The 57671-nt window shown below is 50.7% G+C and carries 51 protein-coding genes and 1 tRNA gene (1 of these 52 running past the window's edge); 6 read left to right on the forward strand and 46 right to left on the reverse strand.

The features are described 5' to 3' along the window. The 41 genes from KOO62_06070 to rfaE1 all read right to left on the reverse strand — a co-directional run. Positions 1-1558: aryl-sulfate sulfotransferase (locus KOO62_06070; protein ID MBU8933555.1), on the reverse strand; the 1558-nt coding region annotated here is incomplete at its 3' end. 96 nt (positions 1559-1654) lie between these two features. Continuing rightward, positions 1655-3331: a VCBS repeat-containing protein gene (locus tag KOO62_06075; GenBank protein ID MBU8933556.1), complete on the reverse strand. Its 1677-nt coding sequence runs from the start codon at positions 3329-3331 to the stop codon at positions 1655-1657. Positions 3332-3425: 94 nt separating this feature from the next. Beyond that, complete coding sequence (locus KOO62_06080; protein MBU8933557.1) at positions 3426-3758, reverse strand: integrase core domain-containing protein; 333 nt, start codon at positions 3756-3758, stop codon at positions 3426-3428. 69 nt (positions 3759-3827) lie between these two features. Further along, a tRNA-Gln gene (locus KOO62_06085) sits at positions 3828-3898 on the reverse strand. An 85-nt stretch (positions 3899-3983) separates the two neighbouring features. Further along, the gene (locus KOO62_06090; GenBank protein MBU8933558.1) at positions 3984-4652 is read right to left on the reverse strand and encodes a thiamine diphosphokinase; all 669 of its coding nucleotides are present in this window, start codon (positions 4650-4652) and stop codon (positions 3984-3986) included. Beyond that, on the reverse strand, positions 4649-5617 hold the full coding sequence (locus tag KOO62_06095; protein MBU8933559.1) for a glucokinase: 969 nt from the start codon (positions 5615-5617) through the stop codon (positions 4649-4651). Before KOO62_06095 ends, KOO62_06090 begins: the two co-directional genes overlap by 4 nt. A 179-nt stretch (positions 5618-5796) precedes the next feature. Next, the gene (locus KOO62_06100) at positions 5797-7551 is read right to left on the reverse strand and encodes a hypothetical protein (GenBank protein ID MBU8933560.1); all 1755 of its coding nucleotides are present in this window, start codon (positions 7549-7551) and stop codon (positions 5797-5799) included. A gap of 74 nt (positions 7552-7625) precedes the next feature. Further along, positions 7626-9575, reverse strand: coding sequence for a transketolase (locus KOO62_06105; protein MBU8933561.1), 1950 nt, complete (start codon positions 9573-9575; stop codon positions 7626-7628). A gap of 15 nt (positions 9576-9590) precedes the next feature. Further along, entirely contained in the window at positions 9591-11312 is a 1722-nt protein-coding gene (locus KOO62_06110) for a hypothetical protein (protein ID MBU8933562.1), read from the reverse strand. A 16-nt stretch (positions 11313-11328) separates the two neighbouring features. Further along, a complete protein-coding gene (gene rpe, locus KOO62_06115; protein ID MBU8933563.1) occupies positions 11329-11976 on the reverse strand; it encodes a ribulose-phosphate 3-epimerase in 648 nt (215 codons plus the stop codon). A 74-nt stretch (positions 11977-12050) separates the two neighbouring features. After that, a complete protein-coding gene (gene rodA, locus KOO62_06120) occupies positions 12051-13268 on the reverse strand; it encodes a rod shape-determining protein RodA (GenBank protein MBU8933564.1) in 1218 nt (405 codons plus the stop codon). Next, a complete protein-coding gene (gene mrdA, locus KOO62_06125) occupies positions 13268-15082 on the reverse strand; it encodes a penicillin-binding protein 2 (GenBank protein MBU8933565.1) in 1815 nt (604 codons plus the stop codon). The genes rodA and mrdA overlap by 1 nt, the downstream gene beginning before the upstream one ends. 7 nt (positions 15083-15089) lie before the next feature. Continuing rightward, positions 15090-15575: a hypothetical protein gene (locus tag KOO62_06130; GenBank protein ID MBU8933566.1), complete on the reverse strand. Its 486-nt coding sequence runs from the start codon at positions 15573-15575 to the stop codon at positions 15090-15092. After that, complete coding sequence (mreC, locus tag KOO62_06135) at positions 15572-16366, reverse strand: rod shape-determining protein MreC (protein MBU8933567.1); 795 nt, start codon at positions 16364-16366, stop codon at positions 15572-15574. The genes KOO62_06130 and mreC overlap by 4 nt, the downstream gene beginning before the upstream one ends. 28 nt (positions 16367-16394) lie before the next feature. After that, entirely contained in the window at positions 16395-16847 is a 453-nt protein-coding gene (locus KOO62_06140; protein MBU8933568.1) for a PTS sugar transporter subunit IIA, read from the reverse strand. Between the two features lie 15 nt (positions 16848-16862). Continuing rightward, complete coding sequence (locus tag KOO62_06145; protein MBU8933569.1) at positions 16863-17030, reverse strand: Trm112 family protein; 168 nt, start codon at positions 17028-17030, stop codon at positions 16863-16865. Between the two features lie 13 nt (positions 17031-17043). Then, the gene (locus KOO62_06150) at positions 17044-18003 is read right to left on the reverse strand and encodes an acetyl-CoA carboxylase carboxyltransferase subunit alpha (GenBank protein MBU8933570.1); all 960 of its coding nucleotides are present in this window, start codon (positions 18001-18003) and stop codon (positions 17044-17046) included. Positions 18004-18174: 171 nt separating this feature from the next. Then, positions 18175-19086, reverse strand: coding sequence for a glycosyltransferase family 2 protein (locus tag KOO62_06155; protein MBU8933571.1), 912 nt, complete (start codon positions 19084-19086; stop codon positions 18175-18177). Next, positions 19047-19775 carry a polyprenol monophosphomannose synthase gene (locus KOO62_06160; protein ID MBU8933572.1) on the reverse strand — a complete coding sequence of 243 codons (729 nt, stop codon included), beginning with the start codon at positions 19773-19775 and terminating at the stop codon, positions 19047-19049. Before KOO62_06160 ends, KOO62_06155 begins: the two co-directional genes overlap by 40 nt. Beyond that, positions 19775-22222, reverse strand: a complete 2448-nt coding sequence (locus KOO62_06165) for a YfhO family protein (GenBank protein ID MBU8933573.1) — start codon at positions 22220-22222, stop codon at positions 19775-19777. The genes KOO62_06160 and KOO62_06165 overlap by 1 nt, the downstream gene beginning before the upstream one ends. 14 nt (positions 22223-22236) lie before the next feature. Continuing rightward, a complete protein-coding gene (locus tag KOO62_06170) occupies positions 22237-23220 on the reverse strand; it encodes a flippase-like domain-containing protein (protein MBU8933574.1) in 984 nt (327 codons plus the stop codon). Continuing rightward, positions 23213-24184, reverse strand: a complete 972-nt coding sequence (locus KOO62_06175) for a glycosyltransferase family 2 protein (protein ID MBU8933575.1) — start codon at positions 24182-24184, stop codon at positions 23213-23215. Before KOO62_06175 ends, KOO62_06170 begins: the two co-directional genes overlap by 8 nt. After that, positions 24142-26361, reverse strand: a complete 2220-nt coding sequence (locus KOO62_06180; protein ID MBU8933576.1) for a hypothetical protein — start codon at positions 26359-26361, stop codon at positions 24142-24144. The genes KOO62_06175 and KOO62_06180 overlap by 43 nt, the downstream gene beginning before the upstream one ends. Before the next feature lie 7 nt (positions 26362-26368). Further along, on the reverse strand, positions 26369-27475 hold the full coding sequence (locus KOO62_06185) for a DegT/DnrJ/EryC1/StrS family aminotransferase (protein MBU8933577.1): 1107 nt from the start codon (positions 27473-27475) through the stop codon (positions 26369-26371). A gap of 28 nt (positions 27476-27503) precedes the next feature. Beyond that, positions 27504-28817: a dihydroorotase gene (locus KOO62_06190; protein MBU8933578.1), complete on the reverse strand. Its 1314-nt coding sequence runs from the start codon at positions 28815-28817 to the stop codon at positions 27504-27506. Beyond that, positions 28814-29755 (reverse strand): aspartate carbamoyltransferase catalytic subunit, encoded by a 942-nt coding sequence (locus KOO62_06195; protein ID MBU8933579.1) that lies wholly within the window; start codon positions 29753-29755, stop codon positions 28814-28816. Before KOO62_06195 ends, KOO62_06190 begins: the two co-directional genes overlap by 4 nt. After that, a complete protein-coding gene (pyrR, locus tag KOO62_06200; protein MBU8933580.1) occupies positions 29752-30291 on the reverse strand; it encodes a bifunctional pyr operon transcriptional regulator/uracil phosphoribosyltransferase PyrR in 540 nt (179 codons plus the stop codon). The genes KOO62_06195 and pyrR overlap by 4 nt, the downstream gene beginning before the upstream one ends. Before the next feature lie 339 nt (positions 30292-30630). Continuing rightward, a complete protein-coding gene (locus KOO62_06205) occupies positions 30631-32130 on the reverse strand; it encodes an ATP-binding cassette domain-containing protein (GenBank protein ID MBU8933581.1) in 1500 nt (499 codons plus the stop codon). Positions 32131-32187: 57 nt separating this feature from the next. Continuing rightward, positions 32188-33639 carry an aminomethyl-transferring glycine dehydrogenase subunit GcvPB gene (gcvPB, locus tag KOO62_06210; protein MBU8933582.1) on the reverse strand — a complete coding sequence of 484 codons (1452 nt, stop codon included), beginning with the start codon at positions 33637-33639 and terminating at the stop codon, positions 32188-32190. 38 nt (positions 33640-33677) lie between these two features. Continuing rightward, positions 33678-34556 carry a tetratricopeptide repeat protein gene (locus KOO62_06215; protein ID MBU8933583.1) on the reverse strand — a complete coding sequence of 293 codons (879 nt, stop codon included), beginning with the start codon at positions 34554-34556 and terminating at the stop codon, positions 33678-33680. A gap of 36 nt (positions 34557-34592) precedes the next feature. Continuing rightward, positions 34593-34973 carry a hypothetical protein gene (locus KOO62_06220; GenBank protein MBU8933584.1) on the reverse strand — a complete coding sequence of 127 codons (381 nt, stop codon included), beginning with the start codon at positions 34971-34973 and terminating at the stop codon, positions 34593-34595. A gap of 3 nt (positions 34974-34976) precedes the next feature. After that, positions 34977-35324, reverse strand: coding sequence for a hypothetical protein (locus KOO62_06225; GenBank protein ID MBU8933585.1), 348 nt, complete (start codon positions 35322-35324; stop codon positions 34977-34979). Beyond that, complete coding sequence (gene gcvPA / locus KOO62_06230) at positions 35308-36657, reverse strand: aminomethyl-transferring glycine dehydrogenase subunit GcvPA (protein MBU8933586.1); 1350 nt, start codon at positions 36655-36657, stop codon at positions 35308-35310. Before gcvPA ends, KOO62_06225 begins: the two co-directional genes overlap by 17 nt. 39 nt (positions 36658-36696) lie before the next feature. Then, on the reverse strand, positions 36697-37077 hold the full coding sequence (gene gcvH, locus KOO62_06235) for a glycine cleavage system protein GcvH (GenBank protein ID MBU8933587.1): 381 nt from the start codon (positions 37075-37077) through the stop codon (positions 36697-36699). Positions 37078-37091: 14 nt separating this feature from the next. After that, the gene (accC, locus tag KOO62_06240) at positions 37092-38594 is read right to left on the reverse strand and encodes an acetyl-CoA carboxylase biotin carboxylase subunit (GenBank protein ID MBU8933588.1); all 1503 of its coding nucleotides are present in this window, start codon (positions 38592-38594) and stop codon (positions 37092-37094) included. Between the two features lie 278 nt (positions 38595-38872). Further along, on the reverse strand, positions 38873-40024 hold the full coding sequence (locus KOO62_06245; GenBank protein ID MBU8933589.1) for a PilT/PilU family type 4a pilus ATPase: 1152 nt from the start codon (positions 40022-40024) through the stop codon (positions 38873-38875). 27 nt (positions 40025-40051) lie between these two features. Then, on the reverse strand, positions 40052-40531 hold the full coding sequence (gene accB / locus KOO62_06250) for an acetyl-CoA carboxylase biotin carboxyl carrier protein (GenBank protein ID MBU8933590.1): 480 nt from the start codon (positions 40529-40531) through the stop codon (positions 40052-40054). 207 nt (positions 40532-40738) lie between these two features. Further along, on the reverse strand, positions 40739-41833 hold the full coding sequence (locus KOO62_06255) for an aminopeptidase P family protein (protein ID MBU8933591.1): 1095 nt from the start codon (positions 41831-41833) through the stop codon (positions 40739-40741). 1 nt (position 41834) lies between these two features. Then, positions 41835-42467 (reverse strand): tetratricopeptide repeat protein, encoded by a 633-nt coding sequence (locus tag KOO62_06260; GenBank protein MBU8933592.1) that lies wholly within the window; start codon positions 42465-42467, stop codon positions 41835-41837. 75 nt (positions 42468-42542) lie between these two features. Beyond that, positions 42543-43019 carry a D-glycero-beta-D-manno-heptose 1-phosphate adenylyltransferase gene (gene rfaE2, locus KOO62_06265; protein MBU8933593.1) on the reverse strand — a complete coding sequence of 159 codons (477 nt, stop codon included), beginning with the start codon at positions 43017-43019 and terminating at the stop codon, positions 42543-42545. A gap of 50 nt (positions 43020-43069) precedes the next feature. Further along, a complete protein-coding gene (rfaE1, locus tag KOO62_06270) occupies positions 43070-44095 on the reverse strand; it encodes a D-glycero-beta-D-manno-heptose-7-phosphate kinase (protein ID MBU8933594.1) in 1026 nt (341 codons plus the stop codon). 122 nt (positions 44096-44217) lie between these two features. On the opposite strand from rfaE1, the gene KOO62_06275 reads away from it, so the two are divergent. Together KOO62_06275 and KOO62_06280 are read left to right on the forward strand one after the other, a co-directional pair. Then, positions 44218-44550, forward strand: coding sequence for a DUF3467 domain-containing protein (locus tag KOO62_06275; protein ID MBU8933595.1), 333 nt, complete (start codon positions 44218-44220; stop codon positions 44548-44550). Beyond that, positions 44547-46283, forward strand: a complete 1737-nt coding sequence (locus tag KOO62_06280) for a DUF1957 domain-containing protein (GenBank protein MBU8933596.1) — start codon at positions 44547-44549, stop codon at positions 46281-46283. The genes KOO62_06275 and KOO62_06280 overlap by 4 nt, the downstream gene beginning before the upstream one ends. A gap of 321 nt (positions 46284-46604) precedes the next feature. On the opposite strand, the gene KOO62_06285 is transcribed toward KOO62_06280, so the two are convergent. The 5 genes from KOO62_06285 to aspS are packed head-to-tail and all read right to left on the reverse strand — an operon-like array spanning position 46605 to position 53389. Next, positions 46605-47888, reverse strand: coding sequence for a hemolysin family protein (locus KOO62_06285; protein MBU8933597.1), 1284 nt, complete (start codon positions 47886-47888; stop codon positions 46605-46607). After that, complete coding sequence (gene ybeY, locus KOO62_06290; GenBank protein MBU8933598.1) at positions 47881-48321, reverse strand: rRNA maturation RNase YbeY; 441 nt, start codon at positions 48319-48321, stop codon at positions 47881-47883. Before ybeY ends, KOO62_06285 begins: the two co-directional genes overlap by 8 nt. Beyond that, positions 48318-50561, reverse strand: a complete 2244-nt coding sequence (locus tag KOO62_06295) for an HDIG domain-containing protein (GenBank protein MBU8933599.1) — start codon at positions 50559-50561, stop codon at positions 48318-48320. The genes ybeY and KOO62_06295 overlap by 4 nt, the downstream gene beginning before the upstream one ends. Before the next feature lie 20 nt (positions 50562-50581). After that, positions 50582-51568 carry a PhoH family protein gene (locus KOO62_06300; protein MBU8933600.1) on the reverse strand — a complete coding sequence of 329 codons (987 nt, stop codon included), beginning with the start codon at positions 51566-51568 and terminating at the stop codon, positions 50582-50584. A gap of 9 nt (positions 51569-51577) precedes the next feature. Next, on the reverse strand, positions 51578-53389 hold the full coding sequence (gene aspS / locus KOO62_06305; GenBank protein ID MBU8933601.1) for an aspartate--tRNA ligase: 1812 nt from the start codon (positions 53387-53389) through the stop codon (positions 51578-51580). A 234-nt stretch (positions 53390-53623) separates the two neighbouring features. On the opposite strand from aspS, the gene KOO62_06310 reads away from it, so the two are divergent. The 4 genes from KOO62_06310 to KOO62_06325 form a co-directional block, all read left to right on the forward strand. After that, a complete protein-coding gene (locus KOO62_06310; GenBank protein MBU8933602.1) occupies positions 53624-53791 on the forward strand; it encodes a hypothetical protein in 168 nt (55 codons plus the stop codon). 383 nt (positions 53792-54174) lie between these two features. Next, a complete protein-coding gene (locus KOO62_06315; protein ID MBU8933603.1) occupies positions 54175-54465 on the forward strand; it encodes a GIY-YIG nuclease family protein in 291 nt (96 codons plus the stop codon). Between the two features lie 260 nt (positions 54466-54725). Continuing rightward, positions 54726-57482 (forward strand): hypothetical protein, encoded by a 2757-nt coding sequence (locus KOO62_06320; GenBank protein ID MBU8933604.1) that lies wholly within the window; start codon positions 54726-54728, stop codon positions 57480-57482. Between the two features lie 18 nt (positions 57483-57500). Further along, on the forward strand, positions 57501-57671 hold the 5' portion of the coding sequence (locus KOO62_06325; protein MBU8933605.1) for a dockerin type I repeat-containing protein. It continues 360 nt past the right edge of the window; 171 of the gene's 531 nt are visible here — the first part of the coding sequence; its start codon is at positions 57501-57503; the stop codon falls past the right edge of the window.

Genomic DNA, 57671 nt, shown 5'->3' on the forward strand with positions numbered 1-57671 from the left:
GAGAGTCATTTGCGCTTCCATCCATGTGCAGGCCATCATCGAACATTGGAAACGCCTGGTAACCGGTTCCGAAATCTACCATAGCCGTAGTTCCTGCCAGACCGGAATCAGATGTAATCGTAGAGCGGATAACGACTTGTGTATCAGACTCATGGGGTTCAGGAGGAAAGACAGTGGTTCCACTCAACGTTATCGGATATATTTCAATGGTTGCTCCTGGCAGAAGAGTTCTACCATCAAAAGCCGGATAGTCAAGCGGGTATCTATGAACAAGAAACATCAAGGTCGCAATGGGATCTTCTCCCTGGACTGTCGGGCCGGTTCTGCCATCAGGATTCTGATACAACCAGACGACCTCTCCGGCAGGATTAACCTCACGAATCAAGCCGTCGGGACCATTGACCATAATGGTATTGCCGTTGATCAGACGCTGGCATCCTGATCGAACCGGAGCAAAGAATGACTCCGGTGGGTCGGCTGTGAATGACCATATTGGTGAAGAGGGTTCATGAGCTATACCGGGTGGAGGAAGGGGATAGTCTCCAAACTCATCAACCGGCAGTTCAATTTCGACTACCGAGGAGTAATCCCACAGATTCCCATTGTTAAAAACTAGTATATTCCCTGCACCCGGATATCCCTCGGCTGCCCAATGGGCATTGTGTTGATAGGAGAGTTGTTGATCGGTTGAGTCGCCGGCCCGATAAGATTGAGGGTTACCCCAGCGATATAGAATATCCCCACCCATACCCCGGGTACCGCCGGTATGTCCGGAAGCCTGGATTGTGTTTGTGCTGTGATCTATAACCCAAAACTCATTTGCTAATCGCAGACTGATGGCAATCTGATCAAATCTGGTGTTGTAGTTGACACCATTTGCATGAAGCCAGGAGTCATATTTCATGCCAAAGTTAAGATCCAGCAGTTCGGGATGATCCTCAACAACACCGTAATTGGGTTTGGTGGGATCGAAGTCCTGAATAAGATGGTCCATTATCGACCACTCCCATACGATAATTCCCGTGGTCGGACCGGTTGGCATGACTTCAATAATCCCCTCAGCTAGAAGAAGCTCGCCACCAAACGTGGAGATATCTCCTCCTAAGGCTATGAAGTCGTCCTGGGAGAAATTCTGCCGCACATTCATAAGTACATTTCCATTGGGTAACGGCTGAATATCGTGATGCTGGCTAAAGGAAGTATCAGTACACATCCAATCCCATATCTTGTTCCCGTCCCAATCATACTTCACTAGGTGAGCTGAAATCTCTCCACCTGCGGTAACCTTACGAACCAGATCGCCAGTAGGCGAAAGATATGGAAAAGCCAAAAACGAATATGTGGTATCGTCCCACGAATGTACCACCCGTCCGAATTCATCAATCAGATAAACGCAAGATGAATTTTGGGATGCAATCAAAGTATAACCATCTGACGATGACGTGTCATACTCAAACAAGCCAACCGTTTGCTCGGCCCGCAGAAGCGTGGTGCCCAGGCTGAATATAAAAATGGAAACGATAAGTGACACAATGTCGCGACTCTCAGGAAGTCTCATCTGATACAATCTCCGGTTGTCTGGACCATCAATAAACTCACGCAACAACGAGAACTATCTTGTTGCAGTCTCGATCATAATTCGGGTCAGGTTTCCCTACCCCTGGGGTTGGCAATTTGGCGGCGGGCCACCTCTAAACAGAAAGTCCACCATGTAAGTCAGGTCTGCGACCGTCAATCCGTTGGCGCCATCAACGTTGGCCGCCTCGATTACCGGCGGTGGCGGACCGCCTATAAAGAGGTATTTTGTGAGGTACGTCAAATCGGCGATATTGGGACCTTCGTCATCAGCGTTTACGTCTCCGGATATGTGCCCTACAAAAACGAACCTGCCAATTGCCGTAAACGGGGAGCTGTCCAAGTACTCACCGGTTACGGTGTAAGGCAGAGCACTGATGTCAAAAAGAATTCCGTAACCTTCAATGAATTTCTTGGCATGGAAAACAACTTCGAGAACCTCAGCATCGAAATCGGGATGAGATGGGTTCACTGCGACTGATACCGGGGTAACAGCGCCATTGATCGAGAGCGATGCGGTATTGACGTCAGAGACAATGTAGCCGGAATCAAAATTGCCCAAGTGTAGTATTAGCTCAAGAGGATCTATGGTCTTTGAAAAGAAGCGATACATCGTATCAGGTTCAGGCGCGGTGGCCGGTATGGTCCCCCACCTGGTTTGATTGAACAGGATCGATACGTCTCCGGATTGCGAATTGGCTACGGCCAGGTCGTTGTCCAAGTCTCCATCAAGGTCGGCTGCGAAAATTGCTTTAGGACCATCACCTGCCCCAAAATCGAGTGCTGCTGCAAAAGTCCCGTCACCGTTGTTCAGTAGTACCGATACGTTACTGGAATTTCCATTCGCAATCGCCAAGTCGTTGTCGTTATCACCATCAAAATCAGCCGATGATACGGAGCTGGGCTCATCTCCGGCTCCATACTCGATTGATGCTGCAAAGGACCCGTCACCATTGTTCAACAGGATAGAGACGTCATCAGATCTCAGATTCGCCACAGCCAGATCATTATCATTGTCACCGTCAAAATCGGCTGAGAAAACGGACCAGGGTTCAGTCCCAACACTGTAGATGCTCGAAAGGGCAAAGGTCCCATCACCAGCGTTCAAAAGGATAGCGACATCGTGTTCAACCTTATTTGCCACTGCCAGATCGTTGTCGTTGTCACCGTCGAGGTCAGCAGCGAATACTGACCAGGCACCATCGCCGGCAGCATAGTTAACTCTGGGAGCAAAGGTCCCATCGCCATTGTTAAGCAGAATAGAAACGTTATCGGATTGTCGATTAGTGACGGCAATATCGAAGTCGGTATCCCCATCAAGGTCGGCGGAGAACAGGGCTCGAGGTTTTCCTCCGGCTTGATAATTGGCCGCCGGCGCAAATGTCCCGTCACTATTATTCAACAGAACAGAGACGTTGTTCGAATTGGCATTGGTGACCGCCAGATCATTGTCACTGTCTCCGTCAAAGTCGACAGAAATAACACCAGAGGGAAAAGCACCGGTCTCATAATGGACGGCTGGAGAGAAGATCCCAATGCTGTTATTGAGCAGGACAGAGACGTCGCCGGAAGCGCGATTGGCCACTGCGAGGTCCTTATAACCATCTCCGTTGAAGTCAGCTGAAAACACCGCTCTCGGGCCGGTTCCGACATCGTAATTGACTGCAGGGTCAAAGAGAGGATCAGCAGACAAAACGGAGCCGGTCAAAGCCAGAATGAGTAGAAGGGTTAGCAAGGTACAGGCTCTTGTAGTCATGTTGCTCTTTCCAGTAATAGGTATGTACAAAGTAGTAACGGGTGCACAAGCATAGTGGCCTGCCGACACCTAGCAACAATATACGGGATATTTCTCACATGTCAAGTGTGTGATACGTCACCTCGGACGATACTGGTTGTCCAGCTGATAGTTTTTCTTTGAGCACCTCATGCGGTGTTTTCCCTTTCAACGAACCGTGTGATCGGCTGAAGTTGTAGAAGTCTTCCCAGACCTTGAGTTTTTGCTTCAAATCAACGTCGTCAGTGTAGGTGAGTAGCTGATAGAATTCTTGCTTATCAGTCAGATGGGATCGTACGATTATGCCGTTGAGACGTGGTGTTCGTGGCCTGATGTAATCATGACGTATCCCCAAGTCGGCTAAGTGCCAATGGAACCGGGCCTGGAATTCGTGGCCATTATCTGTCACAAAACGTCACAAACAACCAATTCATGTTCTGGCAACTCTTGTAATTGAAAGGAGTTAGATAATGAAAAGCTGGGAGACAGGGATTCGAACCCCGATTCCACGGTCCAGAGCCGCGTGCCCTACCATTGGACTATCTCCCAGTATGATTCACCAAAACAGTCAATAACTGTCCGGCTATGTCGGTGCCAATATAGATAGTTAGATCGGCTTGTCAAGGCTAACGTTTTAGTTCATCAAATCCCAACGGCGACTAAAAAGGCGCACAATCAACGCCCTGCCCTGCACTTGAAACCTCGCTCGCCGAGAAGTGATTCGATTGCGTAAACCGCGCGTCTCCCCCAACTTCAGACTGATACCCCGCCCCCGATACTCGGTTCCGGTAATACTCAGAACGACCTTTTCCGACAACGCTAATACTGACACTGTATCCCCCACTTTATCCGTGAATGTTACAGCGCCATCAACAACCGGTCTGATCTCGTGCATGGGACTGATGATTCGAATGAGTGGTGCCTTCCGGCTCCCAGAGTCGAAAACTCCATAAGACACGCAGTGCGTGTTGGCGAGGAGGTGGTCGATCTCTCCGACGCTTGGTTGCACAATGTCGATGGTGCGAGCGCCTATCTCAACACAATAGTCGATGGCAAGATGCAGGTCGGTTTTGTCCTTCCGTGACGGATGACGTATAACCGTCGTTGTTTCAGGAAGATCACGTGGAAATCGTTTCAGGGAATCAAAATCACCGATTAGAATATCAGGAAACAAACTGGCCTTGCGAAAAAAGCTGTAGCCGCCATCGACAGCCACAGTGCATTTGGAATTGCAGAATTGCCGGTAGAAAGACATATCTTGTTGACGGTAGACACCATTCAGGAAAAGCGTGAAACCCTTCATTGCGGTTGTAGTCCCAGCGCGATACAGGCGGCACCGATGAGAGGTGTTCTTTGCTCAAGAACAACATGCACTGGTATGTCGAGCAAACGTTCTTCCATTTCGCCGCGCCGCGTGAAGCGCTCCATGAAAAAACCCTTGTCCAGAACTGTGACAATCTCGGATACGATGCTGCCACTGAGATAGATCCCGCCCAGTGTCATTCCGCGCAGAGCAAGATCGGCTGCTTCAGAAGCCAGGCAGTCTATGAAAATGTCGAGTGTTTCCTCGGCCGTTTCATTTTCTCCAGCCAGAGCCAATTCAACGATCTTGCCCGTACGGACTGAGCCTTCCTGAAACCAGTTCGGTAATTCCAGATGACCGGAATCAGATACGAAGCGAAAAATGCGGTTCAAGCCTCGTCGGCTCACAATGTCCCCTACCTCGACCCGTGAATGCTCAGCATACAGATACTGCCATAGTTCGGTTTCAAGCTGGTTGCCAGGAGCAAACCCGGCGTGGGGAGATTCGGTTACAAAAGTGCTGTACCGCTCACCATCATAAACGATCATGGTCTCGTCGAGCGAATTATTTATCGTCACCAATCCCTTGTTGGCATTCGGAATCGGATTCCCCTCATTGAGGGTATAAAAACGATCTGGTTTCAGTTCGAACAAACCCTGGGCGGCAGCGATATGCTCATTGACCAACCGCACTTGCGAAAACGGCAAACGATCAGCAATCTCCTGCCCATCGATGGGCCAGGGAAGATATCGCCCGGGGGATGAGTTATCGTAGATCGGACCGGATACGGCAAAACAGGCAGGCCCCGACTGTCGATCCTGATTACGTAAATAGCGTCGCACCAGCGACTCAAAATCGTTGGCGGTATTATTCAGATCAACTTGATTGTTGAGGTGTATCTCCCCCTTGGGACGAGTTACAGTAGCAAGACGCGTAGACTTACTTGTGACGTATCCCGCTAACATACTGTCGTACTGTACATTGTGTTACGTACCTAAAGTGTTAGTTGTCCTTGTCCGATAAATCAGGACGCCAACAAAGGTCGGTTGGCTCTATCGGTGTGTTTCTACACTTCTTATACGTTAAGTATCGACAATTGGTCGGAGAAATCCGAGCAAACATTACCGGCGTTTCCTACGAACGGCTATTCCAACTGTGAATCGGCTGTATCTCGACCATGTACAATTCGATTCACCCAGTATTCTTCATTGGCAATTATCATCTCAGCCGTCAGCTCTGTCTCCCGGGGGAACAATTTCACTCTTCGGTTCTTCATCGTAAATACATTAGGACGGAACGACTCCCGATAACCTTCAGGGGGATATCGATCATGGGCCATAAGCCGTTCTCCGAACGGCTTGGTTTGATGCCGCGCAATCACATAGTCATTCAAACCATAGGCATCAATAATCGCCACATGAGGAAACACCCACCCTGGAATACCGACAGTCGATGCCACCATGACCGGATAATTGCCGACCGAATGTTCGCCGGTGCGGACGTGCTCGCCTTCGGCACGTGTGACATTGGACTGTCGTTTATATTCGTAGAATATCTTGTGTTCCTGATGCCTCATACCCACGTGATGCTGGATGAGCCACCTCTGGAGATTATCGAAAGCCACACCATACCAGCGCACGAAGCCGGGAAACCGTTCGCTGATAGGTATCTGCATTATGTATGTTTCATCGCGCGTCGTGAGATTCTTCGTCATGATCCAATGGGTCCACGGCACCGGCAAGGACAAAAGGACAAACAGTCCAAGAAGGGTAACTGCCGCTCGGGGTTTGAGGTCCAGCGATGTAAGTAGCCATACGAAAGAGATGAATATTAGCGGGACCCAGAAACTATACACGCGATACTCGAAGTGATCGCCACCGATTATTAGCGTGTAGTAAAGCAAATGGATCAGTAGGGTAGCTGTGATCACGGTAGTACAGAGCGGCCGGTTGAGTTGTGATAGTCTGCCAGCGATTCCAGCCGCAAGACCGTTATTCCCATCTTCAGGCTGCCACGATCGCTGACAGGTCCGCCTTCTTATCCATACTACTGCAAGCCAAAGGAAGACCACCAGCCAGACCCAAAGGGCGTATTCAAGTACAAACGAGGCGAAATACCTGATCCCGGCTTCCGGCCACGCTGCAACATGTTTCGCGTAGTACGTATTGGGAAGCCACTCGCCATACGTAAGTCGCCGCCACACCAGATGGACTGGAACAGCCATCAGGGGGATAAGGCTAAACAACGAACGCGCTCTGTAAAGGCGGTGCTGTATGCTGGCCCGCAACCACACGGCTGCCAACACAATTGTCGCGGCTACCATAATCATGCCATCCGGCCGGGTCAGGTATGCGAAGACGGCCGCGCTGGTGAATCCAAAGAGCCAGAGGGGACGGTATTTAGTAGTAAAAACACCGATCACAACCCAGAGCATCAGGCTAAAGTTGAACATTGCCGTCTCCAAACCGGAGCTGGTCCAGGCCAGAAACGTCCTATTGCTGAGAGTTCCCGCTAGGATCACCGCGAGGAAAACCAAGCGAAGACCGCTCAACTGCTTGCTTAGGCGCATACGCCGTACGGCTCGAATTGTGAGTAGTAACGTACCCCCGGAAAATAACAGTGATAAGCTGTTGGCCACTTGGGGAGGCATCAAACCGAAAACCCGCCAAACCAGATCCAGCACCACAACCCACAGAAAGCTAGTATAGCCTTCCACCGGACGAAATGGTGGCGGATTCCATGTATAACCGTACCCCAAGATGCTGTTGCTGACATACCTGAAAGCGATAAAGGCATCATCAGTCAGGAACCAGAACAGTTGCCACCCGAGATATAGACCAACGGCCGACCCCATCACAATGATCGTTAAGAAAACGTTTGTCCGATGTGACTCCGACACAATCACCTTAGAGCGCTACTTGCTGTATGCCTGGTCTGCCTCTTCGCGGTTCTCTTACACTTGGAAAGAATCCCCTACACACGTACCGGTTTGCCTATGATTTGTCTGATGCGGTCGGCCACGCTGTCGGCATCAAGACCCAACATTTTGAACAAATCGGCTGGTTTGCCTGACGAAGCGTATTCTGTAACTCCGAGTCGAGTAAGTGTGCATCGTGCACCGGATTCCATCAACGCTACACCCAACGCCGTTCCCAAGCCGGTCTTGACGTTGTGATCTTCAAGCGTTACCAGATGATCATACCGGGCCAGCATCTGAATGTCATCAGCATGCAAATCTGACCAATCGGATACATTCACCAAAGCCACCCGGATATCTTTCTCGTTGAGTTTATTCCAGGCTTCAATGGCAACCGTAGCCATATTACCAGCCGCTATCAATGCGACCTTCTCGCCCGAGCGCAGAGTATCCATACGACCATAGTTGTAAGTATAGTCCTCGCCAAAGAACGGTCGGCCATCCTCGTCGGTGATAATCGGCACCTTAGACCTACCCATAATAATTGCGAAACTGCCGGGAGTGCTCAACACATACCGCGTAACTTTGTCAGTTTGGTTAGGATCGGCGGGCGTGATGACTTTCCATCCAAAGGTCGAGTTGAACAAACCAAAGTAGTCGATACTCTGGTGTGTCTTTCCGTCCTCGCCAACCTGAACACCGGCATGGGTACACCCAAGTTTGACATGGGCACGATTGATATCGTTAAGACGGGCTTGATTATAAGTTTCGGCAACGGTGAACATGGCGAAATCGGCCCACACTGCCAGTGCCTTCTCTGCCCCCAATGATCCAACTGTAGTGGCCACATTATGTTCCGAGATGCCACACTGGATGAAATTACTTGGGTACTTTTCTGCAAACGCCGCTGTCTTAACCGACCCGGCTAGATCGCAATCGAAGACACTCATCACAAAATCGCTCTTATCCATATTGGCACCAGCCACCGACAACAACGCCTTGCCCCATGCAGATCGGTTATCTGACGAATCGTCGGTTCCATATTGGAGTGGTGTACCCGGATCAACAACTGGAAACGGTGTTTCCTCACGCTTGAACATGGGTGGAGGACCATCAGCACGACGCGTGATAAGCGCTTTGAAATCACTGTCATCCGAGCCGAGCTGAGCAAGGGCATCACCAAGCATCTCGCGTTTTACTGGCGCACCGTGGTAGCCTTCTTTATTCTCCATGAATGACACACCCTTGCCCATCATCGTTCGGGCAAGAATCATGAACGGCGTTTCCGAATCCTGCGACGCCCGATATAGAGCACCATAAATCTGATCGAAGTCATGGCCGTCAATTTCAATTACATGCCAACCGTCCGACTTCCAATCACGGACTATATCCTGGGGCATGACATCACGAAGGCGGCCGGATATTTGAAGACGGTTGTAATCAACGATGGCGGTAAGGTTGGTCAGGCTATACTTTGCGGCCAGACGTCGCGCTTCCGATATCTGCCCCTTCTGCTGCTCACCATCCCCCATGGCAACATAGGTGTGAAAACTCTGTCCGGACAATCGCGCATAGAGCGCCTTGCCAATACCAACTGAAAGGCCTTGACCAAGATTACCGGTATCCCATTCGACTCCAGGGACTGTCTGCTCGACGTGTCCCTCGAAGGGAGAACCAGCCTGGCGGAAACCGTGCAAGCAGGGTACGATGTCAAAAAAACCAGCCGCCGCCAGCGAAGAATACACGGCTGGTGAAGTGTGACCGTGGGAAATAATGATGCGGTCGCGATCATCTCGACGCGGATTCCTGGGATCCACCCGGGCCATATTGTACAGCATCAGGAACACGTCAACCGACGACATAGAACCACCGGGATGTCCGGAGGCGGCAACAGATGTCATTTTCAGGATGTGGCCACGGGATACTCGGGCCATCTCAGTCAGCTTGTCACGCCATTCACCGGTAAGAGCGCTGTTGGAAAAACCTCGCCAGGGATCGAAAGTCATCGCTGCGTATCCTTTCTACTTGAGTGCAGAGCGCACTAGGTTACCAAACTCCTTGAGAGCACGAGCCGGATTACCATTGATAGCAATTGCCAGCATCGGTAGTTTTCGTCCTGCCAGAGCACGGGCATCGCCAATAGCCTGGGCGGAAATCAACTGACCAAAATCGAAAAACTGACCGGGAATATCAAGTCGGTCATATTTCTCGCGTACAAAAACAACGAACCGGCCAGTCGGTGGACCACCTTTGTACAACTGTCCTACTGAATGCAGGAAACGGGGTCCATAACCACGTAAGGTGGCTACCTTTTTCTTCCCCTGTATCTGCGAACGTACTTGGGCAAACTCCTTCTCGACAGCATTATCGGCCTTGAAATAGCCAAGTAACGCCACATACTCCGGCTTTTTCAAACCAGTCAGGAAACGTTTTACTACTTTGCGGAGATCGCAGATTTCCGCTCGAGTGTAGCGCCTACCGCTATGGCCCACGAGCGATAGGTGCTTGTAACGCGCCGTCGGAGCAGTATTGTCGAATTGTCCCGATTCCTGGTACGCCTTGAGAATAGCGGTGGTGTTATACTTGCTCTCGGTGACGTTGGGTTCGTCAAATGGATTGATCCCCATGTGATACCCAGCGACGGCTGTGGCTGCTTCCCACAATAGGAACTGAGCGCCAAGTTCGTGCATTGAATCCATCTCAATACTGACGACAGGGTAGCCTTTCTTAAGGAGCTTATTCCTAAGCGACTTGTTCGGGTCAGAACGTTCCGACCTCAGTCGAAGAAAGACAAACAAACGATCCCGGCCATACTTATCCAGAGAGCCAACCGGCTCGGCCTCGACCGGGATGACGCCCATGCCATTTTTACCAGTAGATTCGGCCACCAGTTGTTCCACCCACGGCACCAGAGGAGCGGTCTTCTTTGAGGCCATGAAGGTCAGTTTGTCAATACTCTCAAGTGCTGTCGTCGCCATTAGTGTTCCGAGGACCAGTGCAGGATTAGTCTCCCCTGAACGTTCGCGGATAGCCTTCTCCATGATGCCCGCACTTTCGAGTAGCATCTTCAAGTCCACACCGGCGAAGAATCCGGGAACCAGTCCAAAATATGACAGCGCCGAATACCGACCGCCGATGTCAGACGGATTCACAAAGGTCTTCCGGAAATGATGTCGGCGAGACAGTTTCTCCAAATCACTGCCCTTGTCCGTAATGGACACCAGATGCTTGCCAACCTTCTTCACACCGGCGCGACGGAGCATGTTCATAAAATAGGCCAAATGCGACCGGGTTTCGATTGTTGCTCCCGATTTGGACGCAACGATAAACAGCGTCTTCCTGGGATCAATCTTGCGGGCTACCGCCTTGATGGCGACCGGATCGGTTGAGTCGATTACATCAAATGACTTCACACGCGGATGAGACTTGAAGACGATATTGAACAACTCGGGGCAGAGCGATGATCCTCCCATGCCCATAAGCACGATGTGACACAGCCTGTCCGCAAACACGTCTTTACCAAATTGCTCAATGCGGCCAACCTGTCGCTTCATGCGCGGAACGATATCAACCCAGCCGAGGCGATTGGCTATCAACTTCTTTAGGGATGCGCTCTTGGCCAATACGCCAGCCTGACGGATCATAATCTTCGCAGCCACATCGTTCCGGGTGGCACGTCGCATGGCACGAACATATGCTTGATCCTGCCTACCAGCGGTTATCAAGAGATTGTTTCGCGACATTTAAAAATCCTTTGTATTATAGTGCGCTTATGTTCCGTGTTAGTGTCGTCTTATCCGCACAACCAAAAAAAGCAGTGCCCATCACAAGAATATCGGCTCCGGCTCTCACCACCGACTCAGCATTGCCTGCGTCCACACCGCCATCGACCTGAATAGCTGTTTTGAGATGATGACTCTCTATGAACTCGCGCGCGATATGTACGGCGTTGAGCGCGGAAGGAATGAATTTCTGCCCCCCAAAACCGGGATAGACTGACATAATCAGCAAGAGGTCAACTTCTTCCAGAAACGGTAACACTTTTTCTACATCTGTGTCAGGATTGATTGACAAACCCACCTGACAGCCGAAGTTCCTAATCTGATTCACGAGCGGTAACGGTTCGGGCCGAGCCTCATAGTGAAAGGTAATGCCGTCGGCCCCCGCACGGATGAACGCCTCGAAGTACTTCTCCGGCTCCGAGAGCATCAAGTGTACATCCAGAAAAGTATCTGAGAGCTTGTCAATAGTTTTTACGACGCCCGGACCAAACGAAATATTAGGAACGAAATGACCATCCATAATATCAAGATGAAACATGTCGATTCCGGCCTTGTCCGACTTACGGATTTCCTCACCCAATCGTGAGAAATCAGCGCCCAGTACAGAAGGAGCAAGTCTTGCCATACGACAATTTATGCAGTTCATCTGCGTTCCGCAACGGAAAATGGTGTGATCAGACTTTGAGGTAAGCGCTACGATCAGTATTCCTGCCAGTGATAATCAGCTGAAACAATCAATGCTACAATCGTCCAGGAGAGTACCAGAGATGTTCCACCATAGCTAATAAACGGCAAGGCAAGCCCGGTAACGGGCATAACACCCAGGGTCATGCCTACGTTAACCAGTAGTTGAAGTAGAAATATCGACGACGCTCCAAAAACCACATAAGAGGCAAAACGTGAGCGACACCGAGCGGCAATCCTAATCGCCCGGTACAGAAGATAAGTAAACAGTGTAATGACAATCATAGCCCCCCACAGTCCAAGCTCTTCGCCAATCACAGAGAAGACGAAATCGGTGTGACGCTCGGGTAAAAAATCAAGACGCGTTTGAGACCCCTCAAGCAAACCTTTCCCCAATACCCCACCAGACCCAATGGCAATCTTGGATTGAATGATCTGATACCCGGCCCCGCGCGGATCAAGTCCCGGGTCAAGAAAAGACAGGATGCGAAGTTTCTGATATTCAGCCAATCGATTCCACAAAAATGGTGTCACAATTCCAGAAGCAAGGTTCGTTACAACCGCGGAGACGCCAAACAACATACCGGGACGGAGCAGAAACAAGATACTCAATAACACCACGAAATACACAGCCCAGGCCAGCCAATGACTGGCCGCCAGCAACGAAACCAACGGCGAGATAATCAGGAACAGGTGCAATAGTGACAACCCAGACCAAAACCATAAAGCCAGGAGAATCACTGGAAAGACCAGCGAAGTGCCTAGATCGGGTTGTTTCAGAATCAGAGCCATGGGAACAACCGTGAGCATAAACGATAATGCCAGTCTTCGTTTGGAAGCAGCCCCCAGTTTTGTATAAGCAAAAAAACGTGCAAGTGCGAAAACAAGAGTGAGCTTGGCTAGGTCCGATGGCGCCAGATTAATCGGGCCGAACGAAAACCAACGTGAAGCACCCATACGCGTCGAACCAACAAACAGGACCGCCACCAGAGCCGCTAACATTACTCCGTACAACAGGTAGGCGGTCACATCAAATAGACGCAGAGGGAGATGTACTACGACAGCAAATACGACTATGGCTATCGCCAACCAAATCAACTGACGCTGGTAATAGTGCTGAGCAAATTCCGAATCGGCATGGTATTGAGCAGACATAATCATGAGCACACCAATAAGCGACAGAGCCAACGCTGAGCTGATAAGCTTCCAATCAAGATCACTGTATTTCAACATCAGTCTTTGTCCCCTATCGATGCCGCCGCCAGATCGGTAGTGTCGAGCCGCTTCTGCATGTATGACTTGATGATCTCTCCCACTACAGGCACCGCCACTTCGGAGCCGTGACCGGCGTTCTCCACCAGGGCACAAACAACAATCTCCGGATTCTCCAGTGGTGCCACACCGACAAACCACGAGTGGTTCTCGCCATGCGGGTTTTGCGCCGTCCCCGTTTTGCCACCTACCGTGTATTGATCTGTTTGCAGGCTACGTGCAGTGCCGTGTTCCCCTTCGACAACCAACCGAAGCCCCTCGCACAGAACGTCAAGGGTCGAGGGAGTAAATGGCAGACGGAAAGACACCTCGGGGGCTATGGTAGTTTCTTCTCCGTTGGCGTCCACGATATTCTTCACAATGTGAGGACGATAGACGACACCATCGTTTATTATCCCGTTGACAAACTGGACCAGCTGCAGCACCGTAACGAGTACTTCCCCCTGGCCAATACTGTTGTTCATTACAAGGGCTCTGGTCCATTTGTTGGGACCAAATCGCTGATCATAATAGGTACTGTTGGGATTAAGCCCGACTTCTTCGCCAGGCAGATCGATTCCAGTTGCCCGACCAAAGCCACAATGACCATAATACCGGGAGAGAAGATCAACTCCCAATTTGAGACCAAGCTGATACATGTATATATTACATGACTGTTCAATTGAATGTACCGCGTTGAGCCATCCGTGACCGTCAGGCCTCCAACAATGAAAAACACGATTCCCGAACTTGTACCCACCCAAACAAGGTTGCAATGTGGACGAAGCCGTGACCAGTCCTTCCTCAAGAGCCGCCCCGACCGTGACAAACTTGACCGTCGATCCCGGGGGATAGAGACCTTTGAGCGGACGGTTCAGAAGAGGATGTGATGAGTCCGATGAGATATCCTGCCAAACTGAATCAGGGATTACGGATGAAAAGATATTGGCATCATAGCTGGGATAGGAAGTCATTGCCAATATCTCACCGGTTCGAGGATCGGCGGCGACAATCGTCCCACAACAAAATGTATCCAGAACATCACTGCACGCCTGCTGCAAATCGAGATCAATTGTCAAAATCAGATCAGCACCCGGCACCGCTGAGACCTCGAGGCGATCCTCATACTGACCCAAAATCTGTCCAGTAGCCGTAACCTCGATACACGCGGTTCCCTCCTGTCCTCGTAAATGGGAGTCGTAGTATCTCTCCAACCCCTTTTTCCCGATCATACTGCCCAGCCTTAGCTCCGGGTATGAATGGCGACCGAGATCCTCGCTTGACACCTCCCCCACATAGCCCGTGAAAGTTTCCGAACTCATGTTCTCAGGATAGCGACGGACCTGTTCGATCTGGTAGGTTACTCCCGGAAAACGAAAGCTCTGCTCCTCAAGAACCGCAATGATCTCGAAGGCTGCATCGCGCTTAACCGGGGTGGGTTGGTAGCGATTAACAAGGTTTTTCCTGATTCTCCTTCTAATTTCAAGAGTATCCAAACCAAGCAACTCAGCTACGTTTGCAAGCGTCTCATCGGGCACCATTTCAGCCAATACAACCGAGACTGTATACGAAGGTCGATTGTCGATAAGGCGTCTATTCTCGCGGTCGTAAACAACTCCGCGGCGCGGTGTAATCGGCACCACTCGAATGCGGTTATTCTCTGATTGGGCGGCTAATTGCGGATGATCAACAATCTGAAGCTTAACGAGACCCGCTACAAGAAAAATGATGACGGCCGCTATCAAAGCCAAAGCGACCTTTTCCTTCTGCGTAGTTGTAAGTATCAGCTTGTTCATTAGGTATTTAGAAAACGGACCTAAGCTTGCGGAAAGTCAGACGACCTTCCAGTACTAGAAAATAGATCCAAGCTAGAACGGTTGTGTAAATTGCACTGGGTAGGGCGCTGACAATGAGCAGGTGGAAGAACTCCGACCAGTTCATCAGCAGTAAAATAAGAGCGTTGTGCAGAACCACCCCCGCCAGAACCAGAAGAAGCTTCGAATATAGAGATTCAAGATTGAGGCGTTCACACGCATGGAATGCCGCCAATCCGAGCATAGCAGTTATTACAGCACTACCACCCATTAAATCGGGATAGCCAGCCAGCATGACAAGCCCGGCAACAAAACCGAACCACATAGATATCAACTCTGATTTGCTGATGGCCACCGCCATGACCAGAAAAGCGGTAAGACTTAGCCCAACACCAAAGATATCGGTCAAATCTTTTAGTATCACCTGGTGACAGGCGATCAACAATAGATAAACCAGATAAGGTATCAGCCTCATGGTCCGTCCTCAATTCCCAGTATAAAAAGTTCGTCTATCGCCCAGAAGTTAGCCGCCGGGTCCAGGGTTACACGACAAAATGCTTCGTCCTCGTGCCGCTCCACAGATGTAACCGTGCCAACAATCATACCAGGAGGATAAACTCCGCCCAGGCCGGATGACAAGATAGTGTCCCCAACCGCAATGGTACCCTGTAGGGGAAAGTTGTCGAGTATCATTCCGTCGGAGGTCGAGAACTTTACAATACCCATTTCACGGCTGGATGCGATACGAGCCGCCACCCGATTGGCCGGGTCGGTGAGAAGCTGAACGGTAGCATAATCGGGCGTTACTGACGAAATACGCCCAATCAATCCGTCCTGGTTGATAACCGGAAGGTTAGGCTCCAATCCGTCAAAGTCGCCCCGGTTGACAATAGCTGCAACGGGCGTTTTGTAACCGAAGACCGAGATAACTTCGGTCGGAATTAGACGATAGCCAGGAGATTGCTCAAAACCGAGGGCGGTTCGGAGCCGCTGGTTATCGCGCAGAACCTCCTCCAACTGGCTGAGCTGAAAGGAAGCTTTGGTCAGGGATGCACGCAGTTCAACATTGTTGGCATCATGGGAGGCCAATAATTCATACGAACTCTTAATCTTGAAGAAAGGGTAATAGAACCCCGAAAGAAGTGCCTGACCGACTAACTTGTGTACTTTCGGAGGACTAAAGACCAACCCGACCGAAAGCACAACAACAAAGCCGATATGTATGTTGCGCCAGTGGCGGGAAAACTGAGTCGAAATCCAGCTCATTAAGAGGCGTCCTTGCCATCAAATCTCTTCAGTCTACGTCGTCAATCAACTCCAGGACATCACCCGGAGAGGCAGCTTCCAGCAAAAGCCTGCGATTCTCCTCAGATTTCATCAGATACGAGAGGCGAGCCATCACGTTCAAGTGTGCTCCGATGGCATCCTCTGGGGCTGCAATCAGGAAAAACAAGTGGACCTTCTTATGGTCCATAGCGTCAAAATCAACGCCCTCCTCGCTCCGACCAAAACCAATCACAATACCCTTGACCGACTTCGTTTTGGAATGCGGGAATGCCACGCCATAACCGACGCCAGTCGTGACCAGGTTTTCCCGATCGAGAACATCTGCCAGCAACTGCTCGGCATTTTTGATCATGGGTGAAGTTGACACCATCTCCACTAACTCGGTTATGACATCATCCTTTGTCTGGGCATTCAGATTGAACTTCACCAGAGTCTCATCGCAAAACTTAGAGAGTTTCATCGACCTTACCTTTACCTACAACTTCCGCGCCTCGTCAATGAGTAAAACAGGGACGTTATCAACAACCCTGAACTCCAACCTGCAATTGTCGCAGACGAGACAGTTTCCATCATTTTGACTTTCCAGTTTCCCCTTGCATTTGGGGCAAACCAACTTCTCCAACAGATCCTTCGAGAGTTCCATATTTCCAACTCCTTCAGTCATCAATCACCCCCATACACCGATATTTCTGCATCCTCTCCGCCAACAGATCAGCCGTCGATTTCTGCCCTAATTCATCAAGCGCCTTCAGAAGTGCCTCTTTTACGAATTTTGCCGCCCCGGCCGGATCACATTGAGCACCACCCTGAGGCTCGGGTATAATTGTATCAACAATCTTTAACTCAACCAGGTCCTGCGCAGTTGGCTTCAAGGCCTCCGCTGCCTCAGGAGCCTTGGCGGCGTCACGCCACAAAATAGCAGCACAGCCCTCCGGCGAGATGACCGAATACCAGGCGTATTGAAGTATCATAATGCGGTCACCAACCCCGATTCCAAGAGCACCACCCGAAGCACCTTCACCGATGATCACGACCACTATAGGAACCCTGATACGGGACATCTCACGAATGTTAAAGGCGATAGCTTCCGCCTGTCCGCGTTCTTCCGCACCAATCCCGGGGAATGCTCCCGGAGTGTCGACCAGAACAACGATTGGTATCTGGAATTTTTCAGCCAATCGAAACATCCGCAGCGCCTTGCGGTACCCTTCAGGGTGCGCCATGCCGAAGTTACGCAGAACCTTTTGTTTGGTATCACGACCCTTCTGTTGTCCGATTATCATGACCGGAGAGTCGTCAATAAAGGCCAACCCTGTTACCATAGCTTTGTCGTCAGCGTAACAACGATCACCGTGCATTTCAATGAAACCGGTAGTCATCAGCTTTACATAATCAAGCAAATAGGGACGCTTGGGATGCCGTGAGAGCTGTACCATCTGCCAGCGCGTCAGATTTGAGAACGTCTTTTCACGGAGTTTCTCAAGCTTCTTCTCCATGGAGACTATCTCCCCGGAAAGCTCGATCTCGTTCCCCTGACTGAACTCCTTCATGTCGGAAATCTTCTTTTCCAACTCTACGATAGGTCGTTCAAATTCAAGAAATGGACGATCACTCATAATTGTTCCACAGCTAGTACCACTTATACTCCACAGTCATAAAACCACGGTCGGTATCAGCCCAACCAAAACCACAGCTTTTTAAGATACTCAATTGGGATGCAATTTCAACCATAAAAAGACGAGATAAAAGATACTCTAACATAGCTTGAAAGAAATAATATACCGACCTTAGGCTCGGTTGACAGGCTGCGGAACAGGCAATATCGAAACCACCACAAAATTCATAGCCAGAGCAATCGGCAATAGGCAGTATGATACAAACCCGGGGCTGTGTTTGGTGAAATACTTCCAGACCGTCCAGTGGTGATAGAGATTACGCCGGAGCTTACCTGCCCGACTGCCCTTCCCCCACAGGTGTACACCCCCAGCTGATGGCACGTAGTAGTTGGTATAACCAGCACTTCCCAGACGGCGACACAAGTCCACGTCCTCCATAAACATAAAGAAACGCCGGTCGAAACCGCCAATTTCTCTAAAAATATCGCTACGGATCATCATCATTGTGCCAGCTGCGGCGGGAATCGGAGTTACGGAATCGTAGTCGGGAAGTGTATAATGACGGTTTTTACCAATCAGTTTCGAGAGCATCGAACCGCGCGAATAGACCATATTGGAAAAACGAGGCAGATGCCGGCAAGTCGGCTGGAAGGACCCATCAGGAAAGCGCATCCGCCCAACAGCAGTGCCTACTTTTTCCCTGGAGCGAAATACATCAAGCAGTTTCTCTATGGCATAGCCGTCAACCTGAACATCGGGATTAAGAAACAGCAAATAGTCACCGGTAGCATGTTTTGCTGCCTGGTTACACGCCGCCGCGAAGCCAAGATTGGAAGAGTTGCGGATGACTTGTGCATTCGGGAAATGCTTGCTCACCATCTCCGCAGAATTGTCCGAAGAACTATTATCGACGCCGATGATTTCCAATGGAGTACCATTAACACCAGCCTTGATGCTCTCCAGGCAACTCTCAAGTGGGGGCATAGAATTATAAGTGACGAGTACAATCGACACCGAAGTTGTCTTTTCTGCCAACACTTTCTTTATCCCAGCTTCCCAAATATGGACTTCAGTCGTAGCCACCAAACCATCCAGATAGCTTCCCGTACTATCTTCTTAGACATTTTCGACTCTCCTGCTGTCCGATCAACAAAAATAATTGGGATCTCCTTGATTGTGAAGCCATGACTCCAGGTCCGCATGGACATCTCGATCTGAAACGAATAGCCTGAAGATTGAACGGCATCAAGGTCAATTGTCTCCAATACATTGCGGCGAAAACACTTATACCCTCCGGTAGCATCCCGTAAAGGTAAACCAGTCACAATTCGAGTATATGTATTTGCAAAGTAAGACAACAGCAGACGCGACATCGGCCAGTTGATCACATTGACACCGTTGATATAGCGCGAACCAACAACGACATCATACTCTTTGATTTCCTCAAGAAAATCCTTCAGGTACTCGGGGCCATGCGAAAAATCGGCATCCATCTCTAAAATATAATCGTATTCTCTCTCAATGGCCCACTTGAATCCCGCGATATACGCTTGCCCCAGTCCGTCCTTTTTCTCCCTATGTAATACATTCACCCTGCTCAATTCTGTCGCCAGCCGTTCTGCGATCTCACCGGTACCGTCCGGTGAGTTGTCATCCACTATCAGGACATGGATCCGCGGATCGAGCGGAAGAACCGCATGGGTAATCTTCTCGATATTCTCCCGCTCATTGTAAGTCGGTAGAATTACCAGGGCGCGTTGGGAATGCGGCATCAATCCAATCCTTCTTTACTCTTCCGGCGACGAATAGCTCGAAAACCATAGATACTAAAAATACCAAGCAAGTAGAGCGATGTCAACCATGTCACAAGCTTACCGGTCCGATAGCGAGTCGATTTATATACGAATGAAACTCCCATTGCTCCTGCCGGAACGGCTACCGCTCGAAGTGACCCGTAAGCCCTCATAAGCGGGGCGGGATGACCGTCAATCGCCACCTGCCAGGCATCATAATAGTTGTCCGTCAATACCAGTAAACGATTAGCTGTACAGCTCACACCAATCAAAACAGTATCCTCAGCATAGTCGATGATCCACGCCGAATCACCGGCCAAACTGTCAGTTGCAATGTCGATTGAAGGTTCCTCTTCGAGATATACCAACTGCCGCAGATCATCTGTGCTGTTCATGACCTCGGGATATATTTCCTGCCGGTCACCGAATAGCCGGAATTTGTTCACAAGATAGACGCGCGGAAAAGCATTGTCGTTTTGAACTATTGCCGCTCCACCAAACGTTGCAGCGACTCTCACCGGCGCAGAACCAAAATAACTCTCAGGAAATTGCTGATTAGCTGGGACGGCTAAATATTTCGCTCCCATCAGATTAAGAAACCTCGGATTCCCCTGGTTGGCCAACTGCGGACCGCCGAGTAAATCATCATACCAGCGCAACTGGTTGCCATGATACCCTACAACCACAGGAACGCGATGGTGCGGCAACAGATCCTCCTGCATAACACGAATATTCATAACGCGAAAATGTTCATCTGTTTTCTGGGTGAAGAACTGTGTGATCGCGTTTGGCGCGAAGGCCTGATGATGGTCGTAGGTTGACACAAAGCGACTATTGAATCGTACTCCGTCGATAACAGGAATAAACGCCAGGGCCACCAGGGCACTCGTCCCCAATTTTCCAGCTTTGAACAACCAGATGCAAACTGCAGCCAGAGCAGTGAAAACGAAAGACAGCCACGCTCCGCTCTGAATAGCTGGTAGATTGTAATAGGCTAGATCTAGTTTAGTCATCCCCTGAGATACCTGCATAGTCGCTGCTTCGCTCCAGAACAATGAACACCAGGCTCCGATCATCCCCCGCCCGGCTATACCAAAAAGTACTGCCAGCAAGAGTAACAACCCCGGAAATCCAAACAGGAGCCAACGGAACTTCCTGTCATCAATAACCTTGGATTCCTGACGTTGGTCAATCAGACGCTGGACTCCCATCCCGGCCAACAGAGCGGCGGAAAAACTGAATATGAACATTATCATTGATGGCGCTCGCAACGCCTTGACTTTGGGTATCAGATAATAGAACACTTTGAACAGCGGCGTCGTCGCACCCAAAGCATAGAGCAGAACAAACAGGGCTAGTCCTCCAAAGAACCAGGCCTTCTTCCTCCGTGAAAAGAACAGCCCAAACAACGCCACGAACATTGTCACTACACCGACTGCCTCGGAATTATCCTTGAAGTAATTTTTACCCCAATATGCTGTCTGCGTTTTTTTCGTCGACGTACCAGCAAATTCCGGAATCAGCAACGACATAGCCTCTTCCTCATGCAGCGACCACGAGGTTGCCCATTCCCAACCCTTTTTCGAATCGGCGCGAGGCGAGTACTCGCTGGTATAAACATATCCCGGATAGAACTGGATCGCGGAAATAAGAAGTCCTATCACAACGGCATAGGTAGTAAGAACTGCCGGACGGGCCAACAGGCTGATTTTGCCTTTATCTCTCCAGAGCATGACCAAACGATAGAGCGCGTAGAGAGCCACCGCCCACAGTGTGAAATACGACATTTGCGGATGCGGAGAGAGAATGATGACACCAATAACCAGTCCCAGCAATGAGAAATTAAGAAACGGCTTTTCATCGAAAGCCCGATCTAAAAAGAGCATCACCAGTGGGAAAAGGGTCGTGACGAAAATCTTGCCGTCGTGACCGGGCGCCACTTGCGAAATCAGGTAAGAGGCAAACATGTAGCACGTCGCCGACAATAGCGCCGCCGTCCGGGATAGCCGAAACTGGCGCGCCGCAAAATACATAAACAGGCCTGCGAGAAAAATGTGCAGGAACATGATCATGCCCAGCATACGTGGTAATGAACCGAAAAATTTCATGATTGAGAGCGGATAGAAAATATCACCGTGGAACGCTTCAATGTACGGCATACCTCCGAAGATGTATGGATTCCACTGGGGTACGGCACCATGCTCGGCAACATGATCCACAAGCAGTTGTCTAAAGAATACACCAGCCTGAATCTGGTCCGAGCTGTGCAGCATCTGGTCGGAGAATAGAAAGTCGCTGAACAAGAGAACAAGAGCCAGAAATATAACGACAAAGGCAACCGGTATAAAGTAGGGTGAGTTTTCAATGTCGAAGCTTACCCTCGGGTGAGAACTGGACTTAGGCGAAAGTTTTCGTTTCCTGGCCACTGGTGAACTCCGTTCTATCTCTTTCCAACGGCCAGCGCCAGCAGGGCCGCAGAGGATTCAATAATTATGGCCCACAGTCGGGCTGCTATCGCCACGGCCGGGCCAATTGGCCCTACAAACGGGATTAGCAATGTCCCCATGACCAACTCACGTGGACCCAGACCGCCGGGAGCTATCAGTGTCAAATAGCCGATCTGGTAAGCGGCGTTGAACAGACCCACCCCAGCTACCAAACTCAGCCGACTGTCGGGAACAACGGCCCTGACAAACAGCCAAAAAGCCACCCCGTAGCAAATCCAGCCGATACAATAACCAACGAAGATTGTCAGAGCAACCGTTTTGTCCAGACGAAAATCAATCGCCGGGCGTTTAAATCGGCGCAACAGGCGATTGCCCAAGGTTATGAAGCGTTGCGGGACTAGCACTAAAGCTAAACAGGCAGCTACCATGGTCCCCGTAAGAATGTATGACGATTGCTTCCCGAGGAAACTGATCTGGTCTGTCAGAAGCCTCGACTCAAACTGAGCGGCCAATACAAACACCAGAAACGACGCCGGAATAGCAAACATCTGCACCAAAACAAAGGATGCCCCAGCCTGTTCAGGTGGAATACCTTTCTGTCGAGCGAGATACAACACTCCGAACAACTGCCATACCTTGCCCGGAATGTATCGCCCCAAATCTGAGAGGTAGATGATGCGAAACGCCTCCCGTAGTCGTAATCGGTGACCGAAGGCACCAATGATACCGCGCCAGACAGAGGCCATTATTGCAAACGTAACCAGCCCTGTCAGTATCGACGGGATCAGCCAGAAGAAGTCAATGGTCCAGTCAGTCGCCCTGATTTCATCCCAATGAACCGCAACCTGGCGATAGAGAAAATACAGCAAAACCCCAACGATGAACACCTTCAGAATCGCTACAAGAATTCCGCGAACACCGGTATGTTTGGAGTGGGGCTTTTGTTGCTCGGTCGAAAGGCTGGGAGTATCAACCATCGGTCGGTTTCCGCCGTGATTCCCGATCCGTGAGATGACTTAGTGTTCGACGCATATCGGAGACTTCTTCCTTGATCGAAGTCTGCCCCTCAGCCATGAAACCCATCAGGAACAGCCCAAAACCAAGCCCGGCCAGAAGCACCACCAGGTACAATAACGGTAGTTGCGTCTCCCCCAGCCAATACTTGAGATATATGGTCCATAACCCAACCAGGAATCCCAATCCGAAAAAGATCGAACCCAGCGACCCAAAAAACATTAATGGCTTGCGCATGAATTTAATCTGAAATTGGACAGCCAGCATATCCAGCACTCCCACCGGGATGCGCCAGAGGGACGTAAATTTCGATTTGCCCCAGGAGCGATCATAAAGCGGTATCTTTACTTCCTCAATCGAGTAACCTTCGCTGGCGGCCAGCACCACAAGGTATCGGTGCCAATCCTGGCGCAAGAAAATATGTTCGACCACTTCACGCCGGAATGCTTTGCACGAATTGAGATCATGTACCTTGAGTCCGAATATCTTCCTTGAGAGTCCATTGTAAATCGATGAGACAAATCTCTTATTGTACTTACCCTGTTTCCAGCCCACAGACATATCAGCTCCATCGAGAATTGGCCCAACGAGAGTTGGGATGTCTTCAGGTAAAAACTGTAAGTCCGCGGGATAGAATACGTAAACATCTCCCCGTGCGGTGGCAAAACCGGTCTGCAAAGCGGCGGTTAAACCCCGATTCCGCTGGTGAACGGCAAAGCGGATAAAATCATAGCGCTTGGCCGCTGCTTTGATCTTGATCAGCGTCTCATCGGTTGACCCATCATCAATATAGATCAGTTCGCCGTCAAACGGAGCGGTCTTGAGCATCTCGGCATAAAGCCTGCAGAACTCATCAATATTGCCCTCCTCGTTCATCGCCGGGACTATTGTTGAGATGAAGAGGTCTGTTTTTCCTTCAGTTGCCACGTATCATTATCCTTAAGTTCACGCCAAGCCGCAACCAGCTTGTGCACGTTCGGTGCCAGCCGCATCGCCTCTTCATAGAAGCGAAGTGCTTCGGCCTTATACTCCTCATCGGCAGAGTCTATGTATCTCTTTTTGTAGAACTCAGCTATTTGAGAATTAAGATTGTAATTTGTTGGGGAAAATCCAATTGCTTTTTTGTAGCAACTCTCGGCCAAAAGAGCATCACCATCTTCCTCGGCCATTGTCCCCACCGCTAGATACCCGGAGAGATTGCGTGGATTCTGAACCAGGAACTCGGCCGCCGCCGCGTGACCTCCCTTAATATCCCCTCGAAAATAGGAATCAATCGCCTCTTCCATCCGTGAAGGACGATATCCATCGGCCATGGTATTTCCGGTATAACCTGCAATACGAAACAAACGAACCTTTTTCCGTCCCACATGGTATGTAAGCACATGAACTGCGCTATCCATGAGGTTGGAGTAATCATCGCGGGCGCGTTTCTCGTTTCCCTTGTCCAGCAACAGATGAGTGATTGGGAATTGATCGAAAAGCTGCGGGTCGGCTTGCGAGACTCCAAACATATGAATCACGCAGCCAACTTCGTTCTCTACACTCATTGCTGGTCCAAGTGGCCCGGATACAACCGCCCCCTGGTTTAGGATCAACCCCAGATCACAGCTGTTGTCATGGACAGTGAAAGCCGCACGTTGCGACCAGTTGATAACCAGAGCCGTATCAATTCCGATATTGACAACAACCACCAGAATCACCACCAGCCTCTTCTGCATCGTCAAATAAGGGATATACCTCCAGAGTCGATGGCGAACGATCAAGCCAATCGCAACGGTTATCAACAAAGCGACCAACCCGAGCCAGAGAATGCTATTATCGAAACTGAAATCCCATCCGTATCGATCGGACAGTATCTCCGTCGCCTGATACAAGGGGACCAATACCAACGGCAAACAAAGCGGGTAAAATAGGACCGGTGTCTTCATTGGTTCTAATTCTCGTACTTTCTGCCAGAGCATAGACAACACTATCGCCGCCGCTCCGCACGAAGCATAGACCAACACCAGTTGGTAGCGTAACGGACGGTAGTTCCAGATCATGAGCGCTCCATAGAAGGCAACGATCATGGCTACGAGAAAGAGATGGCCACCATTGAAGCGGGTGAGACCGCTGCGGTAGAATCGGGGCCGACATATCTGATAGAGAATCATTCCGATCAGAACACCCGAGAGTAAAAATACCGACCACATCCGCAAGAAGAGTTTGGAGTCAATTCCGAACGTTACCAGCTTCTCAACAAACAGGGGAATAGATTTCAGACCGTCGGGTGATCCATACAGTGACACTGCTTGTTCACCAAAATACCCTGACACCTGGGACTGCATGGGAGCATAGACATAAAAATACCAAGCCGCCACAACGACAACAAACCCAACTGTAAAAATAGTTGGTTGCAACCATCGTCGAATAGTAGTGATACGGCGCGGCGCGTCAACTCCGTCTGATGCTGCATCCTCCCCGAGTAGAGTGAAGGTTTGTTTCCCACCGGATGCCCCGAATAACAACTCATAGATGAATAACACTACAAACGGAAACAGAAACACTAACCCGATAGCTTTGCCAAAAAACAAACCCACACCCAGGGAGATTCCGGCCAGTAACCAGACTACCGTTTTTTGACTATGTGTCACCAGCACCAATGCCAGGAAGACAAAGAAAGCCATACTGTGTTCAAGGAAAGGTAACCGACCATAGAACAGAAGATTGTAGTTGAGCCCGGCCAATAACAAGAACAGCAATCCAGGGACAACACCTGCTATCCTGCGAATGAACAAGAAGAACAGCAGCAAAGCTCCGAGGGAATAGAGAAAGCCAACGAAGTTCGAGGACCAATTTCCCACCCCCATTATCTTGAAGACAACAACCGCCAGCGCTGTCACGCTTGATTTGAGAAAGATCGTCCGTCGATAGTCGTCGAAGGGATCAAAATCTCCCGTCTGTATGTAGTTTCGAGCGAAGATTGTATACTGGGCCGGGTCGGTGTAGACATCAGTCGAAGCGGACAATCCTGATGGCGGGTCGGCTTCCAAATGATATAGCCGCACCAATACCAGCAGCGAAATCACTACCAGAACGGAAATCAGTTCAAGACGCCGATTCATAGGGAATCTACCGTCCTTTGAAGAAATCACGGATCCTCTCGCAAACAAACTCAACCTGTTCCCGCCTCATCTCCGGGAATATCGGTAGCGACAGAATCTCGTCAGCCAATTTCTCGCTGACCGGAAAATCACCTTTGCGATAGTTCAAGCCATCGAAAGCTGGCTGCAAGTGTACCGGGATGGGATAGTGTATGATGCTCGGCACCTGATGCTCACCGAGATATGCCTGCAATGCATCGCGCTCTTCGGTTTCGATTACATATACATGAAATACATTCACATACTCAGGACCAGACTGTGGACAAGTGACCCGAACATCAGCCAACAATTCGTTATACCAGCCGGCTACAGCCCGACGAGCGACATTCCAGTCATTAAGATGCTTTAGTTTAACGCCGAGTACTGCGCCTTGGATTCCGTCCATGCGGGCATTATAGCCCAGTATTTCGTGGTGATATTTCTCCTGCGAACCATGATCGCGCAACACACGGACGGATTTAGCGAGTTTTTCATCGTCAGTCGTGACTGCCCCCGCCTCGCCAAAAGCGCCAAGGTTCTTGGCCGGATAGAACGAGAATGCAGCCATCCGACCCAGCGACCCAGCTCGTTGGCCCTTGTAAGTAGCGCCTTGAGCCTGAGCAGCATCTTCGAGAATATCAATTCCGTACCTGGCCGCCACTTCGCCAATCGCATCTGTATCAGCTATCTGACCGTACAGATGCACCGGGATAATCACCTTTGTCTTCTGGGACAGTGACAGTTTCAGCAGCGCCGAATCGATATTCCGAGTGATCGGATCGACATCGACCAGCACCGGCTTCGCTCCCGTATGAGCTATGGCAGCTACGGTAGCAACAAACGTATTGGCCGCCGTGATGATTTCATCACCGGGGCCAACGTCAAGTGCCTTCAGTGCCAATAACAGCGCATTGGTGCCGCTGTTCACGCCGACACAGTATCGTACGCCACAGAAAGTAGCAAAGCCACCCTCGAAATCGTTCACAGCCGGTCCAAGTACAAATGCTGAGTTGTTGATTACATCAGCGATCGCATCATCTATCTCAGACTTGATGGACTGATACTGGGCGCTGAGATCAATGTATGGTATTTTCATTTCATTGCCTTTGTCTGATCACTCATTCCTACCGCTCGTACACCACTTTCCCACCGAGGATCGTCTTGAACACCTGACAAGTCAGCCGTCGCCCGATATATGGTGAGTTGCTCGAACGAGAATGGAACTTGTTGGCTTTAACGGTCCACTTCTTCTCTGGATCAATGATAGTAATATCAGCCACAGTTCCGGCTTCAAGTGTTCCTACCGGAAGATTTAATATCCGGGCGGGGTTGACAGTCATCTTGCGAATCGCATCAGCCCAACTGAGATAACCTTTGTCGATCAGGTGCGTCTTGATCAGCCCCAGAGTTGTTTCCAGCCCGATCATCCCGGGGGGGGCCTGGTCGAACTCACAGTCTTTCTCCTCAGCTGAATGCGGAGCATGATCGGAAGCGATACAATCAATGGTACCATCGACCAATCCCTCAATGACAGCCACCCGGTCGGTTTCGGTTCGCAGCGGAGGATTGACGCGGAGATTGGTGTTGAACTCTTTGCCTATTTCCGTATCAGATAAAACCATGTGATGTGGCGTGGCTTCGGCTGTTACCTTAACACCCTCTTTCTTAGCCTGACGCACTGCCTGAACGGCACCCCGAGTTGTGATATGCTGAATATGCAGCCGTCCGCCCGTCATCCGACACAGAGCAATATCACGCAACACGGCAACTTCCTCAGCTACCGATGGCGACCCACGCAGGCCAAGCCGGGTTGATTCGAAAGATTCATTCATTATTCCACCCTCGCTCAACTGCTGATCCTCGGAGTGTTGCATGACCGGAATATCAAACATTCGTGCGTACTCCAAAGCTCTGCGCATCATCTCGGCGTTACGAACATAATAGCCATCATCGCTGATCGCCACCGCCCCCATCTGGACCAGATCACCGATTTCGGCCAGCTCTTTGCCTTCGAGTCCTTTGGTAATTGCGCCCACGACATAGACTCGGGCGGCTGCATTCCGGGCGCGGTCCTGGACAAACTCAACCGTTTCCTGGTTGTCTATACGGGGAGTTGTATTGGGCATGCAACAGATCGATGTAAACCCACCTGCGGCAGCGGCACGACAACCGCTTTCGACTGTCTCCTCATCTTCTCGGCCGGGCTCACGAAGATGTACATGAATGTCGACCAGACCCGGCACCACCAATTTGCCGGTGGCATCGACAATCTGCTCGTCATCAAGCGATCGCATTTCCTGACGGATCGGCGCAGAGTCGGCCTCAATCATGGCGATTTTTCCATCCTTGATGAAGACGTGAGCATCGCGACCAAACCCCAGGGCGGAATCGATAACCCGCCCGTTCTGAATTACGAGATCGTATTTCTTGCTGGTCATGATACGCCTCCTTCGTCATCCCTGCCCCGCAGCAGATAAAGTACCGCCATTCGCACCGCCTGTCCGTTGGTAACCTGATCGAGGATAACTGATTTAGCGCCGTCAGCAACATCGCTTGTGATTTCCACACCACGATTAATTGGTCCGGGATGCATGATGGTATAATTTCGCCGCAAACGTTTGAGTCGATCCTTGTTAACCCCGAACAATCTGGTGTATTCGCGCTGCGATGGGAACAAACCCGCGTGCTGTCGCTCCAGCTGAATACGCATGACATTGACCACATCCGCGCCGTCGAGGGCTTCATCTAAATTGGTATAGATATCACAGCCAAACTTCTCAACCTCGTAAGGCAACAATGTCGCCGGACCACAGATAGCTACCGAAGCGCCCATCGTCTTGAGACCCCAGATATTGGATCGCAGGACACGCGAGTGAGCAGCATCCCCGATCAACACCACCCGCAGGCCGTCAAGCTTGCCGTATTTCTTATAAATCGTGTGCATATCGAGCAACGCCTGAGTAGGGTGCTCGTGGGCACCGTCTCCGGCATTGATGATATTGGCGTCTGAAAAACGAGTCAGAAAATACGGTACACCCGGTGAACTATGGCGCACAACGACCATATCAATCTTCATCGCCTCAATGTTCTGTAGCGTATCCCGTAGAGATTCCCCCTTTTTCACCGACGACGTCGATGGCGAAAAGCTGACCGTATCGGCCGAAAGACGTTTCTCGGCCAACTCGAACGAGATGCGGGTTCTGGTGGATGGTTCATAGAAGAGATTTACCACTGTGATTCCACGCAATGTAGGAACTTTCTTGATAGTACGATCCAGGACTTCGCGGAAAGTATCCGCAGTCTCAAGAATCGCTTCAATGTCCTGGCGGGAAGTTCCTTCGAGGCCGAGTAGATGACGAGAACTAAGTCTACTCACTTCTTACCTTCCTTCCCCCTGGCCAATGACACTGAATCTTCGTCCTCAAGTGCGCCTCTGATGACATATACCCGGTCGGCTCCTTCCGTTTCCGCCACCTCCAGCACTACCCGATCGGTGTGCGCGGTGGGGATATTGATTCCGACATAGTCAGCTTTGATCGGCAGCTCGCGATGACCACGATCCACAAGCACAGCCAGTTGGATCGAGCGCGGACGCCCGAAGTCGTTGATCTGATTGAGAGCGGCTCGAATTGTGCGGCCCGTGAAAAGGACATCGTCGATTAGAATGACGTTGCGATCGACCACATCGAACAGAATCTCCGTCCGCTGGATAATCGGTTGGTCGAGCTTGGAATGAACGTCATCCCGGTACAGGCTTATGTCCATCAGCCCGACCGGTACTTTGATGCCTTCGATATCCTCAATGATACCGGCGATCCGTCGCGCAAGATTAACTCCACGCGTAACGACACCGATGATCGCAAGCGATTCGGCTCCGGCGTTGTGTTCTAGAATTTCGTGAGCAACACGCATCAAGGCGCGTTTGATTTTCTTGTCGTCGAGGATCAGATCATGTTCGGTGGGCAATGAAACCTCCCTCGGGGATATAAAAAGACCTTAGATATTACTTGATATATTAACTGCAACGTAGTGTTGCTAAAGAGTTTAGGTTGATCGAATAAAGTAGTCACATTGCCTCTTCCTTTGGGACCTCGCAGGATCACCTTAAAAGGGAGCACCAGTGGTGCGTTTATCGCGTCAAGTTCTTACAGAACCTTGATGTGCATAATAGCCAATTCTGTCCCTCAGTCAAGCTCAGGGATGAAAAAAGGGGAGAAAAATGGAGGATGTACAGGAAGTGCTTGCGGACTCCTACCCTCGTGTCCATGTCCTCGGAGAGACGGTAGAAGCGAGATTGTTATCAGCGAAGAAAGCATCGCGCATATAGGTTTGGCCGTCGCCGTCCCCATTGAGTTGGAGGATACGGTCAGCCAGAGCATGTAAAAGATCACCGTCGTGCGTAATCACCACCAACCCCTTCCCCCGTTGGTGAAGGGCACGCGCCAAAGCCACGAACCGCCCGACTCCCTCCAGATCAAGGCCGCAGGTCGGTTCGTCCAACACAATAATCTGGGGCATGATCGACAACACCGCCACAAACGCTAACCGTCGCTTCTCTCCCCCGGACAGACGAAACGGATCACGTTCTGAAAACGCCTCTGCATCCAGCCCGATCATGTTGAGTAGCTGCGCAACTCCTTCCGCATCAAGCGGGCGATTGAAATTCTGTGGTCCAAAAGCCACTTCCTCTGCGCAAGTTGGCAGAAAAAACTGTCGCTCGGGTTGTTGCAGTACTGCCGACACACGCCCGGCAATGAGATCGGATGCTATTGACTCACCATCGTTATCGAAATAGCCAATCTCTCCCTCGGTCGGAGCGTTCAAACCGCACAGCATCAACCCCAGAGTGCTCTTGCCCGATCCCGATGATCCTACAATACACGTTGTCTCGCCCGTATTGAAAGTGTAATCGAGGCTTTGCAGAGTTGGTTTGTCAGCTCCGGGCCAGGTGAAAGCCACATTGCTCAGTTCGATATGATCCACGGTCGGATCAGTTTTGCCATTGCATTCTTCGAGCGTGGCAGGAATAGAGTACCCGGCGAAGTCACTAATAGACAGCAGTAACCCTGATCGCCCACATAGCTCCCGGTCGCCGAAAACGGACTCAGGTGAAGCATCTGCTACGAGCCGACCGTCTGCAAAAACAAGAAGCCGATCGTACTGACGTGCGGTCGATGGATACTGGGTGATATGCACTTGAATCATGTCAGGATCGATTCCCCGTAGTTTGCTCAATTCAGCCTCAAGAGCAATTCGTCCCGGCTGATCCAGAAAAGAATCCGGCTCGTCGAGAATCAGTATCGACGGTTCCGACACCATCACCGACGCCAGCGCTACGCGTTGTTTTTCTCCCCCGGATAACTCCGAAGTCAACCGGCGTCGCAAATGTTCGATGCCAAACCGTTCCAGCGTCGCTGTAACGCGCCGGTCCATTTCATCCGGGGGAACCTGGTAGTTTTCGAGAACGAAGGCGATTTCCTTATCAACCGTCACCGCCACCATCTGGTTGTCCGGGTTCTGGAAAAGGATGCCCACGTCCCTGGCAGGACCATTCTCTTCATGGCCGATCCTGACCGCTCCTTGCGTCGGTTCCAGCAATCCAGCCAGCAGGCGCGCTAAGGTGGTCTTGCCGGACCCGTTGGCTCCCATAACACAGACCGACTCGCCAGCGTGGATTTCCAACGACAGCTTGTCGATTGCCGGGGTATCTCCGCCGGCATAGACGAATGATATGTCAGTCAATCGTATCATATAAAAAAACCGATGCCCCAAGAAAGGGCACCGGCTCGAAATGACAAGATATTTATCTCAATCTTCGAAGCAGATGTCCAGATTGCGTGTCGCGCTGACTTCATCGAGCCGTCGTACCGGCGTGTCATGTGGCGCGGAAGTGACGATATCCGGGTTCTCCCGAGCCTCCTGAGCTATTTGCTTCATAATAGCAGCGAAATCATCCAGCGTCTCGCGACTCTCAGTCTCGGTCGGCTCAATCATAATCGCCTCGGGCACGATCAACGGGAAATAATTGGTCGGCGGATGCACACCGAAATCAAGCAACCGCTTTGACACATCATAAGTCCGCACCCCGTGCTCCTTCTGCCGTGATCCGGATGCTACAAATTCGTGCATACAGGGAACATCGTAAGGCACTTCATAGTCCTCACGCACCAGTTCCTTGAGATAGTTGGCATTGAGTACCGCATTCTCGCTGACCCGTCGCAGCCCCTTTCCTCCCAGAGTACGGACATAGGCATAAGCCCTGACTTCTATCGCGAAATTGCCGTAACAACTATGCAACCTCCCGATGGACTTGGGGCGATCGTAATCGTAGAACAGTTGTCCGTTGCTCAATTTGGACAGAACCGGATACGGAAGGAACGGATCGAGCTGAGCTGTCACACCGACTGCCCCGGCTCCCGGACCACCACCACCATGAGGCGTAGAGAATGTCTTGTGCAAATTGAAATGCATGATATCGAAGCCAACATCACCCGGTCGAAAAATACCCATGTGGGCGTTCAGATTGGCTCCATCCATATACATCAAACCACCCCCGGCATGGACGATCTCGGCAATCTCTTTGATATGAGTTTCGAAAAGACCCAGAGTATTCGGATTTGTCATCATCATCCCGGCCACGTCGTCGTCCATAACCTCTGCTACTGCTTCCGGCGAAATCACGCCTTTGTCGTTTGATTTCACCAGCACAGTCTTATAACCGACCGATGTTACCGAGGCAGGATTCGTTCCGTGGGCAGAGTCAGGGATAATGATCTTGGAACGCTCTTGACCCCGGTCAAGATGATAGGCCCGCATGATCAGAAGACCCGCGAACTCTCCCTGGGCACCGGCCACAGGTTGCAAAGAAACCGACGGAAATGCCGATACTTCGCCAAGATACTGCATTAATTCCCATTGCAAACGCAACAGCCCCGACACATTTGCACAGGGGGATAATGGATGCCGTCCCAGGAAGCCGGAATAAGAAGCGGCCACATCGTTTAGCTTCGGATTGTACTTCATCGTACACGAGCCAAGCGGGTAAAACCCCTTGTCAATGTGATGGTTCTTCGTCGATAAAGTGACGAAATGCCGCAGCACTTCACCCTCGGTGACTTCCGGCAACTTCGCCGGTTCTTCACGCAGGAATCGGGAAGCAATACCTGATAGTATCTTCTCTTCGCTTCCAACCGTGCCGGGTAGCGTATAACCCGTTCGCCCGGCAACGGATTTCTCATATATCACGGTTGTCTTGTTCATACGATCTCAATTCCTCCAGCTCAGCTGGAAGATCATTATCAGCCTTCGTCCTCACTCTTTGGCTCCGGCTTGGGTTCTTCACCCTTGAGCTTGCTGATCTGCCCTTGAACCCATTCAAGATCTTCCGATTGCGGATACTGCTTGACGAAATCCTCAAAGGCAGCTATCGCGGAGGACGTATCTCCTTTTTTCTTGAAGATATAACCCCGCCAGATTGTCGATTGCTCGGCAAAATAGGTTCCCTCAAAATCCTTAATAACGGCCTCATAGGCCGCGATGGCGGTGTCATATTCCTTATCGCCATAGGGAATTCTGGCCAGAGACATACGACATTCACCACTGAGTGAATCAGTCGGGTCGCCAGCCTTAATCACTTTCTGGAACCATTTAACCGACGCATCGTCACCGCCACGAGATCCGTATTTCTCTGCTATCTTCAGAGCCATTTCGCGATCAAATTCCTTGTCGATCTTACTCAACAAATCTTCAAGCGTGCCAATTCCGTTGGCATAGTTACGCAGTGTCTGCAGAAGTGTATCAGGCTCTTCGTAATGCACACGGTCAATTTCGTCCCCTGAGGTTGTAATCAGGACGGAAGTGGGATAGGCGCTAATATGGTATTTCTTTGCCAGGGCAGTATCAACTTCAGCGTTAACCTTAACGAGAGCTACTTCATTGGTGAAAAAATCGATTACCTTCGGATTAACGAACACGACCGTGTCGTTCATTTTGCACCATTTGCACCAATCGGTATAAAAGTCGATCATAATATTACGATCATCACCAACCGCTGCACGGGCTTCTTCAACTGAAGCATAGTACGGTGCAGAGGGCACTACAGTCGAGTCGTCGGTGGCCATCGCGCTGGACACCAGCAATACAACCATCGTCAGAACCAGTAAGACTTTGCTCATCATTTCTCCCTTCAACATGTTATTCAATATAGTACTCTATCAATCATTCGGTTTGATCAGATCATCTCCAAGTACAGCTTCGAGTATTAAAACTGCCTCAATCTCGAACTCCCGCGGAACAAGAATAGTATTGCCCTCAGAAGAAGAGAGTCCAAGCCCGGAGCTGAAATCCATCCCCTTTCCAAAAGCACCGAAACTGGATGAGATAACCATCGACGGAATGTTGTTGGAATCAAGCGATCCCTTGGCCAACTCAGTTTTCATTTGAGATCCTACCTGGCCAACCACCACCCAGCTTTCATCCGGCGTAACAGCCGCCGAAACTAGTGAAGGGAGATTGCTCACTAACTCCACACCGCAATCGGGACAGACGGTCACTTCAAATCGGTACTCGTATCGGCAATCGGGGCAGAACGGCATCGGCTATTTTTTCCTCCGTTGCCAATTGTCACCAAGGGTCATGTCCAACAATTCCCCAGCCTCCGACGTGTGCACAGTCGGTACGGATATCTGAAACGTCGCGTCTTTGGATTCATAGATTGGGTTGAGTGGAAGACCGGCGTTTCCAAAAAAACCGGACTTGGAAATCACAGTCGACGGTATGCCCGAAGATCTCAAGGTTTCCCGGGCCGATTCCGCCCACATGCGGTTTTCAATACTGCCCAGCACCTCCCAGTCGGCCAGATCCTCGGTCACCAACTCGCAACCACAAACATGACAATGAGTGGGAGTGCCATCCAATTCTGCATTACATTCAGGACAAGACGCCACTGACACTAAACTCCTTCAAACCGTTGATAAACCGGTCAATCTGGGTGGTAGTACGTTTTTCGGTCAGGGCTACAATGAGGCAATTCGCATGGTCAGCGTACCAGCGTCCGGCATCCACACCAGCAAGAATCCCGTGTTTGGCCAAACCTTCAATAATGTCTGCTGCCGGGATTGGTGTCCTGACCGCAAACTCCCGAACGAAGGATTGATCACCCATAACCTTGAAGCCGTCAATCTTAGAGATAGCCATAGCCGCAGTCTGGGCTTTCTCAGCCGAAAGCAAAGCCACCTGTCGGAGGCCGGACTTACCCAACAACGAAAAATAAACTGTGGCTATCGTGGCACAAAGAGCCTGATTGGTGCAGATATTTGATGTCGCTTTCTCGCGCCGAATATGTTGCTCACGAGTCTGCAACACCAGCACAAAACCAGGCTTGCCGTCAATATCGGTCGTCCGTCCGGCAACGCGCCCCGGCATACTGCGCACCAGCTTCTTCCGGGTGGCAAAGAAACCCAATAGCGGGCCACCGAATGACATCGGTAGTCCAAGCGGCTGGCCTTCGCCCACCACGATGTCCGCACCATAGTCGCCGGGTGTCTTAAGCAGGGCTTGTGCGATGGGATCGACTGCCATGATAAGCAACCCACCAGCCTTGTGAATCATGCCCTCAACCGTCTCAATCTCCTCGAGAAAGCCAAAGAAATTCGGTTGTGCCATCAACACTGCTGCCGTCTTGTTGTCGATGACGGTTTTCAACCGATCAATGTCGGTAACGCCATCCTTAGTCGGAACAATTACCAGCTCAATTCCTCGTCCAGTGAGATAGGTTCTGGTAACCTCTCGAAACATGGGGCAGACAGCTTCTGAGATCAGTACTTTATTGCGACGAGTAGCCTTGACCGCCAGGATTACAGCCTCCGCGGCTGCGGATGCTCCATCATACAGCGAAGCATTGGCCGCATCCATTCCGGTCAAACGACAGATATGAGTCTGAAACTCATAAATCACCTGCAATGTACCCTGTGATACTTCCGGCTGGTAAGGCGTGTAGGCCGTCACAAACTCGGGTCGACTCACAATTGCGCTCACCGCAGCCGGAATAAAATGATCATAAACTCCACCACCGGCAAAGCTAATCAGTCCGTCTCCGCCCTCTGAAGACATGGCTTCGATCTCAGACAGCAATTCCATCTCCGAGAGTGAGGGAATATCGAGTGGCCGATCGAGACGCAGTTCCCTGGGGATTGGAGTCAGTAAGTCCTCAACGGTCGAAACCCCTATCCGGGCCAGCATCCGACGCTGGTCATCATCTGTGTTAGGTATGTACGGCATATACATCCACCGCGAACCCGGGTGGGCTCGCTACGCCTGTCAGCCGGCGATTAGTTCCTTGTAAGCCTGAGCATCCATCAGCTTGTCCAACTCCGAAGGATCCGACATCTCGACTTTGACAAACCAACCCGCTCCATAGGGATCGTTTTTGATGATTTCAGGGTCATCCTCGAGGGCGGTATTGACCTCTACGACTTTACCAGATATCGGTGCAAACAGATCAGCCGCTGCTTTGACAGTCTCAATAACACCGAAAGCTTCTCCAACTGTTAACTCGTCCCCTTCAGACGGAAGTTCCACGAAAGTAACATCACTAAGTTCTTCCCCCGCGTGATCGGACACGCCGATAGTGGCAATATTGCCCTCGACGCCGACCCATTCATGATCTTCAGAATATTTCAAATCCGCAGGTATATTCACCTAACCCTCCACGCTCACTTGTTGCTGGCTTCTTCTCCGGCTTCATTTTCTGTCATGACAGCATCCTTGACTTCATCGCGTGCGCCTGTGGTCGCGGATCTGGCTGTTTCGACTTCTCCCTCACCAGCCCGCTTCATCGTCAGTTTGGCATGCTCTTCTTCCTGAGACTGGCGGTTGGCTCTAAACTTTGTTTCCAGGAATGTATTGTCGTAGTCCCCGGCCAGGAAGTCGGGGTGCTGGAATATCTCCTGGTGGAAGGGAACGGTAGTCGGGACTCCCTCCACAATAAACTCATCAAGACATCTCCGCATCCGCTTGACCGCATCCTCGCGAGTACGCCCCTTGACAATCAGTTTGGCAATCATGGAATCATAGAAGGGCGGAATCTTATAGCCCGTATACATAGCCCGATCAACTCGCACTCCCGGTCCACCCGGCAAATGTAACCCGGTGATTGTCCCCGGGGTCGGACGGAAATCATGTTCCACATCCTCGGCGTTAATCCGGCACTCGATCACAGCCCATTTGGGCTTGATCTCTTCCTGCTTGTATTTGAGCGTCTCGCCCATAGCAACACGAATCTGATCCTGGACCAGATCGACTTCATAGGCTTCCTCCGTCACCGGGTGCTCTACCTGGATTCGGGTGTTCATTTCCATGAAGTAGAAATCGCGTTTATCATCGACAAGGAACTCAATAGTACCTACGCCACGGTAGCCAACCCCTCGAGCGCCTTCCACAGCCGCCGTACCCATCCTTTTTCGCAGATCGTCGGTCATTAATGGCGATGGTGTTTCTTCAATTAATTTCTGGTGACGTCGCTGGATCGAACAATCACGTTCCCCATAATGGAAGTAATTGCCGGCCTCATCACCTATTAATTGGATTTCGACGTGGTGCGGGTTAAGAACGACCTTTTCCAAATACAGGTCGGGATTGCCAAAAGCATTTGCTGATTCGGTGGAAGCAAGCTGGAAACCGCGTTCGAGCTCGGCTACATTACGACAATAGCGCATGCCCTTACCTCCGCCGCCAGCGACTGCCTTGAGAATCACCGGATAGCCAATCCCCTCGGCCAGTTGTTCGGCTTCCTGTAAGGAAGATACGATGCCCTCCGATCCGGGTATGACCGGCACGCCAGCTTTCTTCATAACATTCTTGGCCTGTATCTTGTCCCCAAGCAACCGTATCTGATCGGGAGTGGGACCTATGAATACCAGTCCGCAGGATTCACATATTTCGGCGAAATCGGCATTCTCGGCTAGGAAACCATATCCGGGATGGATAGCACCGGCGTTGGTAACCTCGGCAGCGGCGATGATGCGTTTGTAATCAAGGTACGACTCTTTGGCCGGACCTGGTCCAATACAAACATCTTCGTCGGCAAACCGTACATGAAGGGCATCTCGGTCAGCTTCGCTGTAAACAGCGACCGTGGCCAAATCCAGTTCGCGACAGGCCCGGATGATTCTCAGAGCAATCTCACCCCGGTTGGCTATCAAGACTTTATTAAACAAGGCTACACCTTTCTCAGCAATCATGTTCCCCGACGGTGACTACAATCGCCAGCCGTTCGAGACTATAGTCTGGTAGTATACACAATTCTACCCGGAAGGACAACCGAAAAGGCATTTCGAGTCATCTGCTGTTCTGGTAATATGGAAGAACAAAATGTACCCGAACAGGCCACAATAGCGTCATAATAGCATAAAACACAGCCACATACGGGCTACATAAACATAAATACACACAATGAAGATTAGCTGTCTTAGCTCGGAATCTTCTGGAAATCAACTCAATACTTGGACATCCCGCCTATTTGCTCGGAAGATTCGGCGTCATCACCCTTCTTGATGTCGTCATCCCAACGGTCCGAAGAACCGGTGATCCCCTTGACGCGCAGGTCAAAGTCGTCAGGGTTGCTGGCGTTGTTTATGGCTTCTTCAAAAGAGATCATATTCTGTTTGTACAGTCTCATCATGGACTGATCAAACGTCTGCATCCCGTACTGAACGAACCCCTGCTCCATCAATTCGTTGACATCAGACCATTTCTCCGGGTCCATAATGCACTCCCTGATGGCGGCAGAGTTCACCAGTACTTCTACGGCCGGAACCCTACCTCCATGATCATTTCGTGTCAACAGCCGCTGGCATATAATAGCCTTCAGTGTTCCACCCAGCAGGAGTCTGATCTGCTGGTGCTGATGCGGAGGAAAGAAGGAAATAACACGACTAATGGTCTCAAGGGCGTTCATAGTATGCAGAGTGGTAAGCACCAGGTGGCCGGTATCAGCGGCCGTCAATGCGATAGACATCGTTTCGAGATCACGAATTTCACCAATAAGAATGATATCCGGGTCCTGTCGGAAAGCATGGCGCAATGCCGACGAAAACGTCTCTGTATCACCTCCCACCTCACGCTGAGAGATTATCGATTTCTGATCGCGGTAGATATATTCAATAGGATCTTCCACTGTTAAGATATTGGCACGACGGGTGGAGTTGATTTCCTCAATAAGCGTGGCCAACGTTGTCGATTTACCAGAGCCAGTGGTTCCGGTAATAATGATGAGACCACGCCTGGTCTGGGCCAGATCCTTGACTACGTCAGGCAAACCAAGGTCGCCAAAAGCCGGAACCGAGGTACTGACAGCACGAATGGCAATACCGATCGTACCACGCTGACGAAACAGATTTATGCGAAACCGTCCCAGTTTGGCCACCGAAAGAGCCAGGTCCGTCTCGTTCTTGCGATGAAATCGCTCCAACTGTTTCTCGCTGAGAATCTGTTGTACGATCTGATCCATCAAATCGATAGTGATGGGGTCGGTGGCAATCTGTTCAAGTTCGCCATTAACGCGCAGGTGCGGACGAACACCAACTCTGATGTGAAGGTCCGAAGCCTTGTGGTTGAGCATTTCAACCAGCATTTGCTTTAGATTCATTGGATATCCCTTTCCAATGGGCGACAGCTATTCCGGTTCAATCAGAAAAATGGTCTGCCCAAATTCTACCGGTTCGGCATTCTGAACCAGGATTTTAACCACCCGGCCACTCACTTCAGATTCGATTTCGTTCATGAGTTTCATTGCCTCAACAATACAAACGACCTGGCCGATGTTGACCTTCTGGTTTAGAGCAGCATAGGGATCAGCATCGGGGGCCGGTGCGGAATAAAATGTTCCCACAATAGGCGACTTGATCGGCACAAGATTACCAATATCATCAGCTACCGGGGAAGCCTCAGGGGTTGCTGCGACCGGAGGAGGAGGAGGAGCGATTGGAGTGGCGGCTGATTGATGTACTACAACTGGTCCGCCGCTACTGATATCGCTTGCAGAACAATCTCGGTGAGTGATCTTGACCTTACGACCCCAACTGGATACTTCCAACGATGCAATGTCGGAGTCTTCAACCATTCGGATCAACTTCTTAATGTACTTTTCGTTCATTACTTTAAGCCTCAATAGAAACTAATGCTGGGTCGGTCCTTAACGAGTGATATCTCGTGGTCCGATTCGGTAACCGCCGAACCTGCGTATACTCCCTCGAAAAATCAACACATCCCTGGAGGTATCAATACAGGGTCGGAAACCTCAACCCGGTAGCATTCCTGCCCCGGTCTTCCCAACTCTTTGACAAACAATAATCTACGGTATCTAAAGTTCCAACAAGTTTTTTGGGGTGCGATTAAGCACCCGGCCGCCCGTCCGGGTGACCACCACGTCGTCTTCAATCCGAACTCCACCCCAACCGGGAATGTAGATACCCGGCTCAACGGTAACCACTTCGCCTGCAATCAACTTGTCCTTCGATAGCTGAGACAAGCGTGGGCCAATATGGACAAAGTAACCGATACCGTGACCCGTGCCATGACCAAAGTTCTTCCCATATCCGGCGCGTGTAATGATCTTACGACAGGCATCATCTACCGCCTTGCCGCTCACTCCGGCCTTAATCTTGCGTACTCCAGCCAACTGGGCCCGCAGCACAATATTATATATTTTCTTCTGGCGCGCTGTCGCCTTACCAACTACGACTGTGCGGGTTATGTCGGATACATACCCTTTGTAGGTCGCACCAAAATCGAACGTAACAAATTCACCCTTGCGAATCTTTTTTGTCGAAGCCGCACCGTGTGGCAGAGCAGATCGAGGACCGGAAGCTACTATAGTCTCAAAAGCGGCTATTTCGGAGCCGAGCATCATCATCTGGTATTCAAGTTCTGCGGCTATCTCGCGTTCGCGAATACCGGGTTGTAAAAGAGCCAGAGTGCGCTCGAAAGCTGCATCGGAGATCTCCACAGCTCGGGCAATATCAGCCAACTCGGCTTTGTCTTTCACCCAGCCGAGGTCTGCAATGGCAGACCCGCCCCTGGTCAGGAGTACGTCCGGCCAGGCATGTCGCAACTTGCCCTGTATCTCAACCGTCATTCGCGAGTGATCAATTCCGTAGCGCATATTTTTTGGCGCCAACTGAGTAAACTCTTTCAGCGCGCCGATAAGATCCCCATCAACAATATGGACTCTAGCTCCCTTGATTTCCTTTTTGCATTGTTCGGCATAGCGAAAATCAGTGAAAAAATCGGCTCGTCTGGGGCCGATCACAAGAATGCCAGTTGAGCCGGAAAAGCCTATGAGATAACGCAACACCGAAGCCCGCCCATCCATCCAGTCAAACTGTGTCAGAATGAGGCCATCCAGATTGTCTTTCTGCATCTTCTTGCGAAGCAAATTGATCCGTTTTGCTGACATTTTAAGGTTCCTTTGTGATTATCTTTTTCTCTGCATTGTCGAGTTTTTCACGCAAGCGCGGATTGTCGTCTTTATCCACCAGGTTCTGGAATACGGACGCCGCCAGTCGGTGATGCCCCTGCGACAAATACAGGTCACCCACCGTCTCCGTATAAAATGGTATCTCCCGCAGCATTTCCGTGGGCATAGCGGCGGCTGTCTCCGTTCGACGATGTATGGTTACCGTTCTGGTCGTCTCGGTTTTTCTCTTTTGCATCTCCGAACGTAACCCACAACAACCGGGATCGATTTCAAGAATACGCTGGTAATTGGCCTGTGCGGTTAGTTCATCACCGTCGGCGTACTTGATATCGCCAAGATACTTGAGCGCTACCAGATGGTCGGGATCAAGGGAAAGCACTCGATAGAACTGTTCGGTCGCTCGCTCCACCTGACCCGCACGATAGAGAACCTCGGCATAGACGAGTCGTCCTGATACCATGTGAGGTGTATCGCTAAGATACTCACGACAAATCTCCACTGCGCGCGAGTACTTTCCATCAGCCAGAAACCTGGCTGCACGAGCCGGCCAGTATCCCTGTCGGACAAGCTCATCACGCGAGGATTCGGAATGTTGATCAGACAATGCGAACATAATTACCAAATTAGGATTCTGTACAAAGAAACGCAAGTCATGAAATCATATCCCCATGCTGCGGAGCGGGAACCCTCAGCTTGTCTTCGTGTGCTTGATAATCCTGCTGGTAGACTGTCCCTTGGTCAGCCGAATGCGCCGTACCTTTCCCCCATATGACTTTACAAACTCTGCTCCGACAATCTCTGAAAGCTTGTAGTCAGCTCCTTTGGCAAGTATGTCAGGCTTCACGGATTGAATTAGCTTGTCGGGCGTATCTTCGCCAAACACAACAACATAGTCAACCGCCCTAAGAGCCAGAAGAATAGCGGCGCGATCTTGTTGCCGCTGAAGAGGTCGAGATTGTCCTTTCAAGCGACGTACGGAAGCATCACTATTGAGGCCCACAATCAAAATATCGCCGAGCTTTTTCGCCCGTGCCAGATACTCAACGTGACCACGATGCAAAATATCAAAGACACCATTAGTAAACACAATGGTATGTCTCTTGCGTTTTAGACCGGCGATTACCGACGCGACCCTGGACCGTGGAATGAGATTCTTGGGAGTCATAGCTGTCTACCGAAGCATTACTGGTTATCTGGCTGGCCAGACCACATTGTCTAAGCCTCGACCGCAGTTGATTCCAGATTTCCGTTTTTGATATTGCGTTGTAGTTCCTTGCGCAGTTGCGCCTTTTTCACGGTTGCTGTGCCCACTTCAGCCACAGTCAGGCCGGCTCCAGTGTTAGCTACCACTGCCGCTTCGACCAGATCAGCTCCGGCGCAGACAGCCGACGCAAACAGCGCAATAACCGTATCACCGGCACCCGTGACATCAAACACCTTGCGGGCAAAAGTGGGAATATGCGTCACGCCACCCCCGTCTTCAAACAGCGACATTCCATCCCCTCCGCGAGTAATCAGAATTGATCGCGCCTGCAACTGTTTGAGCAACCCGTAACCTACTTCATTCAGGTCGGCAACGGATGCTATTCGACGCCCGTACGCAAAACCAGCTTCATGATGATTCGGAGTTATGAGCGAAACTCGTCGGTAGTTGGAGAAACGGGACTCATTGGGATCGACACCCACAAAGATATTCTTGTCCTCGCAAACATCAATGACCTTCTTTAGCAGGGACGGCGTCACCACTCCTTTACCGTAGTCAGAAATTATCAAAGCACCGATCTCATCTGAAATAGACATAAAACGATCGAATACACATTGTTCGATTTCCGCGTCGAGTTCGTGACAATCCTCGCGATCAGCCCGCACAACCTGTTGGCTATGAGCCATGATCCGAGTCTTAATAGTCGTACGCCGGGATTTGTCAGTGACACAGAAATCACTGGAAATCCCTCGCTGTCCGAGCAGTCTTGTTAGCTTGGCAGCTGCCTCATCTTCCCCCACTGTACCAACCAGCACCGGTTCGTCTCCCAGGGTTCGGATATTGGCCGCAACATTGGCCGCCCCTCCCAACAGAATCCGGTCGGATGTGACTTCCACGACCGGCACTGGAGCCTCAGGCGAAATACGGTGCACTGACCCAAACAGGTATTCGTCGAGCATGATGTCGCCCAGAATCATGACCTTTGCGTGGCCAATCTTCGAAGAAATCTCGTCGAATCGTGCAGCGTCCAGTGACACGGTCTCATCTCCTGAATCATTTTGCCGATAAACGGCTATTGCTTTCACTTCGGGCATGAATATATTACATTGCCGTGTCTGAAACAAGTGCCTTAAACAGAGCCGTAAAGAAGAAGGACAATATGCAGCAATTACCTCCGCAACAGCAGATTGGGGTCGAACTGGACGAGAAAGCAGCCGAAGGAATATACGCCAATCTGGCTATGATCCTGCATTCACCTACCGAGATCATCATTGACTTCGCCAGAATCATGCCTCGCGTACAAAAGGCCAAAGTTCTCTCACGCATCATCATGACGCCGATGCACGCCAAGATGTTGCATAAAACACTGGAGGACAACCTCAAGAAGTTTGAAGGTCAGTACGGCGAGATTAAAATCCATAGCGGACAGCCGCAAACCTCTAAGAACATAGGCTTCGAATCCGCTACCGACCGCGACACGGAGGAGAAATGACCAAAGGATACTTCGCCTTCGTACTCCATAGCCATCTTCCCTACGTAATGTCGCACGGGCGCTGGCCGCATGGAACAGACTGGCTTAGTGAAGCAACCGCCGAGACATATTTGCCAATGGTCCGTATGCTTGATGAGCTTGTCGCAGAAGGATACCATCCTAAGCTAACGATAGGACTGTCTCCGGTGCTCTGCGAACAACTGGCTGATGACTCCTTCAAGGATGAATTCACAGACTACCTGCACCAGAAAATTGAAGCAGCTCAGCTTGATGCTGAAGAGTTTCACAAGTATGGGCAGAAAAGCATGCTGGCAACGGCTCATTTCTGGGAGAAATTCTATGGACAGACCCGTGAGCAATTCGAGAAGATAGGCCGTTCTATCCTCCCTGAATTTCGGCGTCTACAAGACAGCGGCGTTCTTGAGATCATAACGTGTGGAGCAACACACGGCTACTATCCCCTTCTCTCACGTGATGAATCCCTGCAAGCTCAGACCAAGATGGCTGTCAAAAATTACAAGCGTCACTTCGGTCGTGCACCTCGCGGACAATGGTTGCCCGAGTGCGCCTATCGCCCGCGCTACGAATGGACCCCACCGGTTCCTATCAATGGCCGTACCGACAGCTACCTTCGCAAAGGGTCTGATGAGTTTCTGACTGAAAATGGTATCGATTTCTTCATCATCGACTCCGTGCTGCTTAAGGGTGGCAAATCGCTGGGAGTCTATATCGATCGGTTCGATGCTCTTAAGTTGCTCTGGGGACAGTTCGAAGAACAATACAAGCCCCGGGAAGAAGAATTCGATAAAACACCGCGTGAGGTCTACCTGGTCTCCTGCGCGCCGGAAGGCAAGAAACCAACCGCTATATTCTCCCGCGATCCTGAGACCGGTCTGCTGGTCTGGTCGGGCGAGCATGGCTATCCCGGCGACGGCAGTTATCTTGATTTCCACAAGAAGCGTTTCCCAGGTGGACACCGCTACTGGGCCGTTACATCATCCAAAGCAGACCTGGCCGACAAAGTGGAATACAATCGCGAGAGCGCCTTGTCACGTTGCCCGGAAAACGCCAGTCACTATACTTCCAAAGTTGAGGGTATTCTCGCCGAGTACCATGAAACTTCCAAACAACCAGGGATTCTTGTAGCTCCCTATGATGCCGAGTTGTTCGGTCACTGGTGGTTCGAAGGCCACGACTTCCTCAAGGAAGCTCTCAAAAACATGGAAGATAGCAAGACTGTCGAGATGACCTTTCTCTCGGACCAACTCGACCGCAAACCTCCTTCCAAGATCATATCTATCCCCGAAGGAAGCTGGGGACAGGGCAACCACCACTACATCTGGCTGAACAAGCACAACGATTGGACGTGGAAACATATCTACGAGTCCGAAGCCAGGATGTGCGAACTGGCTCGCTACTGGTGTGAGGAGTCTGACCAACAGGACGACGAACTGCATGAGCTTCTCAAACAGCTTGCTCGCGAACTCATGTTGATGTCAGCCTCGGATTGGCAGTTTCTTATCTCCACCTGGGCGGCACGTGACTATGCTGAGTTGCGTATGACAGAACATTACGAGGATTTCAAACGCCTGGCCGCATTGATACAGATAAAGATCGATGGCCAGTCGCTTGATGAAGGCGAAAAGAAACTCTTCCATGACTGCCAACAGCGTGACCATCTTTTCGAAGATATTGAGATCGAGTGGTTCGCCGGAGTTGAATTTCCTGCCTGAAGAATATCGTTTGACCTAAGTTTCGCATCAACGCGAATCCACCGGGCAGTCGTGGCGAACCCTCGACTGCCTGGTTATGCGACAGCCAATACCGACTTTTTTAGCTTGATTACGCCACGTAATGGGTGAAATACTTGTGCATGTCATTATTGAAGCAGGTAAGTAGATGTCCCTATTGTAGGGAGCCCGTGGCTAAAGGAGCCAAACTTTGCAAGCATTGTCGCTCTATGATACCGCCACCGAAGGCGAATAAGTTCTGGAAGAAGTTTGACACTTTCCGAACTGGTTTTCTGGCCGGCATCTTGTTTTCGTTGGTATTGACTATTCTTTTCTATCGCCATTTCTGGTCAGGGTAACAGTCACCGATACGATACGCTGCCCATTGATCTTATCGACCACGAATTCCAAATCGTGCCACTTGACTATCTGTCCCTTGTGAGGGACGGAACCGACCAGGTCATAGATTAGTCCCCCGACAGTGTCGTAGTCACCCTGCTCATAGTCGATCTCAAGACGCTCCTGCAAATCTTCGACCATAAGTCCAGCATCCACCTGGTATCGACCATCGGGAAGGACGGTGAATTCAGCTTGTTCAGAATCGTGTTCATCCTGAATCTCTCCAAAGATTTCCTCGATGATATCCTCAAGCGTCACCAGTCCGGCAAGTCCACCATATTCGTCCACAACCATGGCAATATGAAGACGCCTGCTCTTAAACTCGCGCAACAGATCGCTGATAATTTTCGTTTCCGGTACGAAATACGGCTTCCTGAGGAAGGAGCTGATTTCAAATTTCTCGCCCGGTTCAGGAAGACGATTAAAGAGATCTTTCACGTATATCAATCCGACAACCTTGTCTATGGAACCGTCGTAGACCGGGTATCGCGAGTGGCCATCCTTCAGAACCAACCGCCGGATTCCTCCAAAGGACATTCCGTTGTCGATAGCGGTTATCTGAATACGTGGAATCATAATCTCACGGACGACCGTCTGGTCGAGTTGGAATATCTGGCTGATCATCTCTCTCTCGTCTTCTTCAACGAGGGACTCGCTAATACCGGCCTGTTCGGCCAGAGTCTCGATAGCGCGCTCCACTATCTCTTCCTTCTCCTCCTCCGTAACCAAAGTTTCGCTGGTAACGCTCGCCAGAATACCCCGATACGCCCGAACCAGCGGATAGGCCAGGTAATACACAATGAGTATGAACCACAGATGTTTTTTCATACGCGGATTGATGGCGTTACGTGATGAGCGGCGTGGGAGATATTCAACAGTCAGAATATAAACAACCCATGTCATTACCAATCCTGTCAATGGAAGAGCCAACCGCGGCCAGCTGGCGGGAACATCCATCTGATAGAAATAGTGATAGGTCAGGATGCTGATAGTCACTAGGGCGAAGGAATTGTAAACGGCGGCAATCTGGACAAACAACTGCGGATCATCGGCCAGGCGACGGAGGAAATTATGTCGCATGCCGGTTACATTCGACTGGAGAGTGCTGAGATCGTCCGGGTCGATATAGACCGCCATCGAATACAGCGACATGATATAGGCCGTTATGTAGGAGATAAGCACAACTGAGCAATATATCAACTCAGGCATCTTGTTTCCCTCCTGCCACGACAAGATAGCTATCTTCCAAACTCTCCATCTTCTGTCTCTGGTCACTCGTCTCGTGATCATGGCCGAACAGATGAAGTAGTCCGTGACACGTCAGTCTAAGCAATTCCTGGGACAGGCTGGTTCCAAAACGTCTGGCCTGGCGAGTGGCAGTCGGCGCAGCAATGTAGATCTCGCCAACGATGCGATCGTCGTTGCCCGGTGAATCGATATTGAATGAAAGGACATCCGTCGGATTATTGATGTTTCTATACTGACTGTTGAGAGAACGCAAACGACTATCGGTCGTCAGGATGAGATTAACCTGTCCCTTTGCGGCGGACTTGCTTTCAGCTCTGCATATTGTTTCAAACAGGGCAATAATCTTCTGTCTCGGGACACGTACATTTGTCTCTCTGAAAATATTGAGCTTCATTGTATCTCGTCCACCGCGACCTTCTGCGGATATTCAACCCGGTGGTGGAATGCCGCGATAAGGACCTTGGCAAAAGCTTCCTTGATTTTGGCCAGATCCCTGAGCGTAAGAGGACATTGATTGAGTTCACCCGACTGGAAACGAGCATTGATTATACGCTGAATGAGTGAATCGATCCGAGCTGGACTGGGACGATCCAGGGTTCGACTGGCCGCCTCGACAGCATCGGCTAACATCGCAATACCGGTTTCTCTTGTCTGTGGTCGCGGTCCGGGATAGCGGAAGTTATCAATCTCTTCCTCACTCTCTCCCTGCTTCATCGCCTTGTCATAGAAATATGTCTGGACCATCGTACCGTGATGTTCCTCGATAAAATTGAGAACATCATCGGGCACGTCGGACGCCTCTCCCAGTTGTCGTCCTCGCTTGACGTGCGACGATAAGATCAATGACGACATTGAGGGCGTTAGCGATTCGTGCTTCGATTTAATGCTCAATTGATTTTCAACGAAGTACTCGGGTATTTCCATCTTCCCTACATCGTGATAATATGCTCCAACCCGCGCCAGAAGCGAGTTGGCACCAATCGCCTCTGCAGCAGCTTCCGATAAATTGCCAACGATAATAGAGTGCTGGTAAGTTCCCGGAGCTTCCACCGCAAGTCGTTTCAGCAAAGGGTGATTAAGGTCGGATAGCTCCAATAGGGTAATATCGGTGGTGATACCAAATAATGATTCAAACACCGGCAGCAACCCGATTGTAAGCAACATAGCAATAAACCCGTTGGCCAACCCAAAACCGACCTCGGTCATGATATCCGCCTGCGGTGTCACTTTGAAATTTTCGACCAATAGGATGAATAGTGCACACGACAATGAAGTGATGAGCATAATGCGAAAGAAGTGAGCGCGTCGCCGCACCTGATGGGAGGCAAGAGAGGCAACCGTACCCAACACAATGGTCATGAACACAAGGGTGAAATCGAATCGGTGCATTACCCCCAGCAATACTGCCAGAACAATAGTGGCCAATATCCCTACTTCGGCATCAAACAAAATCGTTAACATCATGGCCAGAAAAGCCACCGGATAGAGATACATGGAGACATCCCACTGATTGATGAGATATATGATAGCCAATTGAAGACCAAAGACACCAAGGGTCGTGAGCAATTTGGCGTTGGAGTAGTATATCTCCCGTCTGAAATAGTAAAGAAACAGATAGAGAGTAGTAAAAGCCATCATCACCAGGAGGATACGAGCCAGGACCGGCAGGAGGTTGAGGAACCAGCCCTGACGAGACGCCTCAGAGCGTTGAATTGCAACCATCTCCTGAAGCACCCGTTCCTGTCGGTCTCGAACCTTAACACCCGAACGAACAACTATGTCACCCTGACGCACAACTTCTTTGATGGGCGTGATATGATCAAGCTCTTCCTGTACGCGGCGGTTGTACTCCGCCATATTGACGTGCAAGCTGGGCTGCACAAATGATCGTCCGATCAGGTAACAGTATTCAACATCAATCGAATCACTGGCAAAGAGATTATTCAGAGCAGTCAACAGATGGCCATTAGCCAGAACAACGTCCAACAACCGATCACGATAATATATATTCTCCCGCTCACCCCGTCGAATCAAGACATTCTTGTTCTTGGTATCAGGAATGGCCCCTGTTTGCTCCAATACACCAACTTTGTAGATGTCTTCGCGGTATATTTCCGTCAAACGGGAACGAACCAGTTCGAGGTTCTCATGTTCAAGTGATTGTTCAATTGCCGATCTGCTCAACAGGGAGTACCGCTCTGATATTAGTCTCGAACGATCATCGATATCCGAACGCCAACCCGAATCGCTCGACATTGAATCAGCCAGAGATAGAAAACCATTCAGTTGATTGTAGGCAGCCTGTTCGGCGACAGCATCATGGTCAACTACATACGGCACAGTCAACCGTGCGATATCACGTTCTTCTTCGAGCTCGCGATCTGTCTTGAATACAGTAATAACAAAAGGCGCGACAATGTCCTCAAGGGCGATTTCGCCACGACGAGGGACATCAAACGGATCAAACAGATCCTCGCCTGGATAGATCACTCCGATCAGGGCGGAGAGAACTACGAGCATCAGCACTTTCAGAGTGCGCGAGCGGGTCGTGTATACCGGACGCTGGCGACTCTCGCTCTGCACTTTCAGCAGTCGCTTGACTGCTCTTTTAATTTTCAGCAACAAAGAAAACATGGAACGAATCCGTGTTTCGCCTATTTCCTTTTCCGACCACGTTTCTCATAAGCATCATAGGCTTTGATGATGCTTTGAACCAGCCGGTGTCGAACAACATCCTTGTCGGTCAAGTACACAAACTCCACACCCTTAATACCCTTTACAACCTTCTGAACGCTCACCAGTCCCGAAGTACGCCGGTCATCAAGATCAATTTGCGTAATGTCTCCTGTGACGACCGCTTTTGATTTCTCTCCGACTCGCGTCAGTAACATTTTCATCTGAGCACTGGTCGTGTTCTGAGCCTCATCCAACACTATAAAAGCATCATTGAGCGTTCGTCCTCGCATAAAGGCCAGTGGCGCAATCTCAAGCACTCCCATCTCGGTTAGCCGGCGAATCTTGTCTGGAGGTAACATATCATAAAGGGCATCGTAAACCGGCCGTAAGTACGGGTCAACTTTGGCGCGAATATCACCAGGTAAGAAACCCAGCGACTCGCCTGCTTCCACCGCTGGCCGCGTAAAAATAATCCTCTGAACTCGATCCGCCTTGAGATGAGCTACCGCCATAGCTACCGCCAGATATGTTTTCCCAGTTCCGGCGGGACCAATAGAAAACACAAGGTCGTTAGCTTCCACAGCATCGACGTATTTTGTCTGACCGACAGTTCTGGGCTTGATCTCCTTCTTAAGAGAGCTTGTCAGGAGAGCGCGAGTGGAAAGCTCATCGGCCGGTCCGACGCCGTTTTCCTTGACCATCGCCATAGCATAACTCAGATACTGTTCGGTGATGGCATCTCCCTGTCCAATTCTGGTCACGAGATCGTCCAGTAGTCGGACAATATGCTCCACCGTATCCGGAGGACCGTCGATTACGACTCGATCCCCGCGTGCAAATACTCTGCTCCCAAAGCTCGCTTCAATCATTCTCAGGAAGGTATCATTTTGACCAAACAACAAGCGCTGGTCGATTCCTTCGAGAGTGAAGGTGCGAACTACATGCTCCTCAGGGCCTGGATTCATAGCCGGCTGCTAAGCCTTGGGTTCCTCCTTTATCTGCAAACCCAGTTCATCAAGTTGCGCCTGGTCGATCTCGGCCGGTGAGCCGTCCATCAAAGACAGCGCATTGGTCGTTTTCGGAAACGCAATCACATCTCTTATACTATCGGTTCCAGTCATCAAAGCAATCAGTCGATCCAACCCGACAGCGACCCCTGCATGCGGTGGAGCACCATACTCCAAAGCCCGTAGCAGGAAGCCAAACATCCGGTCAGCGCGTTTATTGTCGATACCGATTATCTCCAAGATCCTCTCCTGAAGTTCACGTCGGTTAATCCGCTGACCACCGGAGGCCATCTCCCAGCCATTCAATACCAAGTCGTACTGCTGGGCACGTGCCTTCCGCCAGGGATGGTTGAGATCGGATTTTGGCAGGTCGGACTTGAATCCTTCCTCCACCAAATCCATATCTTCCTCCATAGGGCAGGATACAATGTTGTGTGCGGCTTGTAGCGAATCGGTTTCCTCATCGTGTTCAAAAAGCGGGAACTCGGTGATCCACAAGAATCGCCACTGGTTGTCGCCAATCAACTCATGTTCTTTACCAAGATGAAGTCGCAACTGGCCGAGAATAATTTCGGTCTTCTCTTTCTTGTCCGAAACAATAAACAATGCATCGCCCGCTTCGACCTGCGCCGTAGCACACAGCCGATCCTTGACCTCTTCGCCTATGAATTTCAATATGGGTGACTTGTCCCCCGCTTCCGCCCGCAGTACGTACGCCAATCCGCCGCCACCAGCCTCTTTTGCAAGCGCGGTAAGATTGTCGATCTGCTTCCGGGAATAAGAACCACCTCCCTTGAGCACGATTCCTTTGACCACTCCACCCGAAGCGACATTCCCGGCAAAAACCTTAAACTCGCAGTCTTTCACGTCGTCCGTCAGATCGAATATCTCCATTCCGAACCGGAGGTCAGGCTTGTCGATACCAAACCGTGCGATCGCTTCCCGATAGGTGAGGCGCGGAAACGGCATCTCGATATCAACACCCAGCGTCCGTTTGAAAAGATCGGCCATCATTCTTTCCGAGACTCCGAAAACATCTTCCGGCGTGGCGAATGACATCTCCAGGTCTATCTGGGTATGTTCCGGCTGACGATCCGAACGGAGGTCCTCATCGCGCAGACAGCGAGCAATCTGGAAATATTTGTCGAATCCGGCGCACATGAGAATCTGCTTAAACAATTGGGGTGACTGTGGCAATGCGTAGAACTTCCCCCTGTACAGTCGGCTGGGAACCACATAGTCACGGGCACCTTCCGGCGTCGAGCGGATCATCAGTGGTGTCTCTATTTCGTAGAAACCCTGGTCGGACAGATGATTACGCACGGCCTGCGTCGCCTCATGGCGAAACCTAAATTTCTCCTGCACCGACTTGCGACGCAGGTCCAGATAGCGAAACTCCAAACGAAGTTTATCACTGGCTGTGGTCTCATCCTCGATTACGAAAGGTGGAGTCTCTGATTCCGCCACAATATAGAAGGCATCCGCATTGACTTCAATTTCCCCGGTGTCCATACTTGCATTGATAGTACCATCCGGCCGGTGACACACTTCGCCAATGGCCGCTACGACGAATTCATGGCGTGCGCGGTTCGCCTCCGCCAGCATGTTGTGGTCGAAGGTCTCGGGGTTGATTACAACCTGCGAAATACCGTACCGATCGCGCAAATCGAGAAAAAGTAAACCACCCAGATTGCGGTAGCCATCGACCCAGCCATTGAGACAAACACTGGTGCCTACATCTGAGGCCCGCAGTTCTCCGCAGGTGTGGGTTCTTTGTATTTCAGAAAACGATATCACTTAACCTACCCAACTCATTGTTATCCGTACAATTTATCAATGCCGTAGGCATTCCCCTGCCCCGGCAAGTCGCTCTTGTGCATCGGGAAGGTACAAACTCGCCTAACCGATGTCAAGCGGGCACGATTTGCTCGAGATGAAGCGAATTGCCTCACAATAAATGTTACCGAGGGTAGAGAAATAGTGGGAGTCAAATGATACGTTGCCTCATAATTGATGTTACCGAAAGGAGACACGGCGGGTGGCATCGGCAACACCGCCGGGTGCCATGCTCAAACTCGTTTGGCAGGCATCGCCTGGTTGCATGATTCTTCCGAGGACGTCTTCGTCATGCTGAGCGGAGTCGAAGCATGGCGGCAATCAATCCGGCCCAAACCAGTTTGAGCCGGCCACCCAGTCACGAGAAAAGGCCTTGTTAAACAGGCCAATTGATCCTATATTGTAATCATACCGATTGCGCAATATCATCTTGCACTCACATCTCGGACACAAACGCAGAGCGTTGTTGCAAACAAAACGTAGTTGCAGAATACGCTCTCTTCAAATATGTACGGTGGACCTGTCCATGACGGAGGAGCATAATAATTTAGACAGATAATTTCACCAGGAGATAAACATAGGGTTAGTAGGGCAGAACCCCCGTATGCGCTGACTTAGGTGGGAGGTGTTATAATTCCGGCTTTCTTTGTCATTCCAGTTTTCTTTGTCATTCCGGCGAAAGCCGGAATCCAGAGCCGACCCAGGACCTCGATCCGGAAGTTGCATCAATGAATAGACAACCTGCTGTATACATTTTGGCAAGCAAACGAAATGGTACGCTTTATATCGGTGTGACTTCAAACCTCATAAAGAGGATATGGGAACACAAAAATAATATGTTAGAAGGATTTACCAAACGTTACAATGTTCATCAACTGGTTTGGTTTGAATTACACGGAAGTATGGAATCCGCTATTACTCGGGAGAAGCGATTGAAAGATTGGAAACGAAAATGGAAACTGGAGTTGATTGAGAGCGGTAATCCAAATTGGCAGGATTTGTATGATAGCATTGTTTGACTGGATTCCGGCGTGCGCCGGAATGACAGAGACAGGAGAACCAAATGACCTTGTCATGCCGGACTTGATCCGGCATCCAGTCCTGGATACGAAGACTGGATTCCGGCGTTCGCCGGAATGACAAAAAGAAGGATTCTTCCGGCCCAAACAAGTTTGTGCCGGCCACACAGCCGGGGACAGGACACCCGATCGGAGGAGTGTCATAGTTTAGACAAATAGACTCATAGACAAACAAACATAAATACCACAGGAGGTATGACATGAAACGCATCGTTCTATTACAGGTTGTCGCGGCCCTGGCACTGGTTGCTCTCACGGCGTCGGTCGTGGTTGCTGACTGGCATCTCTATGACTGCGAGTACACCCAGCAGGGTTTTCTGAGTGACTCTGATGGCAATGCGCTGGACACTACGGTGTCAATCACCTACGCCATCTATGATGATTCCACGTCGGGCGCCCAGCTCTGGATAGAGAATCACCCGACCGTCACCGTTGACTCCGGCCAATTCTCAGTACGGATGGGAAGTATCATTCCGATACCGGACAGCGCTGTCGCCAGAGGCATAGGTTGGGGGGATACTGCGAGACGCTGGCTGCAAGTCACTATTGACGGCGAAGATATAGAACCCCGCACCGAGATCGGTGCCGTCCCCCGGGCGCATTTCGCACAGGGCGTGGACGGGCATATCGTTACCGAGCCGTCCTTGATGTACATCCCGGACACAGCGGGGAACCCAGCCATTGAACTCAGCTCTGATGCCGACGACGGCACCGTGGTAGCCTATAATCGGTTCGAACGCACCAGTGGCGACCTGGTGTCGTCGATTACACAAGCCTGTAGCGACGCCGCGGCTTTGGTTAATTTTGTCTTCTTCAACACCATGACTGACGACACGAGCGGTGTGAGCATCGTGGTAGACAGCAACGTAGCGTTGCTCGATGTTACTTACAAGACAACAACAGCTACGATGGGATATGGTATTGCTGTCGACAAGGACTGCGCAGCCATGAGCTTTGTTGCTGGCGACAACAGCAGTGTGAATATTGTTGTCGATGATATGGGGCCGACCCTTTCATTAGTCGGTTCCGGTCGGGCAGATTCTGTTTCAATTACGAATCTAGGCATAACTTTTCCCGATGGAAGTTCTCTAACAACTGCCAGTGTAGAAGGAAGCAGTTGTTGGGAATGCCCCGGCACCAGCAACTACACTTACCTGACGGACATCGACGACAGTGTGGGGATTGGCACTGACACCCCCAGTGAGAAGCTGGAAGTGGTCGGCAATCTGCGTGTTACCGGCCAGGCCAACATCGGTATCTATAATGGTAGTCCCGGTCAAGGCGCTTTTGTAGCTGGCGGTGGAAACGATGCTACAGGGGATTCGTCAGTTGTTGTCGGTGGTAACAGCAACTCGGCTGATCACTTCTACTCGGCGGTTGTCGGAGGGTATATGAATGCTGCCCGATATGATTTCGCAATCGTTGGAGGTGGCATATACGACACTGTAAATGCGCTGTATGGAGGTGTATTCTCCGGTTACTCGAACCTGGCCGGCAATGGGGCCGCCGATACGGCTGCCACAGTAGCCGGTGGCTTTAACAACACAGCCAGTGCCAGGTATTCGTACATTGGAGGTGGAATGGGCAATACCGCGAGTGGACATTACAGCACTGTCAGCGGCGGTGGCGGCACGAATCCTGTAGACGGAAATGTGGCTTCAGGGATGCAGTCTACCGTGGCAGGTGGCATCGGCAACACCGCCACCAACAGCTACGCTTCTATCGGCGGAGGTATTCGTAACATAGCCAGCGGCAGCGACGCTACTATTGCCGGCGGGTGGCAGAACACCGCCAGCATGAATGCTACTACCGTAGGTGGTGGTGGTAATAACACTGCCTCGGGCTGGGGTGCTACGGTATCAGGCGGTGACGAAAACGAAGCCAGCGCTCCCCATTCAACTGTGAGTGGCGGTCGCTACAACGTGGCATCGGGCGAGTTTGCAGGAATTGTGAGCGGCGACTCGAACACTTGTGCCGGTGATTACTCGGCTATTGGCGGGGGGCAAAATAACTTTGCCGAAAATGCCCACTCCACTGTGGGGGGCGGGAAATATGACACCGCTCTGGCTTTCTTTTCGGGTGTATTCTCCGGCTGCAACAATGTCGCTGGAGACGACGGCAATGATACTGGTGCGGTAATACTGGGTGGTGTCAAAAACTCCGTGACAGCACCTTATTCTGCCATAGTCGGTGGATTCGAGAATATAGTCAGTGAAAGCTATTCGATCATTGGGGGCGGTTACCTGGATACTGTTAGCGGTATGTATAGCGGTATCCTCGGCGGATACAAGAACAGTGTCGCCGGTAATTTCTCGGTGATTCCCGGAGGTCAATATAATACGATATCGTCAACGGTTGATTACTCTATGGCTTTCGGCTGCGAAGTATGCGTTGATAACGATTTTCGGGTGATCTTCTTTGAGGCAGACAGTTCCGGTCGCGTTGGTATCAACCGTGACTGCGATAACGGAGTCAACTATCCGATTCACGTCGGAACCGACGTAACGAACGGCAACGGCGCCTACCTGACTGAGGGCGGAGTGTGGACTCTTGGCACCGGCAAGACGTCACGAGGTGGTATTGAAACACTCGACGGACAGGATGTACTTGGGAGGATAGACCAACTACCAGCCGAAGCCTGGACGTATGCTGGAACCGACGAGCGGCACATTTTCCCCAGCACCGAGAGTTTCCTTGCCCAATTTGATGTTGGTGATCAGTCGGGTTCTACGGGCCTTGCGGCAGCCGATATGGCCGGGGTAGCGTTGATCGGTGTACAGGAATTGTATCGCATGGTTCGTCAGCAGCAGGAGCTGGCGCAAACACTTGAGGAGAAAACGGACGAGATAGCACAACTGCGGGCCGAGATGGCTCAGTTAACCACGCTGGTTGAAATGATACTGGCTCAACAGCACAATTCCGATGGTAGTAACAGTGGACTGGCTTCTAACCGGTAACCGCAGGAGAATATGAAGATGAAAAAGAGAATCATCATATCGGCCCTGACGGTGGTGGCGCTGTTGTTTGTCATTCACACCGTGATTGGCAGTTCGCCGTTCCCACAGCAGCCAGTGCCCGAGCGGCAGGATATGCAACTGTCACCGGCCGGGTCGTCAGAGAACTTCGAGTTGGACTGGGAGGTGTTG

This window comes from Candidatus Zixiibacteriota bacterium, from assembly GCA_019038695.1.
In the GTDB taxonomy this organism is placed as follows: Bacteria; Zixibacteria; MSB-5A5; order GN15; family FEB-12; genus B120-G9.

Bases quoted from the DNA above. Each gene is read 5' to 3' on its own strand.
- KOO62_06075 (MBU8933556.1), bottom strand. From the start codon at position 3,331: ATGACTACAAGAGCCTGTACCTTGCTAACCCTTCTACTCATTCTGGCT.
- KOO62_06090 (MBU8933558.1), bottom strand. From the start codon at position 4,652: ATGAAGGGTTTCACGCTTTTCCTGAATGGTGTCTACCGTCAACAAGAT.
- KOO62_06095 (MBU8933559.1), bottom strand. From the start codon at position 5,617: ATGTTAGCGGGATACGTCACAAGTAAGTCTACGCGTCTTGCTACTGTA.
- KOO62_06105 (MBU8933561.1), bottom strand. From the start codon at position 9,575: ATGACTTTCGATCCCTGGCGAGGTTTTTCCAACAGCGCTCTTACCGGT.
- KOO62_06110 (MBU8933562.1), bottom strand. From the start codon at position 11,312: ATGTCGCGAAACAATCTCTTGATAACCGCTGGTAGGCAGGATCAAGCA.
- rpe (MBU8933563.1), bottom strand. From the start codon at position 11,976: ATGGCAAGACTTGCTCCTTCTGTACTGGGCGCTGATTTCTCACGATTG.
- rodA (MBU8933564.1), bottom strand. From the start codon at position 13,268: ATGTTGAAATACAGTGATCTTGATTGGAAGCTTATCAGCTCAGCGTTG.
- mrdA (MBU8933565.1), bottom strand. From the start codon at position 15,082: ATGAACAAGCTGATACTTACAACTACGCAGAAGGAAAAGGTCGCTTTG.
- KOO62_06130 (MBU8933566.1), bottom strand. From the start codon at position 15,575: ATGAGGCTGATACCTTATCTGGTTTATCTATTGTTGATCGCCTGTCAC.
- mreC (MBU8933567.1), bottom strand. From the start codon at position 16,366: ATGAGCTGGATTTCGACTCAGTTTTCCCGCCACTGGCGCAACATACAT.
- KOO62_06140 (MBU8933568.1), bottom strand. From the start codon at position 16,847: ATGAAACTCTCTAAGTTTTGCGATGAGACTCTGGTGAAGTTCAATCTG.
- KOO62_06145 (MBU8933569.1), bottom strand. From the start codon at position 17,030: ATGGAACTCTCGAAGGATCTGTTGGAGAAGTTGGTTTGCCCCAAATGC.
- KOO62_06150 (MBU8933570.1), bottom strand. From the start codon at position 18,003: ATGAGTGATCGTCCATTTCTTGAATTTGAACGACCTATCGTAGAGTTG.
- KOO62_06160 (MBU8933572.1), bottom strand. From the start codon at position 19,775: ATGCCGCATTCCCAACGCGCCCTGGTAATTCTACCGACTTACAATGAG.
- KOO62_06170 (MBU8933574.1), bottom strand. From the start codon at position 23,220: ATGGTTGATACTCCCAGCCTTTCGACCGAGCAACAAAAGCCCCACTCC.
- KOO62_06180 (MBU8933576.1), bottom strand. From the start codon at position 26,361: ATGAATCGGCGTCTTGAACTGATTTCCGTTCTGGTAGTGATTTCGCTG.
- KOO62_06185 (MBU8933577.1), bottom strand. From the start codon at position 27,475: ATGAAAATACCATACATTGATCTCAGCGCCCAGTATCAGTCCATCAAG.
- KOO62_06190 (MBU8933578.1), bottom strand. From the start codon at position 28,817: ATGACCAGCAAGAAATACGATCTCGTAATTCAGAACGGGCGGGTTATC.
- pyrR (MBU8933580.1), bottom strand. From the start codon at position 30,291: ATGCGTGTTGCTCACGAAATTCTAGAACACAACGCCGGAGCCGAATCG.
- KOO62_06205 (MBU8933581.1), bottom strand. From the start codon at position 32,130: ATGATACGATTGACTGACATATCATTCGTCTATGCCGGCGGAGATACC.
- gcvPB (MBU8933582.1), bottom strand. From the start codon at position 33,639: ATGAACAAGACAACCGTGATATATGAGAAATCCGTTGCCGGGCGAACG.
- KOO62_06215 (MBU8933583.1), bottom strand. From the start codon at position 34,556: ATGATGAGCAAAGTCTTACTGGTTCTGACGATGGTTGTATTGCTGGTG.
- KOO62_06220 (MBU8933584.1), bottom strand. From the start codon at position 34,973: ATGCCGTTCTGCCCCGATTGCCGATACGAGTACCGATTTGAAGTGACC.
- gcvPA (MBU8933586.1), bottom strand. From the start codon at position 36,657: ATGCCGTACATACCTAACACAGATGATGACCAGCGTCGGATGCTGGCC.
- KOO62_06245 (MBU8933589.1), bottom strand. From the start codon at position 40,024: ATGAATCTAAAGCAAATGCTGGTTGAAATGCTCAACCACAAGGCTTCG.
- accB (MBU8933590.1), bottom strand. From the start codon at position 40,531: ATGAACGAAAAGTACATTAAGAAGTTGATCCGAATGGTTGAAGACTCC.
- KOO62_06255 (MBU8933591.1), bottom strand. From the start codon at position 41,833: ATGTCAGCAAAACGGATCAATTTGCTTCGCAAGAAGATGCAGAAAGAC.
- KOO62_06260 (MBU8933592.1), bottom strand. From the start codon at position 42,467: ATGTTCGCATTGTCTGATCAACATTCCGAATCCTCGCGTGATGAGCTT.
- rfaE2 (MBU8933593.1), bottom strand. From the start codon at position 43,019: ATGACTCCCAAGAATCTCATTCCACGGTCCAGGGTCGCGTCGGTAATC.
- KOO62_06275 (MBU8933595.1), top strand. From the start codon at position 44,218: ATGCAGCAATTACCTCCGCAACAGCAGATTGGGGTCGAACTGGACGAG.
- KOO62_06280 (MBU8933596.1), top strand. From the start codon at position 44,547: ATGACCAAAGGATACTTCGCCTTCGTACTCCATAGCCATCTTCCCTAC.
- KOO62_06285 (MBU8933597.1), bottom strand. From the start codon at position 47,888: ATGCCTGAGTTGATATATTGCTCAGTTGTGCTTATCTCCTACATAACG.
- ybeY (MBU8933598.1), bottom strand. From the start codon at position 48,321: ATGAAGCTCAATATTTTCAGAGAGACAAATGTACGTGTCCCGAGACAG.
- KOO62_06295 (MBU8933599.1), bottom strand. From the start codon at position 50,561: ATGTTTTCTTTGTTGCTGAAAATTAAAAGAGCAGTCAAGCGACTGCTG.
- KOO62_06300 (MBU8933600.1), bottom strand. From the start codon at position 51,568: ATGAATCCAGGCCCTGAGGAGCATGTAGTTCGCACCTTCACTCTCGAA.
- KOO62_06310 (MBU8933602.1), top strand. From the start codon at position 53,624: ATGTTACCGAAAGGAGACACGGCGGGTGGCATCGGCAACACCGCCGGG.
- KOO62_06315 (MBU8933603.1), top strand. From the start codon at position 54,175: ATGAATAGACAACCTGCTGTATACATTTTGGCAAGCAAACGAAATGGT.
- KOO62_06320 (MBU8933604.1), top strand. From the start codon at position 54,726: ATGAAACGCATCGTTCTATTACAGGTTGTCGCGGCCCTGGCACTGGTT.